Source organism: Caballeronia sp. ATUFL_M2_KS44 (assembly GCF_023630965.1).
In the GTDB taxonomy this organism is placed as follows: domain Bacteria; phylum Pseudomonadota; class Gammaproteobacteria; order Burkholderiales; family Burkholderiaceae; genus Caballeronia; species Caballeronia concitans.
Genome location: NZ_JALQEA010000015.1, coordinates 57,672 through 115,342 on the forward strand (window position 1 = coordinate 57,672; position 57,671 = coordinate 115,342).

46 protein-coding genes and 2 tRNA genes (2 of these 48 cut by a window edge) are annotated in these 57,671 nt (G+C 64.9%); 27 read left to right on the top strand and 21 right to left on the bottom strand.

Annotated elements, in window-relative coordinates; genetic code table 11:
- The 4 genes from NCR39_RS07845 to NCR39_RS07860 all read left to right on the top strand — a co-directional run.
- On the top strand, positions 1 to 5,415 hold the 3' portion of the coding sequence (locus NCR39_RS07845; protein WP_250451692.1) for an Ig-like domain-containing alpha-2-macroglobulin family protein. The gene continues 618 nt to the left of window position 1, outside the view; only the last 5,415 of its 6,033 coding nucleotides appear in the window; its start codon lies off the left edge, out of view; the stop codon is at positions 5,413 to 5,415.
- The gene (gene pbpC / locus NCR39_RS07850) at positions 5,378 to 7,738 is read left to right on the top strand and encodes a penicillin-binding protein 1C (protein WP_502800187.1); all 2,361 of its coding nucleotides are present in this window, start codon (positions 5,378 to 5,380) and stop codon (positions 7,736 to 7,738) included. The genes NCR39_RS07845 and pbpC overlap by 38 nt, the downstream gene beginning before the upstream one ends.
- Positions 7,739 to 7,913: 175 nt before the next feature.
- Entirely contained in the window at positions 7,914 to 8,477 is a 564-nt protein-coding gene (locus NCR39_RS07855; protein ID WP_250451693.1) for a ComEA family DNA-binding protein, read from the top strand.
- Between the two features lie 35 nt (positions 8,478 to 8,512).
- The gene (locus NCR39_RS07860; protein WP_250451694.1) at positions 8,513 to 8,974 is read left to right on the top strand and encodes a YidB family protein; all 462 of its coding nucleotides are present in this window, start codon (positions 8,513 to 8,515) and stop codon (positions 8,972 to 8,974) included.
- An 85-nt stretch (positions 8,975 to 9,059) separates the two neighbouring features.
- Here NCR39_RS07860 and NCR39_RS07865 read toward each other — a convergent pair whose 3' ends face one another.
- From NCR39_RS07865 to NCR39_RS07875, 3 genes are all read right to left on the bottom strand, one after another.
- Entirely contained in the window at positions 9,060 to 10,298 is a 1,239-nt protein-coding gene (locus NCR39_RS07865) for an MFS transporter (RefSeq protein WP_250451695.1), read from the bottom strand.
- 290 nt (positions 10,299 to 10,588) lie between these two features.
- A complete protein-coding gene (gene clpB / locus NCR39_RS07870; RefSeq protein ID WP_040050160.1) occupies positions 10,589 to 13,186 on the bottom strand; it encodes an ATP-dependent chaperone ClpB in 2,598 nt (865 codons plus the stop codon).
- Between the two features lie 167 nt (positions 13,187 to 13,353).
- Complete coding sequence (locus NCR39_RS07875; protein WP_250451696.1) at positions 13,354 to 13,854, bottom strand: Rrf2 family transcriptional regulator; 501 nt, start codon at positions 13,852 to 13,854, stop codon at positions 13,354 to 13,356.
- Positions 13,855 to 14,135: 281 nt separating this feature from the next.
- On the opposite strand from NCR39_RS07875, the gene NCR39_RS07880 reads away from it, so the two are divergent.
- Positions 14,136 to 14,678 (top strand): group III truncated hemoglobin, encoded by a 543-nt coding sequence (locus NCR39_RS07880; protein ID WP_250451697.1) that lies wholly within the window; start codon positions 14,136 to 14,138, stop codon positions 14,676 to 14,678.
- 4 nt (positions 14,679 to 14,682) lie between these two features.
- On the opposite strand, the gene moaE is transcribed toward NCR39_RS07880, so the two are convergent.
- The 3 genes from moaE to NCR39_RS07895 are packed head-to-tail and all read right to left on the bottom strand — an operon-like array spanning position 14,683 to position 16,667.
- Positions 14,683 to 15,156, bottom strand: coding sequence for a molybdopterin synthase catalytic subunit MoaE (moaE, locus tag NCR39_RS07885; RefSeq protein WP_250451698.1), 474 nt, complete (start codon positions 15,154 to 15,156; stop codon positions 14,683 to 14,685).
- A gap of 1 nt (position 15,157) precedes the next feature.
- On the bottom strand, positions 15,158 to 15,415 hold the full coding sequence (gene moaD, locus NCR39_RS07890; RefSeq protein ID WP_250451699.1) for a molybdopterin converting factor subunit 1: 258 nt from the start codon (positions 15,413 to 15,415) through the stop codon (positions 15,158 to 15,160).
- A gap of 13 nt (positions 15,416 to 15,428) precedes the next feature.
- Positions 15,429 to 16,667, bottom strand: coding sequence for a molybdopterin molybdotransferase MoeA (locus NCR39_RS07895; protein WP_350029664.1), 1,239 nt, complete (start codon positions 16,665 to 16,667; stop codon positions 15,429 to 15,431).
- Between the two features lie 260 nt (positions 16,668 to 16,927).
- Between NCR39_RS07895 and NCR39_RS07900 the strand changes: the two genes are divergently transcribed.
- The 6 genes from NCR39_RS07900 (at position 16,928) to NCR39_RS07925 (ending at position 22,039) form a co-directional block, all read left to right on the top strand.
- A complete protein-coding gene (locus NCR39_RS07900) occupies positions 16,928 to 17,473 on the top strand; it encodes an NUDIX hydrolase (RefSeq protein WP_040050165.1) in 546 nt (181 codons plus the stop codon).
- 16 nt (positions 17,474 to 17,489) lie between these two features.
- Positions 17,490 to 18,230: a leucyl/phenylalanyl-tRNA--protein transferase gene (gene aat / locus NCR39_RS07905; RefSeq protein WP_250451701.1), complete on the top strand. Its 741-nt coding sequence runs from the start codon at positions 17,490 to 17,492 to the stop codon at positions 18,228 to 18,230.
- A 124-nt stretch (positions 18,231 to 18,354) separates the two neighbouring features.
- Positions 18,355 to 19,182: an arginyltransferase gene (locus NCR39_RS07910; RefSeq protein ID WP_250451702.1), complete on the top strand. Its 828-nt coding sequence runs from the start codon at positions 18,355 to 18,357 to the stop codon at positions 19,180 to 19,182.
- A gap of 86 nt (positions 19,183 to 19,268) precedes the next feature.
- Positions 19,269 to 20,306 (top strand): quinone-dependent dihydroorotate dehydrogenase, encoded by a 1,038-nt coding sequence (locus NCR39_RS07915; protein ID WP_250451703.1) that lies wholly within the window; start codon positions 19,269 to 19,271, stop codon positions 20,304 to 20,306.
- Positions 20,307 to 20,414: 108 nt separating this feature from the next.
- A complete protein-coding gene (locus NCR39_RS07920; protein WP_250451704.1) occupies positions 20,415 to 21,215 on the top strand; it encodes a cystine ABC transporter substrate-binding protein in 801 nt (266 codons plus the stop codon).
- Positions 21,216 to 21,379: 164 nt separating this feature from the next.
- Complete coding sequence (locus tag NCR39_RS07925; RefSeq protein ID WP_250451705.1) at positions 21,380 to 22,039, top strand: amino acid ABC transporter permease; 660 nt, start codon at positions 21,380 to 21,382, stop codon at positions 22,037 to 22,039.
- Positions 22,040 to 22,054: 15 nt separating this feature from the next.
- Here the strand turns inward: NCR39_RS07925 and NCR39_RS07930 are convergent, their stop codons facing one another.
- The 4 genes from NCR39_RS07930 to NCR39_RS07945 all read right to left on the bottom strand — a co-directional run bounded on the left by NCR39_RS07930 (position 22,055) and on the right by NCR39_RS07945 (position 26,244).
- Complete coding sequence (locus NCR39_RS07930; RefSeq protein ID WP_502800188.1) at positions 22,055 to 23,083, bottom strand: Gfo/Idh/MocA family protein; 1,029 nt, start codon at positions 23,081 to 23,083, stop codon at positions 22,055 to 22,057.
- Between the two features lie 92 nt (positions 23,084 to 23,175).
- Entirely contained in the window at positions 23,176 to 23,928 is a 753-nt protein-coding gene (locus NCR39_RS07935) for a FadR/GntR family transcriptional regulator (protein WP_250451707.1), read from the bottom strand.
- A 518-nt stretch (positions 23,929 to 24,446) separates the two neighbouring features.
- The gene (locus tag NCR39_RS07940; RefSeq protein WP_250451708.1) at positions 24,447 to 25,595 is read right to left on the bottom strand and encodes a glycosyltransferase family 4 protein; all 1,149 of its coding nucleotides are present in this window, start codon (positions 25,593 to 25,595) and stop codon (positions 24,447 to 24,449) included.
- Positions 25,596 to 25,710: 115 nt separating this feature from the next.
- Entirely contained in the window at positions 25,711 to 26,244 is a 534-nt protein-coding gene (locus NCR39_RS07945; RefSeq protein ID WP_250451709.1) for a GNAT family N-acetyltransferase, read from the bottom strand.
- 447 nt (positions 26,245 to 26,691) lie between these two features.
- Between NCR39_RS07945 and NCR39_RS07950 the strand changes: the two genes are divergently transcribed.
- The 3 genes from NCR39_RS07950 to NCR39_RS07960 all read left to right on the top strand — a co-directional run bounded on the left by NCR39_RS07950 (position 26,692) and on the right by NCR39_RS07960 (position 30,799).
- Positions 26,692 to 27,678 carry a DUF1839 family protein gene (locus NCR39_RS07950; protein ID WP_250451710.1) on the top strand — a complete coding sequence of 329 codons (987 nt, stop codon included), beginning with the start codon at positions 26,692 to 26,694 and terminating at the stop codon, positions 27,676 to 27,678.
- 941 nt (positions 27,679 to 28,619) lie between these two features.
- On the top strand, positions 28,620 to 29,366 hold the full coding sequence (locus NCR39_RS07955; protein ID WP_040050175.1) for a Crp/Fnr family transcriptional regulator: 747 nt from the start codon (positions 28,620 to 28,622) through the stop codon (positions 29,364 to 29,366).
- Between the two features lie 32 nt (positions 29,367 to 29,398).
- Positions 29,399 to 30,799, top strand: a complete 1,401-nt coding sequence (locus NCR39_RS07960) for an undecaprenyl-phosphate glucose phosphotransferase (protein ID WP_250451711.1) — start codon at positions 29,399 to 29,401, stop codon at positions 30,797 to 30,799.
- Positions 30,800 to 30,874: 75 nt separating this feature from the next.
- Here NCR39_RS07960 and rpiA read toward each other — a convergent pair whose 3' ends face one another.
- From rpiA to rnr, 5 genes are all read right to left on the bottom strand, one after another.
- Positions 30,875 to 31,561 (bottom strand): ribose-5-phosphate isomerase RpiA, encoded by a 687-nt coding sequence (gene rpiA / locus NCR39_RS07965; protein WP_250451712.1) that lies wholly within the window; start codon positions 31,559 to 31,561, stop codon positions 30,875 to 30,877.
- A gap of 76 nt (positions 31,562 to 31,637) precedes the next feature.
- Positions 31,638 to 32,033, bottom strand: a complete 396-nt coding sequence (locus tag NCR39_RS07970; RefSeq protein WP_250451713.1) for a SirB2 family protein — start codon at positions 32,031 to 32,033, stop codon at positions 31,638 to 31,640.
- A gap of 11 nt (positions 32,034 to 32,044) precedes the next feature.
- On the bottom strand, positions 32,045 to 32,881 hold the full coding sequence (locus NCR39_RS07975) for an N-acetylmuramoyl-L-alanine amidase (RefSeq protein WP_250451714.1): 837 nt from the start codon (positions 32,879 to 32,881) through the stop codon (positions 32,045 to 32,047).
- 1 nt (position 32,882) lies between these two features.
- Complete coding sequence (gene rlmB, locus NCR39_RS07980) at positions 32,883 to 33,626, bottom strand: 23S rRNA (guanosine(2251)-2'-O)-methyltransferase RlmB (RefSeq protein ID WP_040050179.1); 744 nt, start codon at positions 33,624 to 33,626, stop codon at positions 32,883 to 32,885.
- Positions 33,627 to 33,747: 121 nt separating this feature from the next.
- Complete coding sequence (rnr, locus tag NCR39_RS07985) at positions 33,748 to 36,201, bottom strand: ribonuclease R (RefSeq protein WP_250451715.1); 2,454 nt, start codon at positions 36,199 to 36,201, stop codon at positions 33,748 to 33,750.
- A gap of 255 nt (positions 36,202 to 36,456) precedes the next feature.
- Here rnr and NCR39_RS07990 point away from each other — a divergent pair.
- The 10 genes from NCR39_RS07990 to NCR39_RS08035 all read left to right on the top strand — a co-directional run bounded on the left by NCR39_RS07990 (position 36,457) and on the right by NCR39_RS08035 (position 44,935).
- Positions 36,457 to 36,543 (top strand) — tRNA-Leu (locus NCR39_RS07990).
- Positions 36,544 to 36,678: 135 nt separating this feature from the next.
- Positions 36,679 to 36,765 (top strand) — tRNA-Leu (locus NCR39_RS07995).
- Positions 36,766 to 37,102: 337 nt separating this feature from the next.
- Positions 37,103 to 38,323 (top strand): MFS transporter, encoded by a 1,221-nt coding sequence (locus tag NCR39_RS08000; RefSeq protein ID WP_250451716.1) that lies wholly within the window; start codon positions 37,103 to 37,105, stop codon positions 38,321 to 38,323.
- A 157-nt stretch (positions 38,324 to 38,480) separates the two neighbouring features.
- Positions 38,481 to 39,908: a 3-oxoacyl-ACP reductase gene (locus NCR39_RS08005; protein ID WP_250451717.1), complete on the top strand. Its 1,428-nt coding sequence runs from the start codon at positions 38,481 to 38,483 to the stop codon at positions 39,906 to 39,908.
- Positions 39,909 to 39,910: 2 nt separating this feature from the next.
- On the top strand, positions 39,911 to 40,828 hold the full coding sequence (locus NCR39_RS08010; RefSeq protein ID WP_502800189.1) for a MaoC/PaaZ C-terminal domain-containing protein: 918 nt from the start codon (positions 39,911 to 39,913) through the stop codon (positions 40,826 to 40,828).
- Complete coding sequence (locus tag NCR39_RS08015; protein ID WP_250451718.1) at positions 40,825 to 42,120, top strand: acetyl-CoA C-acetyltransferase; 1,296 nt, start codon at positions 40,825 to 40,827, stop codon at positions 42,118 to 42,120. Before NCR39_RS08010 ends, NCR39_RS08015 begins: the two co-directional genes overlap by 4 nt.
- 86 nt (positions 42,121 to 42,206) lie before the next feature.
- Entirely contained in the window at positions 42,207 to 43,082 is an 876-nt protein-coding gene (locus NCR39_RS08020; RefSeq protein ID WP_250451719.1) for a DUF1571 domain-containing protein, read from the top strand.
- 186 nt (positions 43,083 to 43,268) lie between these two features.
- Positions 43,269 to 43,508, top strand: coding sequence for a hypothetical protein (locus NCR39_RS08025; protein WP_250451720.1), 240 nt, complete (start codon positions 43,269 to 43,271; stop codon positions 43,506 to 43,508).
- Positions 43,509 to 43,580: 72 nt separating this feature from the next.
- Positions 43,581 to 44,366, top strand: coding sequence for a 5'/3'-nucleotidase SurE (gene surE, locus NCR39_RS08030; protein ID WP_250451721.1), 786 nt, complete (start codon positions 43,581 to 43,583; stop codon positions 44,364 to 44,366).
- Positions 44,367 to 44,470: 104 nt separating this feature from the next.
- Positions 44,471 to 44,935, top strand: a complete 465-nt coding sequence (locus NCR39_RS08035) for a DUF2147 domain-containing protein (protein ID WP_250451722.1) — start codon at positions 44,471 to 44,473, stop codon at positions 44,933 to 44,935.
- Between the two features lie 103 nt (positions 44,936 to 45,038).
- Here NCR39_RS08035 and NCR39_RS08040 read toward each other — a convergent pair whose 3' ends face one another.
- The 6 genes from NCR39_RS08040 to typA form a co-directional block, all read right to left on the bottom strand.
- Complete coding sequence (locus NCR39_RS08040) at positions 45,039 to 45,455, bottom strand: transposase (protein ID WP_250451723.1); 417 nt, start codon at positions 45,453 to 45,455, stop codon at positions 45,039 to 45,041.
- A gap of 147 nt (positions 45,456 to 45,602) precedes the next feature.
- Positions 45,603 to 46,700 (bottom strand): cell division protein ZapE, encoded by a 1,098-nt coding sequence (gene zapE, locus NCR39_RS08045; RefSeq protein WP_250451724.1) that lies wholly within the window; start codon positions 46,698 to 46,700, stop codon positions 45,603 to 45,605.
- An 85-nt stretch (positions 46,701 to 46,785) separates the two neighbouring features.
- Complete coding sequence (gene lpdA, locus NCR39_RS08050; protein WP_250451725.1) at positions 46,786 to 48,216, bottom strand: dihydrolipoyl dehydrogenase; 1,431 nt, start codon at positions 48,214 to 48,216, stop codon at positions 46,786 to 46,788.
- Between the two features lie 91 nt (positions 48,217 to 48,307).
- Positions 48,308 to 49,603 (bottom strand): 2-oxoglutarate dehydrogenase complex dihydrolipoyllysine-residue succinyltransferase, encoded by a 1,296-nt coding sequence (odhB, locus tag NCR39_RS08055; protein ID WP_250451726.1) that lies wholly within the window; start codon positions 49,601 to 49,603, stop codon positions 48,308 to 48,310.
- Between the two features lie 84 nt (positions 49,604 to 49,687).
- Positions 49,688 to 52,549 carry a 2-oxoglutarate dehydrogenase E1 component gene (locus tag NCR39_RS08060; RefSeq protein WP_250451727.1) on the bottom strand — a complete coding sequence of 954 codons (2,862 nt, stop codon included), beginning with the start codon at positions 52,547 to 52,549 and terminating at the stop codon, positions 49,688 to 49,690.
- Between the two features lie 375 nt (positions 52,550 to 52,924).
- The gene (gene typA, locus NCR39_RS08065) at positions 52,925 to 54,751 is read right to left on the bottom strand and encodes a translational GTPase TypA (RefSeq protein WP_250451728.1); all 1,827 of its coding nucleotides are present in this window, start codon (positions 54,749 to 54,751) and stop codon (positions 52,925 to 52,927) included.
- A gap of 358 nt (positions 54,752 to 55,109) precedes the next feature.
- Between typA and NCR39_RS08070 the strand changes: the two genes are divergently transcribed.
- From NCR39_RS08070 to NCR39_RS08080, 3 genes are all read left to right on the top strand, one after another.
- Positions 55,110 to 55,625: a MarR family winged helix-turn-helix transcriptional regulator gene (locus NCR39_RS08070; protein WP_250451729.1), complete on the top strand. Its 516-nt coding sequence runs from the start codon at positions 55,110 to 55,112 to the stop codon at positions 55,623 to 55,625.
- A 79-nt stretch (positions 55,626 to 55,704) separates the two neighbouring features.
- Positions 55,705 to 57,240: an efflux transporter outer membrane subunit gene (locus NCR39_RS08075; protein WP_250451730.1), complete on the top strand. Its 1,536-nt coding sequence runs from the start codon at positions 55,705 to 55,707 to the stop codon at positions 57,238 to 57,240.
- Positions 57,241 to 57,292: 52 nt separating this feature from the next.
- Positions 57,293 to 57,671, top strand: the 5' portion of a protein-coding gene (locus NCR39_RS08080) for an HlyD family secretion protein (protein ID WP_250451731.1). It continues 887 nt past the right edge of the window; only the first 379 of its 1,266 coding nucleotides appear in the window; the start codon lies at positions 57,293 to 57,295; its stop codon lies beyond the right edge, outside the window.

The following is a 57,671-nucleotide window of genomic DNA, read 5'->3' on the forward strand; positions in this document are numbered from 1 at the left end:
GACCGCGTGCTCACGCTCGCGTGCGGGCAAACGTTGCCGTCCGCGACCAAGATGCAGCTTGTCTTCGGCCAAGGCGTGACGGGGCCGAGCGGCATGCCGAACGACGTCGAAAAGCGCTTCAGCTACACGGTGCGCGAGCCGTTCAAGGCGGCCTTCACGTGCGAGCGCGAGAACGCGAAGGCGCCCTGCACGCCGCTGCGTCCGTTGCGGCTCACGTTCACCGCGCCGATCAATCGCGCCGATGCCCAAAAGTTCGTCCTGCGCGGTCCCAAAGGCACGGTCGCGCCTCACTTCGATCCGGACAACAAGGATGCCGAAGCAAGCGCCATCGAATTCGCCGCGCCGCTGCCGGAGCGCGCGAATCTGACGATCGAAGCGCCGTCGAATCTGAAAGACGTGAGCGGCCGCGTGCTTGCGAACGCCGATCTCTTCCCGCTCGCGACGGCCACCGCGCCCATGCCGCCGCTCGCGAAGTTCTCGTCGGGCACGTTCGGGATCATCGAACGCTTCGCGGAGCCGAACATGCCCGCGATGCTGCCCGTCACGCTGCGTCATGTCGAAGCGGACTTGCACGTACGGGGGCTCAATGCGGGCACGTCGACGATCACGCGCCTCAAGCTCGACGCCGATGCCGACATCCGCCGATGGATGCGCACCGTCGATGCGTTCGACGGCATCGCGATGTCGCGCTCGGGCGTCGAATCGCGCATGCGCGAGGCGCTGCATAACGGCATCGCGCCGGTCATCGTCCGCAACGAAGACGGTTCGGTCGGCAACGATCCCACGATCGACATTCGCTCGCTCTCGCTTCTGACGAAGCGCGCGGGCGTCGAGACGCTGACGCTGCCCGCCGACGATCCGAAATCGCTGCGGCCGTTCGAAGTCGTCGGCATTCCGTTCAGCAAGCCCGGCTTCTATGTGGTCGAGCTGGCGTCGCCGGCGCTGGGCGCGTCGCTGATGGGCAAGCGCCAGGCGATGTACGTACGCACGTCGGTGCTCGTCACGAATCTCGGCGTGCATTTCAAGCAGGGGCGCGAAAACAGCGTCGTCTGGGTGACGACGCTCGACAAGGGCAAGCCGGTGCCGAATGCGCAGGTGCGCGTGACCGATTGCCGGGGCAGGCAGCTCGCCACCGGCATGACCGACGCGCAAGGCATCGCGAAGATCGACAAGGCGCTCGTGGAGTCGCGCGACTGCGGCGAAGACAATCTTAGCGACGGCGGCTTCTTCGTGTCGGCGCGCGTGGACGATCCCGTGACCGGTCCCGACATGGCCTTCGTGCAATCGGACTGGAATCGCGGCATCGAATCGTGGCGCTTCGACGTGCCGACGGACATGAGCCCCACGCGCACGACGCGCGCGCACACGGTGTTCGACCGCACGCTGCTGCGCGCGGGCGAGACCGTATCGATGAAGCATCTGCTGCGCGTCGAGACGCTCGGCGGCTTCGCGTTCGCCAAGCGCTATCCGACGCGCGTGACGATCCGCCATATCGGCAGCGGCCAGACGTGGCATCTGCCGCTCGCGTGGGCCGCCGACCATAGCGCCGACTCGACGTTCACCGTGCCCGCAGCGGCGAAGCTCGGCGAATACAGCGTGTCGCTCGACGACGGCGCGGCCAGCGCCGCCGGCAATGACGACGACAACGAACGCGCGGTGAGCGGATCGTATGAAACGGGCAGCTTCCGCGTCGAGGAATTCCGGCTGCCGGTGTTCAAAGGCTCCATTTCGGCCGGCGACAGCAAATCGCCCGGACTCGTCGCGGCGCGTGAAGCGCCCGTCTCCGTGCGGCTCGAATACGTGCAGGGCGGCGCGGCATCGAACGTTCCGGTGCAGGTGTCGGCGCTCGTGCGCGATACCGCCCCGCCCTTCGCATCGCAATTCGAATCGTTCAGCTTCGCGCCGTATCGCAAGCCCGCGAACGACGGCGCGAGCGCGCCCGCCGAGGATCAGGACGGCGACGGCAGCGACGATCAGCAGCAAGGCGATTCCACGACCAAGCTCGTCGCCGACAAGGTGCGCGTGACGCTCGACCGCGACGGCGCCGGCAAGCTCACGGTCGCGCCGCTGCCCGCCGTCGACTCGCCGAAGCGCCTGGCGCTCGAAGCCAGCTTCGCCGATCCGAACGGCGAAATTCAGACGATCAGCGGCGCAGCGACGCTCTGGCCCGCCGAGGTCGCCGTCGGCGTGAAGGCGGGACACTGGGTATCCGTCGGCGATACGGTTCCGGTTCAGGCGCTCGCGCTCGACCTGCAAGGCAAGCCGCGCGCGGGCGTATCGATCGAAATCAAGGGCATTGCGCGCGTGATGTCGAGTTCGCGCAAGCGCATGGTCGGCGGTTTCTACGCCTACGACAATCACAGCGAAACCAGCAATCTCGGCACGCTCTGCAGCGGCAAGAGCGACGACCACGGCCTCGTCACCTGCGACGCGAAGCTGAAGCAGGCGGGCAACGTCGATCTGATCGCGGTCGCGAAAGACGGCGACGGCCGCGAAGCCAACGCGAGCACGTCGGTCTGGGTGACGCGCGAGGACGAACTCTGGTTCGGCGGCGAAAACACCGACCGCATCGACGTGCTGCCGGAAAAGACCAGCTACGAGCCGGGCGAAACCGCGCGCTTCCAGGTCCGCATGCCGTTTCGCGCGGCGACGGCGCTCGTCGCGGTGGAACGCGAAGGCGTGATCGAAACGCGGGTCGTCGAACTGAACGGCAAGGATCCGACCATCGACCTGAAAGTGCAGGATGCATGGGGGCCGAACGTGTACGTGTCGGTGCTCGCGCTGCGCGGGCGCGTGCGCGAAGTGCCGTGGTACTCGTTCTTCACGTGGGGCTGGAAGGCGCCGGTGGAATGGGCGCGCGCGTTCTGGTACGAAGGACGCCAGTATCAGGCGCCGACGCCGCTCGTCGATCTGTCGAAGCCCGCGTTCCGCTACGGGCTCGCATCGATCAAGGTCGGCACGGCGTCGCACAAGCTCGCGGTCAGCGTGACGCCGGACGCGAAGTCGTATTCCGTGCGGGCGAAGGCGCATGTGAAGATCAAGGTCGCGCTGCCCGACGGCAAGCCCGCGCCGGCCGGCACGCAGATCGCCGTCGCTGCAGTCGATGAAGCCTTGCTCGAACTGATGCCGAACCGAAGCTGGAACGTGCTCGACGCGATGTTGCAGCAGCGCGCGTACGGCGTCGAAACGGCGACCGCGCAGATGGAAATCGTCGGGCGGCGGCACTTCGGGCGCAAGGCGGTGCCTGCGGGCGGCGGCGGCGGACATAGCGCGACGCGCGAACTCTTCGATACCCTGCTCCTCTGGAATCCGCGCGTGACGCTGGATGCGAACGGCGAAGCATCCGTCGACGTGCCGCTCAACGACGCGCTCACTCGCTTTCGCATCGTCGCGATCGCGACTGTCGGCGCGGGACGCTTCGGCACGGGCAGCGCGTCGATTCAGAGCACGCAGGATCTGCAACTGATTTCGGGCCTGCCGCCGCTCGTGCGCGTCGGCGATGCGTTCCGCGCGCAGGTCACGCTGCGCAACGGCACGGACCGCGCGATGCGCGTCGTCGTCACGCCGCACGCGGGCGCGCTCGCGCTCGACGCGCGGACGGTCGAACTCGCGGCGGGATCGTCGAAAGAATTGGTCTGGGACGTGGCCACGCCCGACGTGCTCGGCGCGAACGCTTCCGCCGCGCTCGCGTGGGACGTGAGCGCCGTCGAACAGGGAACCGGCAAGGCGAGCGATGCCGTGAAGCTCACGCAGCGCGTCGTCGCGGCGATTCCGGTCACGGTGCAACAGGCGACCATCGCACAGGTGGATGGCACGCTGGCGTTGCCCGTCGCGCCGCCCGCCGACGCGAGCCGCTCGACGAACGGCATCGTGCGCGGGGGCGTCGCGGTATCGCTGCAGCCGAAGCTCGCGGACGGCCTGCCCGGCGTGCGCCGCTGGTTCGAGCGCTATCCGTACAACTGCCTGGAGCAGCAGACATCGCGCGCGCTCGGTTTGATGGACGCCGCCCAGTGGCAAGCCGTGCTCACGCGCATGCCCGCGTATCTCGACCGCGACGGCCTCGCGAACTACTTCCCGCCGCCCGACGACACGCGCCCGACCGGCAGCCCTGCGCTGAGCGCGTACCTGCTCGCCGTCTCGGATGAAGCCGGCAAGCTGGATCGCCGCTTCGCGCTGCCCGCCGATCTGCGCGACCGCCTCGCGGCGGGCCTCGCGAATTTCGTCGATGGCAAGATCGAACGCAAGTTCTGGGCGCCGCGCAACGATCTCGACTTCGAGAAGCTCGCGGCCATCGAAGCGCTCTCGCGCTACGGTCTCGCGCAGCCGCGCATGCTGGGGTCGATCACGGTCGCGCCGAATCAGTGGCCGACGTCCGCGGTGCTCGATTACTACGCGATCCTCTCGCGCGTCGACGGCATTCCTGATCGCGAAGAGAAGCGCGCGCAGGCCGAGCAGATCGTCCGTGCGCGGCTTACGTATCAAGGCACGCGCCTCAACTTCTCGACCGAACACGACGACGATCTCTGGTGGCTCATGACGAGCGTCGAAACGAACGCCGCGCGCACCGCCCTTCTGTTCGCGGATGCGCCCGGCTGGAAGGACGAGATGCCGCGTCTGGTCGCCGGCCTGCTCGCGATGCAGCAGCACGGCGCATGGCAGACGACCACGGCCAATCTGTGGGGAGCGCTGGCGGTCGGCCGCTTCTCGCGTCTCTTCGAAAGCACGCCGGTCACCGGCAGCACGGCGATCGCGCTCGGTTCGTCGGCGCAGCGCGTGAACTGGGACGCAGCCGCGCCCGTCGCGACGGCGTCGGCCACGTCGCCCATGTCCGCCACGCCGATCACGAAGACCGCGAACACGCGCAGCACGATACTGCCGTGGTCCACCGGCCCGCTCACGCTCACGCAGGACGGCACGGGCAAGCCGTGGGCGACGATCGAAAGCCTCGCGGCGGTTGCGTTGAAGGCGCCGCTCGCGGCCGGCTACCGCATCACGAAGACGGTCACGCCCGTCGAGCCCGCCGTCAAGGGCGAACTGTCGCGCGGCGATATCGTGCGCGTGCATCTCGACATCGACGCGCAAAGCGACATGACGTGGGTCGTCGTGAACGATCCGATTCCCGCCGGCGCGACGATTCTCGGCTCGGGCCTCGGTCGCGATTCGGAAGCGGCGACGCAAGGCGAGAAGCAGGACAGCGGCGCGTGGCCGGCGTTCGTCGAGCGCAGCTTCGACGGGTATCGCGCGTATTACGACTATCTGGCGAAGGGCAAGCTGCAGGTCGAATACACGATGCGCCTCAACAACGCGGGCACGTTCGGCCTGCCGCCGACGCGCGTCGAAGCGCTCTACGCGCCCTCGACGTTCGGCGCGCTGCCGAATGCGCCGATGGTCGTCAAGCCGCTCGCGGCGAAGTGACATCGTGAAGCGCGCCGCCACGTTCGTCGTCGCCATGATGCTCGCCGCGGCCGCTCACGCCGCGCCGGGCTTCGACGAAGTGCGCGCGAACTGGCGCAGCTCCGACTGGCTCCTGCTCGACCGCGACGGCGAGACGCTGCAGCGCACGCGCATCGACACGAGCGCGCGACGCGGCGACTGGATCGCGCTCGCGGATGTATCGCCCGCGCTGCGCGAAGCGATCGTCGTTTCGGAGGACAAACGATTCTACGAACACGCGGGCGTCGACTGGCGCGGAGCCGCCGCCGCCGCGTGGGGCAACCTGTGGAACACGCGCACGCGCGGCGCATCGACGGTGACGATGCAGCTCACCGGTCTCATCGGCGACGAAGGCAGGAAGCCGTCCGGACGCCGTTCCATCGCGGAAAAGGCGCAGCAAACGGTGAGCGCACTGTGGCTCGAACGCACGTGGCGCAAGGATCAGATTCTCGAAGCCTATCTGAATCTCGTGCCGTTTCGCGGCGAGATCATCGGGCTGTCGGCGCTGTCGCAGACGCTTTTCGACAAGGCGCCATCCGGTCTCGACGAACGCGAATCCGCACTCGCCGCCGCGCTCGTGCGCGCGCCGAATGCGCCGTACGCGAAGGTCGCGGCGCGCGCGTGCGCCATCCTGCGCGACATGCGCACCTTGCACGCAAACGCCAAAACGAGCGCCGCTCCCGATCCGTGCGTCAATCTCGACAGCTACGCGCAACTGACGCTCACGCGCACCGCATCGGCGCCGGCTTACGTCCGCAGCGACGACGCGCTCGCGCCGCATCTCGCGCGGCGCATCGCGAACGAAGCGCATCCGGCGGCGGGCGCGCGCGTGCGTTCGACGCTCGATGCGCGGCTTCAGCGCTTCGCCCGCGACACGCTCGCCCGCACGCTCGCCGAACTGAATGCGCGCGCGCATCCGCGCAACGTGCACGACGCGGCGGCGATCGTCATCGACAACGCATCCGGCGACGTGCTCGCGTGGGTGGGATCGGCGGGCGGTTTGTCAAACGCAGCCGAGGTCGACGCCGTGCTCGCGCAGCGTCAGGCCGGCTCGACGCTCAAGCCTTTCCTGTACGCGCAGGCCATCGACGAAAAGCGCCTCACCGCCGCCACGCTGCTCGACGACGCCCCGCTCGATCTCGCCACGGGCGGCGGCCTGTATATCCCGCAAAACTACGATCACGACTTCAAGGGCTGGGTCAGCGTGCGCACGGCGCTCGGTTCGTCGCTGAACGTGCCGGCGGTGCGCGCGCTCGTGCTGGTCACGCCGCATCGCTTCGCGAAGACGCTCGTCGCGCTCGGCCTGCCGCTGTCGCAAGCGGGCGATTACTACGGCTTCAGCCTCGCGCTAGGCAGCGCCGATGTCACGCTCGCATCGCTTGCGAATGCGTATCGGGCGCTGGCGAACGGCGGCGTCGCGCGGCCGCTTTTCGATCTCGCGGATCACGCGCCCGCGCCTTCGGGCAAGCGCGTGTTCAGCCCGGAAGCGAGCTTCATCGTCACCGACGTGCTGGCCGACAATAACGCGCGCACCCGCACGTTCGGCTTCGACAGCGTGCTCGCGACCCGCACCTTCAGCGCGGTGAAGACGGGCACGAGCAAGGACATGCGCGACAACTGGGCGGTCGGGTTCACGTCGCGCTACACGGTAGGCGTGTGGGTCGGCAACGCTGACGGCGCGCCGATGTGGGACGTCTCCGGCGTCACCGGCGCGGCGCCCGCGTGGAATGCGATCGTCAATTACCTGCATCGGCGGACGACGAGCCGCGCGCCTAACGCGCCGCCGGGCGTCGTGAAGACGCGCGTCGCGTATCAGAACGACATCGAGCCGACGCGCGACGAATGGTTCGTGCGCGGCACGCAGATGGAGCGCATCGGCTTGACGGCGAACGCGGCGGCGGGAACGACGGCGAACGCAGTTCGTGCCGATGCTGCCGCCGCGAAAATCGGCGCGCCGACCGACGGCACCATTTTCGCGCTCGACCCCGACATTCCGCCCGCGCGCCAGCGCGTGTGGTTCGAGCGCGCGGGCGGCGGCGCACGTCTGACATGGCGGCTCGACGGCAAGCCGTTCGGACACGACGCCCGCGCCGCCTGGCTGCCGTGGCCGGGTCGTCACGTGCTCGAACTCGTCGATGCGCGCGGCGAAACGGTCGACCAAGTCGGCTTCGAAGTGCGCGGTGCGTTCGCGAAAGCGGCCGCGCCCGATCGAAATAGACTGCGCGGGCGGCGAAAAAATTGGCATAGCGAACGATTGCGCGCGTTCGATTGCTTCGCGGCACGTTCCGCGCTTTTCCAACGTTAAGAATTGTGCGCAAATGCGGCGTGCCCGGCGAGGTCATGCACAATGCCCCACGGTCACCGTCCGGGACGCGGAATTGTCCTATGCTTAACGGCGTCGTCCCGCGTGGCCGGTCCGGCGTTGCGTGCCGGAACGTTGCCCGTCCACTGTTTCATCCACTTTTGCCCGGAGTGTCGTCATGCTGAGAAAGCTGTTGATTCTGTGCGTTGGATTCCTGCTGTCCATCGGCGTCGCGTTTGCCGCCGTCGATGTCAATACCGCCGATCAGGCCGCTCTCGATTCGGTGAAAGGCCTCGGGCCGGTAAAATCGAAGGCGATCGTCGACGAACGCACGAAAAACGGTCCGTTCAAGGACGCGGACGATCTCGCGAACCGCGTCAAGGGCCTCGGTGTGAAGTCGGTGGCGAAGCTGGAGGAAAACGGACTGACCATCGGCGGATCGTCGCTGCCGCCGACCGGCAAGACGTCGAAGTCCGCGCCGGTGACCTCGCAAGGCGCCGCCGCGCCGAATTCGACGGTCAAGTCATCGACGGCGGCGACCGCGGCAACATCGCCTGCGGCCACGAACGAGCGCACGCCGGCTGTCGCACCGGCGTCGGCTCCGTCGGCGTCCGGCAAGAAAAAGTCGAACGCGACGGCTACCGCTGCATCCGCGCCTGCCGCGACGAGCGACGCGAAACCCTCCAAATCCAAACGCAAGAAAGACAAGGCGGCGAGCAGCGCGGCCGCCAGTGGTCTGTAATTGCGCACCGCAACCCAACTTTCGTAGAGACTGACATGAGCCTACTCGATATCCTCGCCTCTTCCCTCGGCAATTCGTCGCCACAAGGCGGTCAAGGTGGCCAGGGCGGCGGCCAGACCGCGCTGATCGCGGCGGCGCTCGAATTCGTGAACAGCCAGCCCGGCGGCATCATGGGGCTGATCCAGCGTTTCCATCAGAACGGCGCGGGCGATATCGTCTCGTCGTGGATCGGCACCGGCGAGAACAAGCCGATCAGCCCGGGCGTGCTGACCAACGTGCTCGGCGCGGACAACGTCGGCGCGCTCGCGCAGAAGGCCGGCGTCTCGGGCGACCAGCTTTCCGGCATGCTGGCGGCAGTGCTGCCGCATATCGTCGATCGCGCGACGCCCAACGGCGAAGTGCCGCCCGAAGGCAAGCTGGATCTGACCGGCGTGCTCGGCTCGCTCGGTGGCCTCGCGGGTCTGTTCGGCAATAGCGAGCAGCCGAAGCAAGGCTGAGCGCGCGCCTTTCGCACGTCGCGATAAAAAAAACCCCGTCCGGCTCGCGCCGGACGGGGTTTTTTGCGGGCCGGGAGACGCGCTGTCAGTCCATCGACGGCTCGCAACGGCTCTCAGCCGCGTGCGCCCTGCCCGGCCGCCCCAACGCCATCACGCGCTGCAACGTCACGAGACCGAGCACGGCGAGTCCCGCGCCCAGCATGAAGTCGGTTTCCACGCCCGCGCGGTCGACAATCGCGCCGCCCACGGCGGAACCCGTCGCGATCGCCACCTGAATGATGCTCACGAACATCGCGGAGCCGGCTTCCGGATAATCCGCCGTGCCGCGCTGAATCCACACGCTGAAGCACAACGGCAGCGCGCCGAACGCGACGCCCCAGATCAGCATCGCGACCGTCTCGCCGATATGCGAATGCCCGAGCAGCAGCATCGACAGGATCGCGGCGAGCAGCAGCACGATCATCGCCGCCACGGATTTGACGAGATGCGTGCCGACCAACGTCGACATGATCGCGTTCGAGAAGAAACCGATGACGCCGAAGCCGAGCAGCAGCAACGTGATCGCGTTCAGCGAAAAATCCTGTTCGAGCAACGGCGCGATGTACGTGTAGGTCGAAAAGTGCGCACCGAAAGCGAACGCGACCATCAACATGCTCAGTCGCGCATGCGGCCTCGCGAGCAGCGCCTTGAAGTCGTGGATGCGCAAGCCGGACGCCGACGGCAAGCGCGGCACGAGCAGCGCCTGCGCGGTCAGCGCGACGGCGACGAGGCCCGCGGTCGCCGCGAACGAAAGCCGCCACGACGAAAACGACGCGATGAAGATGCCGAGCGGCACGCCGATGACCGTCGCGAACGTCACGCCCGTCAGGATGATCGCCGTCGCTCGCGCTGCGTCCTTGCCCTGCACGAGTCGCGGCGCCGCCGCCGTCGCGAGCGTCCAGAAGCCGCCGAGCGCCGCGCCGAGCATTGCGCGGCCGATGAGCATCGTCGCGAAGCCGGGCGCCATCGCGCAGACGACGTTCGACACGAACAGAACCGCCGTGAGCAGCAAGAAGACGTATCGGCGATCCATGCGGCCCGCGCCGATGATCAGCGTCGGCGCGAAGATGGCGGCCATGACGCCGGGCGTCGTCACCATCAGACCGGCGATGCCGGGACTCACGCCCAGATCGTGCGCGATTTGCGGCAGCAAGCCGACCGGCAGGAATTCCGCCGTCACGAAGGCGAACGCGCTGACCGCGACGGCAAGCACGGCAAGCCACTCGCGTATCGTGGTTGAAAGGCCGTCCGATGTTCCGGGAAGCGTGGGGGCGTCGATATGCATGGCGATGGAAACGGAAAAATGAGGGCGAAGCCGTGGCTGCGACAGTCGCAAAACCGGCGCGCGGCGCGTTCAACACGAACCGCCGACGCTACGAATGAAGGACTGTAGGGGAACGGGCGGCGCCGAAAAAGGCCGGCGCCTCGAATTGACAATCCGGGTCAGGCGAACAATCGCGCGGGAATCCATGTGCCAAAGCGGTTTCCCGACAGCGCGCCGCGCAAAGAAAAAAGGCAACGAATCGCTTCGTTGCCTTTCGAAGTCCTCTTCATCGAAGAAGAGGCGCGTTCAACTCAATGCACCACGCGATCGAACACGAACTCGCCTTCGCGGACATCGACCGGAATGACATCCTTCGGTCCGAAGCGCCCCGCGAGAATCAGCTTGGCGACCGGATTTTCGATCTCCTGCTGGATCGCGCGCTTCAGCGGCCGCGCGCCGAACACCGGATCGTAGCCGACCTTGCCGATCTGCTCCAGCGCCGCATCCGACACGTCGAGCTGCATGTCGAGCTTCGCGAGCCGGTCGTGCAGACGCTGCAACTGAATCTTCGCGATCGATTCGATATTCGCGCGATCGAGCGAATGGAACACGACCACGTCGTCGATACGGTTCAGGAATTCGGGCCGGAAATGCAGCTTCACTTCTTCCCAGACCGCGTCCTTCACCTTCTCGTGCGGCTCGTCGACCATGCTCTGAATCACGTGCGAACCGAGATTCGACGTCATCACGATCACCGTGTTCTTGAAGTCCACGGTGCGGCCTTGTCCGTCCGTCATGCGGCCGTCGTCCAGCACTTGCAGCAGCACATTGAACACGTCCGGATGCGCCTTCTCGATTTCATCGAGCAGAATCACGCTATACGGCTTGCGACGCACGGCTTCGGTCAGATAACCTCCTTCCTCGTAGCCGACATATCCCGGCGGAGCGCCGATCAGCCGCGCGACGCTGTGCTTCTCCATGAACTCGCTCATGTCGATGCGGATCAGATGGTCTTCCGAATCGAACAGGAACGCCGCGAGCGCCTTGCACAGTTCCGTCTTGCCGACGCCCGTCGGCCCGAGGAACAGGAACGAGCCATACGGACGGTTCGGATCGGAGAGACCGGCGCGCGAACGGCGGATGGCGTCGGCGACCGCGCCGATCGCTTCGTCCTGACCGACGACGCGCTCATGCAGCTTGCTTTCGATCTGCAGCAGCTTTTCGCGCTCGCCCTGCATCATGCGCGACACCGGAATGCCCGTCGAACGCGACACCACTTCCGCGATTTCCTCCGCGCCCACTTGCGTGCGCAGAAGACGCGGACGCGTCGGATTGTTCTGCTCCTGCGATTCCGCCTGCGTCACTTGCTTGAGCCGCGCTTCGAGTTCCGGCAGCTTGCCGTATTGCAGTTCGGCGACCTTCTCGAGCTTGCCTTCGCGCTGCAGACGCGCAATGTCGGCGCGCACTTTCTCGATCTCTTCCTTCAGTTGCGCGCTGCCCTGCACCGCGGCCTTTTCGGCGGTCCAAATTTCCTCGAGATCGGAATACTCGCGGTTCAAGCGCTCGATTTCCTCTTCGATGAGTTGCAGCCGCTTCTGCGATGCCTCGTCCTTCTCCTTCTTCACGGCCTCGCGCTCGATCTTCAACTGGATGGTCCGTCGCTCCAGCTTGTCCATCTCTTCGGGCTTCGAATCGATTTCCATCTTGATGCGCGACGCCGCTTCGTCGATCAGATCGATGGCCTTGTCCGGCAAGAAGCGGTCCGTGATATAGCGATGCGACAGTTCCGCCGCCGCGACGATGGCCGGATCGGTGATCTCGACGCCGTGGTGCAGCTCGTACTTTTCCTGCAAGCCGCGCAGGATCGCGATGGTCGCTTCCACCGACGGTTCATCGACCAGCACCTTCTGGAAACGACGCTCCAGCGCCGCGTCCTTCTCGATGTACTTGCGGTATTCGTCGAGCGTGGTCGCGCCGATGCAATGCAGCTCGCCGCGCGACAGCGCCGGCTTCAGCATGTTGCCCGCGTCCATCGCGCCTTCGGCCTTGCCCGCGCCGACCATCGTGTGAATCTCGTCGATGAAGACGATGGTCTGCCCTTCGTCCTTCGCGATGTCGTTCAGCACGGCCTTCAGGCGCTCCTCGAACTCGCCGCGATACTTCGCGCCCGCGAGCAGCGCGGCCATGTCGAGCGACAGCACGCGCTTGCCCTTGAGCGTTTCCGGCACTTCGCCGTTGACGATGCGCTGCGCCAGTCCCTCGACGATCGCCGTCTTGCCGACGCCCGGCTCGCCGATCAGCACCGGATTGTTCTTCGTGCGGCGCTGCAGGATCTGGATGGAGCGGCGGATTTCGTCGTCGCGGCCGATGACCGGATCGAGCTTGCCGGCGCGCGCGCGCTCGGTCAGATCGACGGTGTATTTCTTGAGCGCCTCGCGCTGGCTTTCGGCGTCCTGGCTGTTGACCTGCGCGCCGCCGCGCACGGCGTTGATCGCGGCTTCCAGCGCGCGGCGCGTGAGCCCGTGCTGCTTCGCGATGCGGCCGGCTTCGCCTTTATCGTCGGCGACGGCCAAAAGGAACATTTCGCTCGCAATGTACGTGTCGTTGAGCTTCTGCGCTTCCTTGTCGGCGTTGTTGAGCAGGCCGGCGAGTTCGCGGCTGATCTGCACGTTGCCATCGGTGCCCTGCACTTGCGGCAGACGACCGATCGCTTCGTTGACCGCCGCCTGCAGCGCCTGAACCTGCACGCCCGCATGCGACAGCAGCGAGCGCGCGGAGCCGTCGCGCTGCGCGATCAGCGCGGACAGCAGATGCACGGGCTCGATGTATTGATTGTCGTTGCCAACCGCCAGGCTCTGCGCGTCGGACAGTGCTTCCTGAAACTTGGTTGTGAGTTTGTCGATTCTCATTTTTGGAAAGCTCCAATTCTGAATACGACCAAAATGAGGCGGTTTTGGCCGCTTTCAAGCATGGTTTCGCTCGCAATGTGCATTTTTTGAAGCGAGCGGGCGCGCGAGCGGCGCTTTCGACGGACAGCGATGTTCGGCTTTCGTTCAATGGCGCGGCGTACCGCGCTTCAGGACGAGCCATCCGGCGATACCGCCGCCACCGACAGCGAAGGCGACGAAGCCCCCATGCCGGCGACGCCCAGTAGCCGCGCGAGTTCGTTTGCCGGCTCCGACAGTTCGGCGACCGTGTGTTTGTCGAGTTCGGCGAGAAAGGCATCGCGCGCGGCGGCGATCACGCCCCGCAGCCGGCAGACCGGCTGGATCACGCAATGACGATCGTCCGCGCCGCTGGCGAAGCAGCCGACGATCGCAAAGTCGCTCTCCGTCCTGCGCACGATGTCGCCGATGGTCAGCGCGCGCGTGCGGTCCGCGAGGCGCAGGCCGCCGTGCCGCCCGCGCACGGTCTCCACCCAGCCCAGGTCTCCGAGTTGCTGAACGATCTTCATCAGGTGGTTCTTCGAGATGCCGTAGGCGTTCGAGATTTCCTGAATCGTCGAGAGGCCGGCCGGGCGCACAGAAAGATAGAGCAGAACCCGCAACGAATAGTCGGTGTAGTCGGTCAGTCGCATGGTGTCGCGCGGTGAGTTGAGCGCAGGTGCGCATGCATGACGGTGAGGCGCCGCAGAACGAACCGCCGCGCCCGCGACGCCGGGTGCGGCAAAAAAGCCGCATGATGCCGTAGGGCGATGACCCCGCCCCGGCGACGCAAGGTCTACTATCCGCACGCGGCCCGCGAAACGCGGCATCACCTTGACGAATGAAGCATTCTGCGCCAAATAAGTGCCTGTCGTCAGCTAATGACCCTCGCGCCCGCGCTCTTTTTCGACGCCAGCCTGATCGCTTTCCTGCCATGAACCACGACCCATCCAGCGCCGCCGTCACGCGCGAGCGCGAACCGACCGAAACCAACGTGCGCGCGCTCGTCGAAGCGTTCTACCGCCGCGTGGACGACGATCCCCTGCTCGGACCGATCTTCGCCCGCGAGCTGACGGGCCGCTGGGACGAGCATCTCGCGAAGATGACGACCTTCTGGTCGAGCCTCGTGCTCGGCTCGAAGCAGTATCGGGGGAACGTGCAGGAGGCGCATCGGCCGCTGGAAGGCATCGAGCCGCGCCACTTCGCGCGCTGGCTGTCGCTGTTCCTGAACACGGTCGAGGCGCGCTACGAACCGGCCGCCGCGGTGCAGTTCATGGAACCGGCGCTGCGCATCGCGCACAGCCTGCAATTGAGCAAGTTCGGCTGGGATTACCGGATTCCCGCCGAACAGGAAGCCTTGCTCGCGGCGCTCAAGCGGCAGCGCACCGGCGACGAGCCGGAACCGCGCTTTCCGGAACGGCCCGCCGCCGAGCCGTTTCCGGCGAAGTTCGTCGGCAAGCCCGTCGACGAGCGATGAATCGTCAGCCTTCCGGCGTCGTCCAGCGCGCGAGCGCGGCGTCGTCGGATTCGCGGGCATCGACCCAGCGCTCGCCGCGTTCGGTCTTTTCCTTCTTCCAGAACGGCGCCTGCGTCTTGAGGTAATCCATCACGAAGGCGCACGATTCGAACGCCTCCGCGCGATGCATCGCCGTCGTCGCGACGAGCACGATCTGATCGAGCGGCTTGAGTTTCCCCACGCGATGCACGATCAGCACGTCCGATCCCGGCCACCGCTCGCGCGCCTGGTCCGCGATGCCTTCGAGCGACTTCTCCGTCATGCCGGGATAGTGCTCCAGCTCCATCGTTTCGACGGCGCTGCCTTCGTTCAGATCGCGCACCGTGCCGATGAAACACGCCACCGCGCCGACCTTCGGGTTCTCGGCGCGCAGCGCGGCGACTTCGGCGCTCAGGTCGAAATCGGTTTCCTGCACGCGGACTTTCGAAAACGTGGTCATCTCAGCCGCCCGTGACCGGCGGAAAGAACGCGACTTCGCAGCCATCGGTGATGCGCTGCGACGCGTTCGTCATCACGTGATTGCACGCCATGCGCAGCGCGCGGCCATCCGCGAGCGTTTCGGCCCAGACGCCGCCGCGCATGCGCAGCCAAGCGCGCACGTCGCCGACATTGACGACCGTGTCGGGCACGCTCACCGTCTCGTTCGCGACGCCCAGCGCCTCGCGCACGCTCGCAAAAAATCTCAGTTCCACTTTCATTGCAGGCTCGTCCTTACCGCATCAATTCTGAAAAAGGGATGAAACGCACCAGCTCGCCCGCGCTGATCGCGTGATTCGGCGGATTGTCGATGAGTCCGTCGCCCCAGACCGTCGACGTCAACACCGCCGAACTCTGGTTCGGGAAAAGGTCGAGACCGCCTGCGTCGTTCACGCGCGCGCGCAGGAATTCGTTGCGGCGATCGCCTTTTTTCTGCGTGAAGTCGGCGCGCATCGTGTAGACGCGCGGCGCGGCGTGTTCGACGCCCGCGAGCCGCAAAATGAACGGTCGCACGAAAAGCAGGAACGTGCAGAAGCTCGATACCGGATTGCCCGGCAAGCCGATGAAATGCGCTTCCTCCGATCCGCCCGAGCCCGAGCCCGCGCGCCGCACCGCGCCGTACGCGAGCGGCTTGCCCGGTTTCATCGCGATCTGCCACATCGAGATGCGCCCTTCCGCTTCGACGGCCGGCTTCACGTGATCCTCTTCGCCTACCGATACGCCGCCGCACGTCAAAATCAGATCGTGTTCGAGCGCGGCGCGGCGCAAGGTATCGCGCGTGGCGTCGAGCCGGTCAGGGACGATGCCGAAATCCGTCACGTCGCAGCCGAGCTTCGCGAGCAGCGCGCGCAGCGTGAAGCGGTTCGAGTTGTAGATCGCGCCGGGCGCGAGCGGCTCGCCGGGCATGCGCAGTTCGTCGCCGGTGAAGAAGATCGCGACGCGCACCGGGCGCACCACGTCCAGCGACGCGCATCCGACCGATGCCGCGAGCCCCAGCGCCTGCGGCGAGAGACGCGTGCCGGCCGGCAGGATGACCGAGCCGCGCTCGATGTCCGCGCCCTGCCGCGTGATCCATTCGCCGGCAGCGGGCGGCTGCGTGAACGCGACGGCGCCGTCGTCGGAAACGCGCGCCATTTCCTGCATGACGACGGCGTCCGCGCCCGGCGGCACCGTCGCGCCCGTGAAGATGCGCGCCGCCGTGCCCGCCGCGAGAGGCTCCGCCGTGTGGCCTGCCGGCACGCGCTGCGACACGGGCAGCGCGACGGGCGCGGCATCCGTGGCGGCGGCGAGATCGGCGGCGCGGACCGCGTAGCCGTCCATCGAGCTGGTGTGCATCGGCGGGACGTCGAGCGGCGAAACCACGTCGGCGGCGAGCACGCGGCCGAGCGCCTCGAGCGTGTCGATGCGCTCGACGCCCTCCACCCGGCGCGCGGCGTCGAGCAGGAGGCCGAGCGCTTCGGCGGTGGCGAGCATCGGAGGACGGGAGGAACCGGCAGGCTGTGATGACATGGCTTCGCTTGAGGGCGCGGCGCGCGCGTGGGAGGAAACGACGGGTTATAGGCAACCATTGTAACGACTAGGCGGCCGGCTTCGGCTGCCCGGGCGCGCATGCGCTTTGCATCGAGAAAATAGGCGGAAAACGGCGAAAAGCGGCGGAAGCGAACGACCGTCTCGCTCCAAGACGGCCCCGCCCCGGTGATACACTCGCACCACACTTCCCGCCATCCATTTCCATGAAATTCTGTTCCGTCTGCGGCCATCAGGTCGGTCTGAGCATTCCGCCCGGCGACAACCGCGAGCGCTACGTTTGCGGCAATTGCGACACCGTTCACTATCAGAATCCGCGGAACGTCGTGGGCACGGTGCCGGTCTGGGACGACAAGGTGCTGCTGTGCCGACGCGCGATCGAGCCGCGCTATGGCTACTGGACGCTGCCCGCGGGCTTCATGGAAATGGACGAAACCACGAGCGAAGGCGCCGCGCGCGAAACGCTCGAGGAAGCCGGCGCGCGCGTCGAGATTCAGAGTCTTTTCACGCTGCTCAATGTGCCGCACGTGCATCAGGTGCATCTGTTCTATCTGGCGCGCCTGCTCGATCTCGACGTCGACGCCGGCGAGGAAAGCCTCGAAGTGCGCCTCTTCGATGAAAGCGAAATTCCGTGGGACGAGATCGCGTTCCCAACGGTCGGACAGACGCTGCGTTTCTTTTTCGCCGACCGCGCCGCCGGCAATTTCACGCTGCATACGGGCGACATCTTCCGCACGCTGCGCGAAGGCTGAGCCGCGCCCGACGATCATGGTTCCCTGGCTCGCTTCCGACGATCCGTTCCCGCCCGTCGAGCGCGCGCTCGGCGCATCGAGCGGCGCGCCGGGCCTCCTCGCCGCGAGCGCGGACTTGCTGCCCTCGCGTCTCGTCGATGCTTACGGGCGCGGCATCTTCCCGTGGTATTCGGACGGCCAGCCGGTGCTCTGGTGGAGTCCCGATCCGCGCATGGTGCTCGTGCCGGCGGAGTTCAAGGTGTCGCACTCGCTGAAGAAGACGCTGAAGCGCGTGGTGCGCGAAGCGGCGTGGGAAGTGCGCGTGGACGACGATTTCCCCGCCGTCATGCGCGCGTGTGCGCAGACGCCGCGCGAAGGCCAGCGCGGCACGTGGATCACCGCGGATATCGTCGATGCCTATACGTCGCTGCATCGCGCGGGCAAGGCGCACAGCGTGGAGACGTGGCGCGACGGCGTGCGTGTGGGCGGGCTTTACGGCGTGTCGTTCGGGCGCATGTTCTTCGGCGAATCCATGTTCGCGCACGAGACGGATGCCTCGAAAATCGCGCTCGCCGCGCTCGTCGCGCACTTGCGCCGCCACGAAATAGAGATGATAGACTGCCAGCAAAACACGTCGCATCTGGCGTCGCTGGGCGGCCGCGAGATTCCCCGCCGCGCGTTCGTCGCGCATCTGCGCCGCGCTGTCGCCGAACCGCCGTTTCCCTGGCGCTTCGACAAATCCGTCCTCGCCGATCTCATCGGCACGCCCGCGCGCTGAGCGCATCGGCGGGCGTCAGGCGCAACGCTTGCGACGCAGTACTGACCACATGCACGATCAGCCGGCCTCGTCCGCACGACGCAGGAGCCGGCCACGAGAGACGACGCCTGCGAGAGCCGCCAACGTGACACACCCGAACGAGCTGCCGCTGTCACCGCTTTCCGCGCTGCAATTCTATGCAACAGCGCCCTACCCTTGCAGTTATCTGGAAGGGCGCGTCGCGCGCTCGCAAGTCGCGACGCCGAGCCATCTCATCAACTCCGACGTCTACACGGAACTCGTCAAGGCGGGTTTCCGGCGCTCAGGCGTCTTCACGTATCGCCCTTACTGCGACGGCTGCCGCGCGTGCGTGCCGGTGCGCGTGCCGGTTGGGCGCTTCGTGCCGAATCGCGCGCAGCGGCGCGTGTGGAAGCTGCATGGCAATCTCGTCGCGAGCGTCGCGCCGCTTCATTACGACGAAGAGCATTACGCGCTCTACATGCGCTATCAGTCGGCGCGGCACGCGGGCGGCGGCATGGATCGCGACAGCCGCGACCAGTACGAACAGTTCCTGCTGCAAAGCCGGATCAACTCGCGGCTCGTCGAATTCCGCGAACCGGCATCGCCCGGTCAGCCGGATACGCCCGGTGCGCTGCGCATGATCAGCATGATCGATATTCTCGGCGACGGCCTCTCGTCGGTGTACACGTTCTTCGAACCCGACATGCCGAAGACGAGCTACGGCACGTTCAACATCCTCTGGCAGATCGAGCAGGCGAAGAGCCTCGACTTGCCGCACGTCTATCTCGGCTACTGGATCCGCGAAAGCGAAAAGATGGCGTACAAGGCCAATTTCCGGCCGCTCGAAGGCCTGATCGACGGCCACTGGACGCTGCTCGATCCCGCTTCGACGCTTTCCGCCGGCGCGCTGCCGATGCCGGGACGCATCCACGGGCCGGGCCAGCCAAAATAGCCGAACGATCGGACGCGGGCCGGCGGCTGCGGCAAAGCCGCTAAAATGGCGGTCTCAAAATACGCGCCGTCGCCGGCTTTCACTTCGTGTTCAGTTCTCTTTACCCGCTCGCGCGCTCGCATCTCTTTCGCATGGACGCGGAAGACGCGCATCACCTGACGCTTCGCATGCTGGGCGCCGCCGGCCGCACCGGACTCGCCGGCATGCTCGCCAAACGCGGCCCCGACTCGCCGCGCACGGTGATGGGCCTCACGTTCCGCAATCCGGTCGGCCTCGCGGCGGGTCTCGACAAGGACGGCGCGTGCATCGACGGCCTCGCGGCGCTCGGCTTCGGCTTCATCGAAGTGGGCACGGTCACGCCGCGCGCGCAAGCAGGCAATCCGCGCCCGCGCATCTTCCGGCTGCCGGAAGCGGGCGCGCTCATCAACCGGATGGGCTTCAACAACGGCGGCGTCGACCAGTTCGTCTCGAACGTGCAGGCCGCGCGCTATCGCGGCGTGCTCGGGCTCAATATCGGCAAGAACGCGGATACGCCCATCGAGCGCGCCGCCGAAGACTATCTTTATTGCCTCGAACGCGTGTATCCGTTCGCGAGCTACGTGACGATCAACATTTCGTCGCCGAACACGAAGAATCTGCGCCAGTTGCAAGGCGCGGGCGAACTCGACGCCCTGCTCGGCGCGCTCAAGGACAAGCAGCAGCGCCTGTCCGACCTGCACGGCAAGCTCGTGCCGCTCGCGCTCAAGATCGCGCCCGATCTCGACGACGAGCAGATCAAGTCGATTGCCGGCACGCTGCTGGCTCACCGTATCGACGGCGTGATCGCCACCAACACGACGCTCTCGCGCACGGCCGTCGCCGGCATGGCGCACGGCGACGAAGCGGGCGGCCTCTCCGGGCGGCCGGTGTTCGACGCATCGAACGAAGTGATCCGCAAGCTGCGCGCGGAAGTGGGCGCGGATGTGCCGATCATCGGCGTGGGCGGCATTTTCTCGGGCGCGGATGCGCGCGCGAAGCTCGCGGCGGGCGCATCGCTCGTGCAGATTTACACGGGACTGATTTATCGCGGGCCGTCGCTCGTCACGGAATGCGTCGAGGCGCTCGCACAAGGAATATCGACATAAGCAAACGATATGACGCGCGGCTTGCCTTTTCTCTATGATGCCGCACCTATCGGGCGTGCCGCGCACACGAACGGCGCGCCCCTAGCCCACACCAGGAAAAACAACACGATGAAACTGTCCACGCTCAAGAAGCTCGTCGCCGCCGGCGTGATCGGCGCCACCTTCACCGCCGTCACCACCGCCGCGCACGCCGAAGACCTGCTCGATCAGGTCAAGCAGCGCGGCACGCTGCGCGTCGGTCTGGAAGGCACGTTCCCGCCGTTCAACTCGAAAGCGCCGTCGGGCGAGCTCGTCGGCTACGACGTGGATATCGCGAAGGCCGTCGCCGCCAAGCTCGGCGTGAAGCCCGAATTCGTGACGACGGAGTGGAGCGGGATCATCGCGGGCCTGCAGGCGGGCAAGTTCGACGTGATCGTCAACCAGGTCGGCATCACCGACAAGCGCAAGGAAACGCTCGATTTCTCGCCGGCGTACACGTACTCGAACGCGCAACTGATCCAGCGCAAGGACGACTCGCGCGAATTCAAGACGCTCGACGACCTGAAGGGCAAGAAGCTCGGCGTCGGCCTCGGCACGAACTACATGGACATGGCGAAGTCGGTGCCGGGCATCGACGTGAAGACGTATCCGGGCGCGCCGGAATATCTGCGCGATCTGGCTGCGGGCCGCCTCGACGCCGCGCTCAACGACCGTCTGATGCTCGCGTATCTGCTCAAGAACTCGCAACTGCCGCTGCGCACGGGCGCGAGCGTCGGCGCGGGCAATCCGTCGGGCATTCCGTTCAAGAAGGGCAATCCGAAGTTCGCCAAGGCGATCGACGACGCGATGACCCAGCTCGAAAAGGACGGCACGTTCGCGAAGATCTCCGACAAGTGGTTCGGCATCGACGTGACGAAGCCGGCGAAGTAATCGCGGGCTGATCTTTAGTCAGCACAGGGCGGCATCGTTTCGCGGTGCCGCCCTTCTCTTTTTGGCGTTCGCTTATTTGCAGCGTCCGTTTATGATGGGCGCTTTCGCGCGACGCCTGGGTTCTGCGTCGTGTTTCGCGCGCTTTCCGCTTACGTTTTCCCTCCATGTCCACGACTTCCCTGCTCGTTGAATCGGCGCCGGTGCTGGCGCAAGGCGCGCTCTTGACGATCAAGTTCGCGCTCTACTCGATGTTCTTCGGCCTCATCGCGGCCGTGACGCTGGCGTTGATGGGCATCAGCCGCAACCGGGCGCTCGTCGCGATCGGGCGCTGCTACGTGAGCGTCATGCGCGGCACGCCGCTGCTCGTGCAGATTTTCGTGATCTATTACGGCCTGCCGAGCCTCGGGATTTCGCTCGAACCGACGCCCGCCGGTGTGATCGCGCTGTCGGCGAACGTGGCGGCGTATCTGTCGGAAAGCATGCGCGGCGCGATTCTCGGCATCCATAGCGGGCAATGGCTCGCCGCGTACAGTCTCGGGCTTTCGCGCGGGCAGACGCTGCGCTACGTGATCGGGCCGCAGGCGCTGCGCATCGCGGTGCCGAGCCTGTCGAACAGCCTCATCAGCCTGATCAAGGATACGTCGCTCGTGTCGGTCATTACCGTCACCGAGCTTTTGAGAAGCGCGCAGGAAGTGATTGCATCGACGTATCAGCCGCTGCCGCTCTATCTCGCGGCAGCGTTCGTCTACTGGGTGCTGTGCAGCGTGCTGGAAGTCGTTCAGCGCGCGTTCGAGCGGCGCCTCGCGCTGCCGGGACGGCACTGAACGTTCGCTTTCGGTTCACTCGGTCTCGAACGGAAAGCGCACGTTCAGATCGCGCCGCGCGGCGTCCATGATCGCCATCATGCGCATGGACGTCGCGTGCGGCATCACCGGGCTTTCAATCGCGCCGGCGCGCAGCAGCTCGCAGAAATGCGCGGTTTCGTAATTCAGGCCGCCGCCCGTGAAAGGCTCGTCCAGTTCGATCCTGCGCCCATCCGTATAAGCGACGGTCGCGCGCGCCGGATTCCACCAGTTCTCGTGAATCGTCACCGTGCCGAGCGTGCCGCCGATCAGCGCATCGCCGCGGCCTTGCAGGTCCAGTCCGCAGAAAATCTGTGAAATGCCGCGCTCGTGGCGCACGTTCAGGCTCGCGAAGACATCGACGCCCGTTGCGCCGACGCGGCCGATCGTCTGCACGTCGAGCGCTTCGCCGAGCCAGTCGACCGCGAGAAACGCTTCGTAGATGCCGATATCGAGCAGCGCGCCGCCGCCTGCATCGAGCGAAAAGGACGGGTGATCGGCGGGCACGTTCGCCATCGAGCAGCCCGCGCGCACGAGTCCGATATCGCCGATCGGATCGCTTTCCAGATGCTCGCGCAAGCGCCGGTAGAGCGGATAGAACGGCGGCTTCATCGCTTCCATGAAGAGCAGCTTCGACGCGCGCGCCGCGTCGATCATGCGTTGCAGCGTGCGCGCGTTCACCGCCGCCGGCTTTTCGCAGAGCACCGGCTTGCCCGCCTCGAACGCGCGCAACGCGTAATGCGGATGGCTGTCCTGCATCGTCGCGACATAGAGCGCGTCGACGTGGGCGAGCAACGTGTCGAAGTCGGCGAAAGCGCGTGCGCCGAACGGCTCGGCGAGCGCGCGCGCCGGCTCCGCGCGCCGCGACCAGACGCCCGCGAGCGTCGCGCCTTCGACGTGCTTCAGACCCTCTGCGAAACGCCGCGCGATGCGTCCCGCGCCGACGATGCCCCAGCGTATGGTTTCGAGTGAGTGGTGTTTGTCGGTCAAGCGCGCCTCCGCATGTGTGTTCGTCGTGCGGGGCATTGTGCCTGATCGGGCGGCGCGAAAAGCACAAAGCCGGGACATGTCCCGGCTTTGCTCGGACAGCATGCTCAGCCCTTGCGGGCGAAGACGCGTCAGGCGCCTGCGGAAGCGTTCACGTCCGGCGGCGTGGCCCGCTCGCCCATGCGCTCCAGCGAGAACGCGCGGCCCACTTCCTCCGCCGCGAGATCGACGAGCGCCCGCGTCGCGCGTTCGGCGCCCGCCGAATCTTTCGCCTCGATCGCCTCGACGACGCTACGCTGCGCCGTCAGCATCGCCTCGCGCACGGACTCGATGCCGTCGACGATCGGATTCACGGTCACGAGCGCGCCGCGCACGATCGCCGTCATCTGCCGGAAGAACTGGTTGCCGCTCGCGGCCACGATGCGCGTGTGCAGCACTTCGTCCGCCGCCTGATATTCCGGCTCGCCGAAGTGCAGGCGCGCGAGCGTCTCGAACGCGTCGCGGATGCCGGCGATCTCGTCGGGCGTCGCGCGGGCGGCGGCGAGCGCGGCGGCGCGCGGCTCGATCAGCATCCGGAATTCGATTACATCGCGCAGAAAGGTCTGATCCGGCTTCGCGCGAAAGCGCCAGCTCACCACGTCTTCGTCGATGAGACGCCAGTCGCTCATCGGGCGGATACGCGTGCCGGTTTTAGGGCGCACGTCGAGCATGTGCCGCGCGAGCAGCATCGAGAGCGCTTCGCGCATGACGGTGCGGCTCACGTCGAATTCCTTGGACAGGATGTCCTGCGGCGGCAGTATCGCGCCATATTTTTGCTCGACGATTCCGGAGACGAGTCCGTCCATGACTTTCGCCACCAGCGATCGCTCTTTGTTTTCATCCATTACGCTTCTCCCCTTTCCGCCTGTCCGTAGCCATGTGTGTCTGTGCGCATCGCGTTCGCGCGTCCCGTGGCGGCAAGGCACGACGACTGCTTGATTCTGCGTTCGTCGCGCTATACGTTGCGGCTTCGTTGCATCGAAAGCCAGTCAGGGAAGTCCTGACAGGGTATTCCCTCTGACTTTCGGAGCACGCGCCGCAGCCGCGTTCGCCGCCTCTCTTTCGTCCGCTTGCCTGTTCTTCCTGCGCTCGCGCCGCGCGCGTGCCGCCATTCGTCAGGGAACCTGAGGAATGGAAGCACCGCAGCGCGGCGCGATCGTTCGCTTTTATTTTCTTTTCGGCCCGAATTTTCGTCGGCCGGTGATAAAGCCATTTGAGCAAGCAACTCGTATGCTTTCTGTGCGAACGCGAACGCTCGCCCCATTGCATGGCCTTATTGTATGACGCGATGCAGCGAATCATATTGCACTGCTTAGTACATCAATCTACCGATGATTCGCCCGCGAAAGAGGTGGGCCGACGCTTAAATGCTGTCCGGAGCGCGCGTGCGCCGCGTGTCGATTCGCATCGAACGATGCTCCAGCGAATCGCGCTCGGCAAGCGTCTGCTGATAGACCGTCATGTAATCGGCGGCCACGCTTTCGACCGAAAGCCGGTGGAGATTGTCCTGCGCACGCGACGCGTACTGCCCGCGCGCCTGCGAGTCGATCAGCAGCCAGCGCAGCTTCGATGCGGCCTGCGCGGGATCGCCCGGCGGCACGAGCACGCCGGCGGCGCCGTCGTCGAGAAGATCGGGGATGCCGCCCACGCGCGTCGCGACGATCGCGCAGCCGGCCTCGCGCGCTTCCGAGATGGCGAGCGGACACGGATCCTGATGCGACAGCAGCGCGAAGACATCGGCGCTCGCGAGATACGGGCGCGGGTCCGCGACGAAGCCGGTGAAGTCCACGGCATCCGCAATGCCGAGTTCCGCCGCGAGCGATTCCATCGCGCCGCGCTCGGGGCCGTCGCCGATCAGATAAAGATGCGGCTCCGGCAGGAATTCGCGCTGATGCGCCGACTGCGCGTGCACGAGCGCGAACGCCTTCAACAGATCGGCGATGCCTTTGCGTCGATACATGCCCGCGACGCTCACGATGTTCGGATGCCTCAGCCGCACTTGCCGGCCCATCGGGCGGCACGTGAGGCGCGGCGCCGCGACCGCGCCGTTGAGCACGACCGAGAGCCTGTCGTGGCCGATGCCGCGCTCTTCCAGCGTGCGCGCGACGTCATGGCTCACGGCGACCATGCGATCGCCCGCGCGCACGAGCGACGCGCTCTTCTGCAATTCGTGATGCACGGTCGTCACGAGCGCGAAGCGGCGGCGCATGCTGCCGAAGCGCGAAATGAGCGCGCCCGTCATCATGTGCGCGTGAACGATGTCGGGATCGAAACGATCGATGAGTCTGTTGAATGCCGCGATCATCGACGGCACGCGCCACGGCTGGCGCGACTGCTGAAGCGGAATATGCGTGATGCCATGACGGCGCAACAGCGGCTCGAAGCCGCCGCCCGACGAAGCCACCACCACGTCTTGCCCCATACGCGCCTGCATGCACGCGAGGTCCACCATCATGTTGACGGTGCCGTTGCCGATCGTCTGCGCGTGATTGGCGAGATGAACTATTCGCATGAGGGTGCAGGTTGCACGCGTGAACGTCATACGTGAGTACGCCGGCCGCGTGGATCGTTATTCTTCTGGAAACTTCTTGGCGTTTGACGCGCATTCGCATGCGCGCCGGCAGTGCCTACAGCAGTTCGTACGTGTTCGCGAATGCGTGTGCGCCAATCTGACGTTTGCTCGCGCCCGCGGCTTCGCGCGTCTGACGGCCCTTTCTCGTCAGACCGATATACGGCATGCCGTGCTCGAGAAACGGTCCTTCCGTCTTGCGAAAGCCGAACGCTTCGTAAAAGCCGCGCAGACTCACCGGCGCCGTCAGACGAACGGCGCGGCCGGGCCAGCGCTCCGCGCACACCGCGAGCACGCGTTCGATGAGCGCATGCGCGGTGCCGTCGCCGCGACGCAGCGGGCTTGTCAGGATCTTGTCCACCACGACTTCGGGATCTTCGAGATCGCCTTCGTGAATGCGCGCATAAGCAAGGACCGGCATCGAGCGCGTCATGTCGTCGGTGGCGAAGACATGAACGCCGGATTCGTCGCGACCGTCAGCATCGAGATGAACATGCGATTGCTCGACGACGAACACCGCACTGCGCGCACGCAAAATCAGATAAAGCTCGCGCGCAGTGAGCTGTTCGAAATCCAGTGTTTTCCAATTCATATTCTTCTTCTCCTTGCTTGCCGGTTAAGGCGTTGACGATTGAACGTTACGTGTCGCGCACCAATGTTTCAGTGCGCGGGCGCACCGACGTCCCACGTTGCGAGCCCGTCAAATAAGGCCCGGCACACGAAGAACGTCACGGGGAAATGACGTCTTCAGCGAGCAGCGCCATGCCATGTCGACGAGCCTTGCGAAGTTCGCGCAAGGACGGCGCACGTGCATCGATTGCGCTCGCGTCGCCGGGCACCTTCATGGGAAAATCAAAATGCATACCGCGATCGATCGCGACGGAAGGGCAGGTAAAAACAACGAGGACTTCGAAACGCGCGCGGTATCGCTTGCCGGCTTCTCCGGTCCCGAGGTCACTCCATGAGCGCGTTTCATACCAGCGCTATGACGGCTTCAAGCGTCAGTCGTTCACGCGTTGTTTCGCTCGATCCGCTACGCATGCGCGCGCGGCGTCATCGTGCGCACGAGCTGCATCGCGGCGAGCGCATCTGGCGCGATGGCGCGGGCCCTGTCGATTTATGGATCGAACTGCTTCACGGCAACCGGCTCGAACCGCATGCGGCGCTCGCGTTCACGGTCACGCAAGACTTCGAAGACGATCAGTTCACGCTCGCGCGCGTTTCTCCTGAGGACATCGAAAAGCTGTACGGCCTGCAAGTGCAGGAGCTTTCCGTGTTCGATTCGCTCGAAGAACGCGCCATCGTGCAGACGCGGCGCGGCAATATCGTGCTCGTCGAAGTCGATGCCTTCTTTCTGCCCGATGGACGCGCGCCGTCGTATCGCCGCGAGCATGCGAAGACGACAATCGCCATCGACGTGATCGATCCCGATGCGCGGCGGCTCGGCTACTTTCATCACACGGGCTATCACCTGCTCAATGGCGACGACTACGACGGCGTGTTGAGAACCAACGCTGCGCATGAAGCGGAGCATGCCGGTGCAGCAGGCACAGTGCATGGGCAAGCGCTCTTTCCGCATGTCGAGTTCGTGAAGCGCGTGCGCGATCCGTTGTCGGGGACACCGCTCGCGGAAGTATCGGCGGACCTGTTGTGCGCGCATCTCTTGCGTCGTCCGATGCATAACCCGATCGCGCGCTGGCGTGCTGCGTTTCCCGCGCATGTCGACACGATGCTCGCGCGCGGCGAAGCGTACGCGCGGCTCTATGCGTGCAACGTGATGCGCCCGCTCGGCGCGAACTTCGAGTTGCTCGCGCATTACCTTCGCTGGATGCGCGAGCAGGGCTTCGACATTCCGATGTCCATTCATCTCGGCGCGCGCAGGATCGCAAGCGAAGCGATGGTCATGCAATGCCGCCTTGCACGCGCGCTTTCGCGTGCGGAGCGCGATCTGTGCGATGCGTCCTTCGACGTGATGGAAGACGCTTACGATCGCGTCGTTCCGCCGTTGGCGAGCATCGTGTGTTAATCGTATGTTGATTGATCGCGCCGACACTCAGGCACTCGGTGTCGGCGCATTTCCGACACTCATCGCAATGTGACGCCGTCGCGTCATTTGCATTTCATGCGCGCATGGTGAGATGAACGGCGTCGAAGATTGTCCTCGATGAAACGTTTCTGTGCGCTCGCACCACGCAGTTCAGATGTTTGAAAAGGCCCGAAGCGTCGATTGGGGCCGCAAACGTTTGGCGTTTGCATCGCTTTCGTCATGCGGATGAGAGGCCCGCCGCAAGCCTTGTGTGGGGCTTTCCACGCTCCGGCGGCAGGGCCTGATTCGCATTTGTACGAGGCTTTGCCCACCGATTTTCCGAAAGGTGAACCCGGCGCAACGTTTGAGCTTTTGCCGAAAACCGCTGGAACACTTTCGCCGTTGCCCGCGAACCCTTGTGTGGCAAGGCGCGAGCGGCGATCAAGAGAGACCGCGGCAACACCGCGTTCGCTAAGCCACCAAACCGATGGAACATGGATGAATCAATTTTCTTTATCCCTACGATAGTAGGTGTTCCGTCGGGATGGCGGCGGGCGGCGAGGCTTATCGCACGGTGATGAACGAAGGACGGACTGTCGGTTCGCGGGATTGCGCTGACGATACCGTTTCGGGCGCATCCGGATTCCTAAGACCACCCCTGTTCAAGACTGAAACAAAAACGCAGCGCTGCACCGCGTCACATCCGGTGCTTCCGCCAAGAAGCCCCACCAGCATTGACGTTGCCCGCATTGGCACAGTCCTCGCTAAAAGAGTCGCGCAACCCGAACCGACGCGACCAATTAAATCAACTCAAGCGAGGACGGGCTGCTAACGGGGCTGGTGTGAGGCGTTTTCGATAGCGGCAGGACAAAGCCGCGCAGAGAACGGTGACACCAGTATAAAAAGTGAAGCGCAACGCGCGAAGTTACGAGAGAAAAATCATGCTGACCCTCCAGTCCGACCTGCACGGCAACCACCTGCTTGGCGCGCTTCCCGCGCACGAATGGCAAGCTCTGACTCCGCATCTCGAACTCGTTCAACTCCGCACCGAACAACTGCTTTGCGATTCGGGCCAACGCATTCACCACGTCTACTTTCCGACGACGGCCATCATCTCTCTTCTGCACACGATGGAAGACGGCGGTTCCGTCGAAATCGCCGCAGTGGGCCGCGAAGGGATGACCGGCGTGCCGGTCCTCACCGGCGGCGAAACGATGCCGACGCGCGTGCAAGTGCAGTGCCCCGGCTTCGCGTATCGCATGAGCGCGCAGGCGCTGCGCGAGCAGTTCGGACGTTCCGACTTCCTGCGCCGCCTGATGCTGCTCTATATGCAAGCCCTGCTCACGCAAGTCGCGCAGACCGCCGCATGTAATCGTCATCACTCGCTCAACAAGCAACTGTGCCGCTGGCTGCTGATCGAAATCGACCGCACCGCGTCCAACGAACTGCAAGTGACGCAGCAACTGATCGCCGACATGCTGGGCGTGCGCCGCGAAGGCGTGACCGAAGCGGCGGGCAAGCTGCACGATGCAGGCCTCATCCATCACAGCCGCGGCTGCATCAAGGTCGTGGATCGCGAAGGCCTCGAAGCGCGCGCGTGCGAGTGCTACGGCCTCGTGAAGCGCGAGTTCGATCGCCTGCTGCCGCGTCTGCGCGCGCAGGAAGCGGTCTCGGCGTCCAGTGTCTGACGATGCAGATGCATACAAGAAATACTCACGACATGTTTGGCTGGACGGCACGTTGTCTCGACGTGTCGCTGATCATCGCAGGCGGGGTAATCGCGCATTCGGTGCGCTTCTCCTCGCTCGATTTCAGCGACGTCGAGAAATTGCTCATCGCTTTCAATAGCGTGCTTGCGCTCTTGCTGTTTCCCGCGTTCGGCGTCTACGACACCTGGCGCGGCAAGCCGCTGCCGATGATGCTCGCGCGCGTCACGCTCGCGTGGATGGCGGTGGTCACGGGCGCGCTGTTGCTCGCGTTCACGCTGCATCGCATGGATGCGGTGTCGCGGCTTTGGCTCGGCTATTCGACGCTGATCTCGGGCGCGCTCATCGTTCTCGCGAAATGCGCGGTGCACTTCGGCTTGCGCGTGATGCGCGGACGCGGCTTCAATCAGCGCACGGTGGCGATCGTCGGCGCTCAGGGCTTCGCGCGCACGCTGCTCGCGCATCTCAGCAGCACGCCCGAGCAAGGCTTCACGCCCGTTTGCCTGCTCGATACGACGGGCGACGAAGAACTCCACGCGAGCGGCCTCGGCAGCCGCCTTGGCGCGTCCACGCGCCTTCCGGTGCTGAACGACTTCGACGAACTCGTCGAACGGGTGCGCGCCGAGGAAATCAACGAAGTGTGGCTCGCGCTGCCGCTTTCGCAGGAACACACGATTTATCGCTTCGTGCATGCGCTGCGGCATGATTTCGTGAATCTGCGGCTCATTCCGGACACGCGCAGCATCTCGCTCTTCAATCATTCGATGACCGATGTCGCCGGCCTCGCGACCATCAATCTGACGACGTCACCGGTCAGCACGCTGCAGATGTGGCCGAAGCTCCTGTTCGACCGCTGTTTCGCGGCCGCCGCGCTGCTTGCGCTGTCGCCGTTGCTCGTGGCCATCGCGATCGCGATCAAGGCGACGTCGAAGGGTCCGGTGTTCTTCACGCAGCATCGCAAGGGCGCGGATGGACGGCCGTTCCGCATCTACAAGTTCCGCTCGATGGCGGTGCACAAGGAAACCAAGGGCCACGTCACGCAGGCGACGCGCAACGATCCGCGCGTGACGAAGATCGGCGCGTTCCTGCGCCGCACGAGCCTCGACGAACTGCCGCAGTTCATCAACGTGCTGTTCGGGCATATGTCGGTGGTCGGTCCGCGTCCGCATGCGATCGAGCACGACGATCTCTACAAGGATCTCGTGTACGGCTACATGTTCCGCTATCGCATCAAGCCGGGCATCACGGGCTGGGCGCAGGTGAACGGCTATCGCGGCGCGACCGAGAAGGTCGAGAAGATGCAGAGCCGCGTGAAGTTCGACCTCTTCTACATTCACAACTGGTCGTTCTGGTTCGACATCAAGATCGTCGCGATGACGATGTTCAAGGGATTCATCGGACGTAACGCGTATTGATCGAATTCGACGCGCAAAGAAAAAGGCCGGGCGACTCGCGTTGCCCGGCCTTTTTGCCTGAATGATGCGTGGCGCTCAATAGTCGATGCGCTCGACGCCCTTCTCCGTGCCCAGCAGGCAAAGATTCGCGCCGCGCGCCGCGAACAGGCCGACCGTCACGACGCCCGGCCACGCGTTGATCTGCGCTTCGAGCGCGCGCGGATCGGTGATCGAGAGGCCTTTCACGTCGATGATTTCGTTGCCGTTGTCGGTGATGAACGGCTCGCCGTCCTTCGTCACGCGCACGATCGGCACGCCGCCGAGCGCCGTGAGCTTGCGGCCGATCGCGGTGCGCGCCATCGGCACCACTTCGACGGGCAGCGGGAACGCGCCCATCACGGCGACGCGCTTGCTTGCATCGGCGATGCAGACGAACACGTCCGACACCGACGCCACGATCTTCTCGCGCGTGAGCGCCCCGCCGCCGCCTTTGATCATGGCGCCGCTCGCGTCGATTTCGTCGGCGCCGTCCACGTACACGGGCAGTGAGTCGATTTCGTTCAGGTCGAACACCTTGATGCCGTGCGATTCGAGCCGCGCGGTCGTGGCGAGCGAGCTGGACACCGCCCCGCGATAACGCGCCTTGGATGCGGCGAGCGCGTCGATGAAGCAATTGGCCGTCGAGCCGGTGCCGACGCCGATGATCGAGCCTTCGGGCACGTGCGCGTTCACGTAGTCGGCGGCGGCCTGGCCGACCAGTTGCTTGAGTTCGTCCTGAGTCATGGAAGTGGTGCTGCGCGTGAGAGAAAACTGCGATTTTATCGGAGCGCGCGCAGCGGCTTTGCGTTTTCGCGCGGCGTCAATGCATGGCGTGCAGGAAGCCGAGCGGATCGTGCGTGCGCGCAACCGATGCGATGAACGCGAACACGACGATCGCCAGCACGCCGAAGACCGCGCGTGCGCCCTTCGTGCGGCCGCGCTTGAGCGCGAGCGTGCCGAGCACGATATACACGACGAGACCCGCGATCTTCGCGCTGAGCCACGCGGCGTTCGGCCCGAAGCCGATGATCGCAACGAGTGCGATGGCGCTCGCGAGCAGCAGCGTATCGACGATATGCGGAACGATCTTCGTCACGCGCGCGGTGAGCAGGCGTGAATCCATCAGCATCCAGATCCAGCGCAGCACGAAGCCCGCGATGCTCAAGGCCGCGCACGTGATGTGCAGCGCGCGCAGAGGCAGGAAGTAGTCGCTCATGTTGATGTTCGTTATCGAGGGAAGTACTTGTCGAGCAAGGCCTGCGCGATGGCGTCGCTTTCGGCGTCCGCGTCGCCCGCGTAATCCGACGGGCGGAAATGCATCTGGAACGCGCTGAAGACGCGGCGGGTCTTCTCGTCGAGCACGCCGTCCGTGGCGACGTCGTAGCCGTAACGCTTGAGCTTCTCCTGCAGCGCGCGCACGTCGGCGGGCGCTTTCGGATCGCGGCCGGCGAGATGGGCGGCGACGGCCGACTCGTCGGGCCAGGCGCCGATGCCCGCGTCGTACAGCGTGCGCCACGGAAACAGCGGGCCGGGATCGATCTTGCGCTGCGGTGCGATGTCGCTATGACCGATAACGCGCGTCGGCGGAATGCCGTATCGCTCGACGATGTCGCGCGACAGCTTGACGAGCGCATCGATCTGGGCGGGCGGATACGGCTGCCACGTGCGGCCGGAAGGCGTATCGACAGGCCCGAGATTCACGTTCTCGATGCCGATCGACGACGCGTTCAGCTCCGTCGCGCCTTGCCAGTAGCTCTGGCCCGCGTGCCACGCGCGCTTGTCTTCCGGCACGAGCTGATAGACGACCGGCTCGCCGTCGTGGATGCGCGGGGCATCGGGCACGACGTAGTGGACGCTGACCTCGTCGCCGGTGAGAACCGCGAGCGAACGCGCTTCGTCGATCTCGGTGTAGTGCATGACGAGGAAGCGCACGCGGGAGTCGGCGTTTTTCGCGCGATGCTGGGTGTCGGCGATGTAGGTGCCGCGGTTTTGCATGGTGGGGGTGCAGGCGGTGACGAGGGCGCAGGCAAGCGCCAATGACAACAGGCGAAACGAGGCGCGCACGTTACTTCTTCACCCCTCTCTGCCGCACCGCCTCGAACAGACACACCCCCGACGCCACCGACACGTTCAGGCTCTCCACCGCGCCCGCCATCGGGATGTTCATGATCTCGTCGCACGTTTCGCGCGTGAGGCGGCGCATGCCCTCGCCTTCCGCGCCGACGACGATCGCCACCGGGCCGTCCAGCTTCGTCTCGTAGAGGCTCGCCGTCGCTTCGCCGGCCGTGCCGATCACCCACACGCCCGCATCCTTCAACTCGCGCAGCGCGCGCGCCAGATTCGTCACGGTGATGTACGGCACGCTTTCAGCCGCGCCGCTCGCCACCTTCGCGGCCGTCGCGTTGAGGCCAGCGGACCGGTCGCGCGGCGCGATGACCGCGTGCGCGCCGGCGGCGTCCGCCACGCGAAGGCACGCGCCCAGGTTGTGCGGATCGGTGACGCCGTCGAGCACGAGCAGCAAGGGCGTGCCGGAGATGCCGTCGAGCAGTTCGGCGAGATTCTGCGCGAGCGGCAGATCGTTCGCGCGCGCGACCACGCCCTGATGCTGAATGTTGCCCGCGAGACCCCACAGGCGCGATTCATCGGCGGCGATCAGGCGCACGCCCGCCTCCTTCGCGGTTCGCAGAAAGTCCTGCATGCGCCGGTCCTTGCGCGTGGGGTCGTACAGCACCTCCTCGATCGACGATGCATCCGCGCGCAAACGCGCCGTCACCGCGTGAAAACCATAGAGAACCTTGAGACGTGACATGACTGATCCGAACCTTCGCTGAAAACCATGAAAAGCACGACGCGGTCCGACGCAACAACGCATCGGACCGCGCGTAATGTATTGACTTACCGGCGGCGCTTCGGGCGCCTGGTGCGCTCCGTCAGCGCTTCTTGCGCGCCGGCCTCGGCTGCGCCGCCGACTTCGACGCCGCCCCGCGTTTCTTCGCCGCGCCGCTACGCGCCGTCGCCGGCGCGCCCTTCTTCGTGCCGCCGCGCTGACGCGTGCCCGGCGTATCGTCGTCGCTCAAGGAACGGATGCGCGGACCCGCCGCACCGTTGCCGCTCGACGCGCCATGCTCCGACGACGACGGCCGCGGCGCCGGTTTCACCGGCGTATCGCGCACGAGGCGGAAATCGATCTTGCGCGCATCGAGATCGACGCGGCTCACCTGCACGCGCACGCGATCCGTCATGCGATAGCGGATGCCCGTGCGTTCGCCGCGCAGCTCGTTCTTGATCTCGTCGTACTGAAAATAGTCGGAGCCGAGTTCCGTGACGTGCACGAGCCCTTCGATAAACAGCGAATCGAGCTGCACGAAGATGCCAAACGACGTCACGCCGTTCACCATGCCGCCGTATTCCTCGCCGAGCTTGTCGCGCATGAAATAGCACTTGAGCCACGCTTCGACGTCGCGCGAGGCTTCGTCGGCGCGGCGCTCGTTCGACGAACAATGCAGCCCGAGTTCTTCCCACACCGCGACGTTGTTGCGCGAGCGGCCGCGCGCGGTGTCGTCGGCGAGTTGCATTTCGCGCGCCGCTTTCGTGAGACCCGTGCTGAGCGAGACATCGTGACCGATATCCGGCAGATACTTCTTGCCCTGCAAAATCGCGTAGATCGCGCGATGCGTCAGCAGGTCGGGATAGCGGCGAATCGGACTCGTGAAGTGCGCATACGCTTCATACGCGAGCCCGAAATGGCCGATGTTGTCCGGACTGTAGACGGCTTGCTGCATCGAGCGCAGGACCATCGACTGAAGCATCTGCGCGTCGGGCCGGTCGCGAATCTGCGCGATGAGCGCGGCGTAATCGCTCGCGTGCGGTTTGTCGCCGCCGGTGAGCGTGAGGCCGACGCCGCGCAGAAACTGCCGCAGATTCTCGAGCTTTTCCTCGGTCGGCCCCGCATGCACGCGATACAGACCGGGATGCTTGTTGCGCTTCAAAAAATCGGCCGCGCAGACGTTCGCGGCCAGCATGCATTCTTCGATGAGCCGATGCGCGTCGTTGCGATGCCGCGGCACGATCTGCTCGATCTTGCCCTGCGAGTTGACGACGATATACGTCTCGGTCGTATCGAAATCGATCGCGCCGCGCTTTTGCCGCGCCGCATGCAGCGCCTTGAAGACGCCGTGCAGGTTCTGCAGGTCCGGCACGCGCTCGGCGCGGCGCGCGGCTTCGGGGCCCTTCGTGTTGGAGAGGATCGCTGCGACTTCGGTGTAAGTCATCCGCGCCGCCGAATGCATCACGCCCGGATAGAACTGATACGCCTTGATTTCGCCGCGCGCGGTGATGACCATGTCGCACACGAGCACGCAGCGGTCGACATCCGGATTCAGCGAACAGAGACCGTTGGAGAGCTTCTCCGGCAGCATCGGGATCACGCGGCGCGGGAAGTACACCGACGTGCTGCGATCGAGCGCGTCCACGTCGAGCGCCTCGCCCGGCTGCACGTAATGCGATACGTCCGCGATCGCGACCAGCAGGCGGAAGCCCGATCCGCGACCGACGGTAATCGGCTCGCAATAGACGGCGTCGTCGAAATCGCGCGCGTCTTCGCCGTCGATCGTCACGAGCGGCACATCGCGCAAATCGACGCGATGGCGGATATCCGCCGGCCGCACTTCGTCGGGCAGCTTCGCGGCAGCGCTAAGCGCGGCATCGCTGAACTGATGCGGCACGCCGTATTTGCGCACGGCGATTTCGATTTCCATGCCGGGATCGTCGATATCGCCGATCACTTCGGCCACGCGCCCGAGCGGCTGCGAATGCCGGCTCGGGAAATCCGTCAGATCGACGGACACCACTTGCCCGACCTTCGCCTTCTTCGGGTTCTGCGTGATGAGAATGTCGTGACCGATGCGCTTGTCTTCCGGCACGAGAATCAGTGCGCCGTTCTCGTTGATGAGCCGCCCGATGATGCGCTTGTTCGCGCGCTCCGTGACCTCGACGATATGGCCTTCGGGCCGCCCGCGCCGGTCATAGCCGACGATGCGTGCGAGCACGCGATCGTTGTGCATGACCTTCTGCATTTCGCCGTTGGGCAGGAAGAGATCGTCCTGGCCGTCGTCGCGAATCAGGAAGCCGAAGCCATCGCGATGGCCCTGCACGCGGCCCGCAACGAAATTCGACGGATGCGTGAGTTGATAGTGGCCGCGCTTGTCGAGGCGGATTTGCCCGTCGCGTTCCATGGCCGCCAGTCGCTTGAAGAAGCCTTCGCGCTCCTGGCGCTTGATCGACAGCGCCTCGGCAATGTCGTTCGCGGCATGCGGAGTCTCGCTCGTGCGCAGCACACCGAGGATTTCTTCGCGGCTGGGAATCGGATACGGATATTTGCTCAAGGGCTTGATAATGTTCTTCTCGTTGAACGGAACTTTCGCCGTGTTTTGCCGCGAGTCGAGCGGCAATCGTCGAAACGATTCTAACACCGTGCAATACGCGATCCCGCCAGGCTTCGATGGACCTATTCACCGATTGGCCCCGCGCGACGCGTACAACACCGGCCCGGACAAACGTGCGCAAGAAGCGCTTGACAGGGCTTCGAAACACGCTACAATGGCGTTCTTTGCTGCTGAACACGAGCAAAAACGCACCTTGCCCAGGTGGCGGAATTGGTAGACGCACTAGGTTCAGGTCCTAGCGGTGGCAACACCGTGGAGGTTCGAGTCCTCTCTTGGGCACCAGATGTTTGAAAGCGCCACCTTCGGGTGGCGTTTTCTATTTATGCGGAGACCCTGTTTTTGTCTCCGGCCAGTCGTGAAACGGAAGTTGACACGGTCTGGCTTCCCGCTAAAATGGCGGGCTCGTTGTACCCCTTGGCCCAGGTGGCGGAATTGGTAGACGCACTAGGTTCAGGTCCTAGCGGTGGCAACACCGTGGAGGTTCGAGTCCTCTCCTGGGCACCAAGGTCCCTCTCGCGAAACACGCGAACGCGCGACAGCGCCGCAATCAGCCCCACGCAGTCGTGGGGCTTTTTGTTTTTGGCTTCCAATTTTCTTCGTCGTCCTTTCGTTTTAATTTTAATATTCGACGAGAAGAAAGCAGAATGAATCATTTCTGCATCGCGTTATTCATTTAAGTCTCGAGTTATTTTCGCGCTTCAGCGCGCGATTAATCGGCGGCGTACACTCGTCCCTGCCCGCGCGGTCGTGCGCTTCGATCGCGCGCCGATACGGCTTGCCGGATCAACGCTGGCCGCATCTCAACGCTGATTAATCAAAAACCGAACTGGAGACCCAGGCGATGAGTTGGACCCGAGAACAAAGAAACGTGACGATTGCGGCCTATCTGGGCTGGACGCTGGATGCATTCGATTTTTTCCTGATGGTTTTCGTATTGAAGGACATTGCCGCCGAGTTCAATACCAAGATTCCGGAAGTCGCATTCGCGATTACGCTGACGCTTGCAATGCGTCCCGTCGGCGCGCTGATATTCGGCCGGCTCGCGGATAAATTCGGCCGCCGTCCGACGCTGATGATCAATATCGCGATTTATTCGCTGCTGGAATTGTTCTCGGGCTTATCGCCGAATCTGATGACGCTCCTCGTGCTTCGCGCGCTATTCGGTATCGCGATGGGCGGCGAATGGGGCGTCGGCTCCGCGCTCACGATGGAAACGGTGCCGCCGAAAGCGCGCGGCTTCGTTTCGGGACTGCTGCAGGCCGGCTACCCGAGCGGCTATCTGCTCGCGTCGATTGTCTTCGGCGTGCTTTATCAGTATGTGGGCTGGCGCGGCATGTTCTTCGTCGGCGTCGCGCCCGCGCTGCTCGTGCTCTACGTGCGCGCGCACGTGCCCGAATCGCCCGCCTGGCGCGCGATGGAAAAGCGCGAGCGCCCCGGCCTGCTCGCCACGCTCAAGCAAAACTGGACGCTTTCGCTTTACGCGATCATCCTGATGACCGCGTTCAATTTCTTTTCGCATGGCACGCAGGATCTTTATCCGACTTTCTTGCGCGAACAACATCACTTCGATCCGCACACGGTGTCGATTATTACCATCGTGCTGAATATCGGCGCGATTGTCGGCGGGCTGTTTTTCGGGGCGATGTCGGAGCGAATCGGCCGGCGTCTCGCTATTTTCATCGCGGCGTTGATTGCGTTGCCGGTGCTTTATCTGTGGGCATTTTCGGCGGGGCCGGTCGCGCTCGCAATTGGCGCGTTCCTGATGCAGATTTCCGTGCAAGGCGCCTGGGGCGTTATTCCCGTGCATTTGAATGAAATATCGCCGGATGAAATTCGCGCGACATTTCCGGGACTGGTTTATCAACTCGGCAATCTGCTCGCGGCAATCAACGCGACGATGCAGGCCAGCATTGCGGCATCGCATGGAAATAACTACGGTCTTGCCATGGCGATCGTCGCGGGAACGGTCGCCGTCGTCATTGCAGCGCTGATTTTCTTCAGCCGCGAGCGACGGGGAATCGATATGACGCGCTCGGCGCAGGAAGTCGGCGCCACCGGGTAGCGCCGGGCGAATCGCTCGTCGGCGCGGCAGGCTCAGCCGACGAGCGCACGCCAAACACTGACGCGCTCCGTCAGACTTCGGTATCCTCGATTCATTGCAGCACCGCATCGGGCGCTCACGCAGCGTCCCTTCCCGATCGCCGCTCGAAAATGAATCGATGAAAGACCGCTATCTCGACTTCGTCAATTCGCCCTTCGGCACGAGCATCGCCCGCGCGCTCGGGCTGCCGAAGCCCGAGGTGCTGCGCCGCCATCGCGCGGACGAAGCCGAGTTCGCCGGCATGGCTGCCATCGGCGCGGGGCCGTCGCCGGCGCTCTTCGATCAACTCATGCGCGTGCTCACCGGTATCGGCATGACCGGCGTCGCGCATGACAGCGCGTCCGACTGGCTCGCGCTTGCGCATCGGCAAGGTGCGATGAGCGGGCGCTTCACGCCGCGCGCCGCCGATACCGGCCCCGCGAATCGCGTTCACGCGCTGATCTTCGATGCAACCGGCATCGCCGAAAGCAGCGAGCTGCACGCGCTGTACGCGTTCTTCCACGACGCATTGCGCTCGCTCGCGAAAAGCGGACGCATCGTCGTGCTCGGACGGCCGCCGTCGACTTGCGCCAGTCCGCGCGCCGCCACCGCGCAACGCGCGCTCGAAGGCATGACGCGCTCGCTCGGCAAGGAAGCGCGCAACGGCATCACGTCGAATTTGCTCTACGTGGCCGGCGGCGGCGATATCGAAGGCGCGCTGCGCTTCTTCCTGTCGCCGCGTTCGGCGTATGTGTCGGGCCAGGTCGTGCATATCGACGGCCCCGCCGCCGCGCCCGCAAGCTGGACGAAGCCGCTCGCCGGCCAGCGCGCGATGGTGACGGGCGCGGCGCGCGGCATCGGCGCTGCGATTGCGAAGGTGCTCGCGGAGCACGGCGCGATCGTCACCGGACTCGATGTCGAAGCGGCCCGCGATGCGCTCGACCAGACCATGCTCTCCATCGAGGACACGTCGCCATCGGGCGGCGCGCATGCCGCGCTCATCGCGGATATCGCCGCCGCCGACGCGCCCGCCGAGATCGCGGCGGCGCTCGCTGCGGCGGGCGGCGTCGATATCGTCGTGCATAACGCGGGCATCACGCGCGACAAGACCATCGCGCGCATGACCGAGGACATGTGGACCAGCGTGCTCGACATCAACCTGCTCGCCGAGGAACGTATCGACGATGCGCTTCTCGCGCAGAATCTGCTGCGCGCGGGCGGACGCATCGTGGCGGTGTCGTCGATCAGCGGCATCGCGGGCAATCGCGGACAGACGAACTACGCGACGTCGAAAGCCGGCGTGATCGGCCGCGTGCAGAGCATGGCGCCCGTGTTGCGCGAGCGCGGCGTCACGATCAACGCGGTCGCGCCGGGCTTCATCGAAACGCAGATGACCGCGCGCATGCCCTTCGCCGCGCGCGAAGCCGGACGACGCCTCAACGCGATGGGACAAGGCGGCCTGCCCGTGGATGTCGCCGAGACCGTCGCGTGGCTCGCGAGCCCGGCGTGCGCGAACATCACCGGCAACGTCGTGCGCGTGTGCGGCCAGAGCCTCATCGGAGCCTGACGATGCAGACGCCCATGCACGCATCGCCGATGCAGCGCGCGCGCACCGTCGTCGTCGATACGCTGCCGCCGCCCGCGAAGCTCTACGGCCGCGCGCTGCCCGGCCTGTTCCGGCGCGGCCGCACGCTCGAACTGCCCGCGCTGCGGCTCGTGCGCCCGGATGTGCTGCTCGACGCGGGGCACATCGGGCGCTACGCGCGCGCGTGCGGCTTCATCCCCGAGCATGGCGTGCCGCTCACGTTTGCGCATGTGCTCGCGTTTCCGCTGCATCTGATGATGCTCACCGATCCGTCGTTTCCCTGGCCGGCGCTCGGCATCGTGCATCTCGCCAATAGCGTGCGTCTGCGCAGGCCGCTCGCCGCCGGACAGCGGCTGCGGATCGAAGTGGAATGCGGGCCGATCGTGCCGCATCAGAAAGGCCACGCGTTCACGTTGCACACGCGTATTTATCGGCGCGGCGAAGCGGTCTGGGACGGCGACAGCGTCTATCTGAAACGCGGCGCCAGAAGCGAAAGCGCCGCGCATTTGCCGCGCATTGCTGACGTATCCGAAGCACCCGTTGCGCTGCTCGCGCGCGAAGCGCGATGGCAGTTGCCCGCGCAACTCGGCCGCGATTACGCGAAGGCATCGGGCGACTTCAATCCGATCCATCTGCACACGCTCTCCGCGAAGGCGTTCGGTTTTCCGCGCGCCATCGCGCACGGCATGTGGACGCTCGCGCGCGCGCTCGCGGCGCTGCATCCGTCGAAGGCGCTCGCGTCGGGTCACGCACACGGCGACTTCAAGCTGCCGCTCTATCTTCCCGGCGATGCCACGCTCTGGAGCGCCGCGCCCTCGCCCGCCGCGCGCGATTTCGAAGTGCGCGATCTCGCCGGCGAGCGGCCGCATCTGCGCGGACGCTTCGAATGGGAGCTGCCATGAACGAAGTCCGGCGCGTCGGCATTATCGGCAGCAATCGCATTCCGTTCGCGCGGTCGAACACGGCTTACGCGAACGCATCGAACCAGGACATGCTGAGCTTCACGCTACAAGGACTCGTCGATCGCTTCGACCTGCACGGCATGCGGCTCGGCGAAGTCGCGGCGGGCGCGGTCGTCAAGCATTCGCGCGACTTCAATCTCACGCGCGAGGCCGCGCTGGCAACGACGCTCGCGAAGGAAACGCCTGCCTACGACGTGCAGCAGGCCTGCGGCACGGGCCTCGAAGCGGTGATTCTCGTTGCGAACAAGATCGCGCTCGGACAGATCGATGCGGGCATCGCGGGCGGCGTCGATTCGGCATCGGATGCGCCCATCGGCGTGAACGAGCGCATGCGCAAGATTCTGCTCGAGGCGAATCGCAGCCGGTCGGCGCGTCAGCGTGCCGGCGCGCTCGCGAAGCTGCGGCCCGGCATGTTCTTCAGGCCCGCGCTGCCGCGCAACGCGGAGCCGCGCACCGGCCTCTCCATGGGCGAGCACTGCGAACTCATGGCGAAGCGCTGGAAGATCGCGCGCGAGGCACAGGACGCGCTCGCGCAGCAAAGCCACGTCAACCTCGCGGCGGCGTACGCGCGCGGCTTCTTCAACGACCTGATGACGCCGTATCAAGGGCTTGCGCGCGACAACAACCTGCGCCCCGATGTATCGCTCGATCAGCTCGCGCAACTGAAGCCCGTCTTCGATCGCGACGCCGGCACGCTCACCGCCGGCAACTCGACGCCGCTGACCGATGGCGCATCGGCGGTTCTGCTGGCGTCCGAGGAGTGGGCCGCTCGGCGCGGGTTGCCCGTGCTCGCGTGGCTCACGTTCTCGGCGACGGCGGCCGTCGATTACATCGACAAACGCGAAGGGCTGCTGATGGCGCCCGCCCACGCGGTCCCGTCGATGCTCGCGCGCGCCGGTCTCGCGCTGCAGGATTTCGATTTCTACGAGATTCACGAGGCCTTCGCCGCGCAGGTGCTCTGCACGCTCGCCGCGTGGCAGGACGACGAATATTGCCGCGACACGCTCGGACTCTCGACGCCGCCCGGCGCGATCGACCGGGCGCGGATGAACGTGAACGGCGGATCGCTGGCGACGGGGCATCCGTTTGCGGCGACGGGCGGGCGTATCGTCGGGACGCTGGCGAAAATGCTCGCGAACGCGCCCGCACGCGGCGACGGGCGGCCGTTGCGCGGACTCATATCGATCTGCGCGGCGGGCGGGCAAGGCGTCGTCGCGATGCTGGAGCGCTGACGCGCGCGGTGGAAGAAGTATCGCGGCTCGGCCGTTTACCGGTCACTTGCCGAATTCGCTTCGCCCGAACCCTCGAAGGAGATTCCATGCCGCCAGCGCGCCGCCGCCGCATTGCGCATTGGATATACGGTTTCGTCGTGCTCGCCTGGCTGCTGATCGCGGCAAGCGCCGGCGCTCAATCCACCGCAGCAAGCGCGATCGGCGCTCGGAGCATCGATGCGCAAGCGCGATGGCTTTCTCAAGCCGCCGCGAACGGCACGCTTGCCGCGCTCGACGACGAAGCGCTCGTCGCCCTCTTCCGCTCGCTCGATCCGCGCACGCTGCCGCGCTATCTGCAAGAAGGCCTCGACCGCTACGCCTCGTGCGAATTCACGATGCTGCGGCGCGAGCGCATCGGCGGCCGATGGCCGAAGCGCGCCGATCACATGCTCGTGCGCGTCACGCGCGACCCGCTGCGCATCTACGCGAAATGGCTGCCCGATGGCGCGCATGCGGGCCAGGAAGTCATCTACGACGACTCGAAACGCCCGAACGAACTCTACGGTCATCTCGGCGGCGTGCTCGGCGTGATTCCGATGTGGGCGTCGGTGAACGGCCCGCTCGCCCGCGCGCAATCGAATCATTCGATCCGCGAACTGGGCATCGATGCCATCACGCAGCGGTTCATCGATCAGGGACGCAAGTTCGCCGTCGCGGGCATCACGCGGCCATCGGATATCGAAGTGAAAACGGTTCAAGGCGTGCGCGTCGTCGCCTTGACGTACATCGCGCCCGAAGGCCAGCCGGCGTTTTATGCGAAGCGCGAAGTGCTCGGCCTCGATCTCGAACAGCCGCTTTTTCGCACGGTCGAGTCGTTCGACAACGACGGCGAGATCTTCGAAAGCATCGTGTTCGAGCACATCGTTCAGAAGCCGTTCGACGACCTCACCTTCGATCCCGAGAATCCCGATTACCGCTTTTGAACGGAGCCATTCTGAAGCGTCCGCTGACTTGCCGACACGCGCTGTAACGCATGCTTCACGTTGCCGGCGCAGGATTTAAGTCTCGCCTAAGAATGCGTCGATACGCTTTGCGGACTTCATCATCGACATCACCGCGGCCGCCATGAACGAGCGGCGCGCATCGTCATGCAACAAAGGAGTTCACTCATGAACCTCCGTTCCAAGTCGTCTCCGGCACGCGTCATCAAGCGGCTTCTGAGCCATCACGAAATCGCGACGCTGCTCCTGCTGCTGCACGCGCCGATCGACGCGATCGCCGCCACGCCCGACGTCGCTTCGCTGCAGGAATACGGCTACGTCGAGATCGTGTCGCCGGACGCGAGCGGCCCGAAAGTGCGCCTCACCGAAGACGGCAACGCCGTGCTGCGCGGACTCGGCGTCCGTTAAGCGGCGTCTCCTTGTCGCGAACTCTGTAATAATCGGTCGATACTTTTCTCACGACCGAAGGAGCGATTCGCGATGTCCGCCATTGAACCCATCGTTCAGCGTGTGCTGCTCACCAACGACGACGGCATCGACGCGCCCGGCCTGGCCGTGCTCGAAGCCGTCGCCGCCGAAATAGCGCACGAAGTCTGGGTCGTCGCACCCGAGCACGATCAGAGCGGCACGTCGCATTCCATCAGCCTGCATTCGCCGCTGCGCATTTCGCGCCAGGGCGAGCGGCGCTTCGGGGTGCAAGGCACGCCGGGCGATTGCGTCGTGATGGCCGTGCGCCACCTGATGAAGGACGCGCCGCCGACGCTCGTGCTTTCCGGCATCAACCGTGGCGCGAATCTCGGCGTCGAAACCATGTTCTCCGGCACGGTCGGCGCGGCGATGACGGGCCTGCTGCTCGGCCTGCCGTCGATTGCGCTCAGCCAGACGTTCAGCGATCGCGAGAACGTGCGCTGGGACACCGCCCGCGCGCTCGCGCCCGGCGTGATCCGTCAGTTGTTGGCCATTTCGCACGACGCGCCCACGTGTCTCAACGTCAATTTCCCCGATTGCGATGCCTCGGCCGCCGGTCCGCTGACCGTGACGCGGCAAGGCGTCGGGCTCGTGGAGGGCATCGACGTCGTGCCGGAAACCGATCCGCGCGGCATCGATTATTTCTGGCTGCGCTTTCAGCGCGGCCCGCGCGAGAACGCCCCCGACAGCGAAACGGCCGTGGTCGCATCGCGGCGCATTGCGGTGACGCCGCTGCATTTCGACCGCACCGCCGTGAACACCTTCGAGACGCTCGAAGCAGGCCTGCGGCGCGGCTAGAACGTTTACTCCCAAACGCGGCGTGCGGTTTCTCGTATGCTGCGTCGGCGCGCGGCATTCTTGCGTCGCGCGTCGAAAAGTCATCACAAGAACGAGGGGACGACATGACGCAATCCATCGGCCGCATGAGCGCGCGCGTGGCGATCGGCGCGCTTTTCGCGTTGACGACATCGGGCGCGTTCGCGCAAGCGGCGACGCCGGTCGGCACGTGGCAGACCATCGACGACACGACCGGCAAACCGAAAGCCATCATCCAGATCGTCGACGAAGGCAACGGACAGCTCGCGGGCAAGGTCGTGCGCGGCGTCGGCGAATTCGATCATCCGGACCGGCGCTGCACCGCCTGCACCGACGAGCGCAAGGATCAGCTCGTCAAAGGCATGACGATCATCACCGGCATGAAGCGCGACGGCGACGCGTGGACCGGCGGCCAGATTCTCGATCCGGAAAACGGCAAGCTGTACAAATGCAAGATGACGCTCGAGAGCGGCGGACAGAAGCTCGTCGTGCGCGGGTATATCGGCGTATCCCTGCTGGGGCGTTCACAGACGTGGCTGCGGCAGGAATAAAGCGTTCATCGCGTCGATAAAACGACGAAGCCGGCGGAAGACAGTGCGCCTTCCGCCGGCTTTTTTTTGATCGACGCGAGAGCGCGTCAATACATCGCAATCTTCACGCAGCGTGCCGCACGGGCGCGTCGGCCGGTTGCGCGCGCGGCGCCGCGACGTCCTGCAGGCTTGCGATGGCCTGCGCCTCGCCGATGGGCATTTCCGCCGGCACGCGCATGCGCGACGTCATGAGCGCATAAAGTGATTCGCCCGCCGGCCCGAACAGTTGCGTCATCACGCGCAACAGCACGCCCGACTCGTGCCACGCCTTGAAGCGGCGATGACACGTCTGATACGACGGATACTTGCGCGGCAGCGTGGACCACGACGCGCCGCTGTACATCACCCACAGCACGCCGTTCAGCACGGCGCGCGTGTTCGCCAGCGGACGGCCGCGCAACTCCGAGCGCGGACGCAATTCGGGGAGCAGCGGAGCGACCATCTGCCATTCTTCGTCGGACATATCGCGGTAAGGCTTCACGGCATTCTCTCCAATTAGCTGACCAATACTGGCCAGAACGATACCGAGAGCCTTCCACCCGGCAAATCGGAGAGGTCTTAATCTTGAAAAACCCGCGAAACCCTTATGCCATTTGGCTAATAGCCTGTTTTTGGTTCTCGTATTAGCCTATGTAAGCGATACCTTCGCCTGCCGCCGCGGCGTTTCGAGATATTCCTGCGACTGCATTTCGACGATGCGCGACACGGTGCGCGCGAATTCGTTGGCCATCGGCCCTTCGACGTAAAGATCCTCGGCCGCCACCGCCGCCGACATCAGCAGCTTCACCTTGTGGTCGTAGAACACGTCGATCAGCCACGTGAAGCGGCGCGCCTCGGAAGCCATGCGCGGCGACATCTGCGGCACGTCCGAGAGAATGACCGCGTGGAAGCGGCTCGCCAGTTCGAGATAGTCGTTCTGCGAGCGCGGGCCGCCGCAGAGCGTCGCGAAATCGAACCACACGACGCCGTCGGCACGGCGCAACGCCTTGATCTCGCGCTTTTCGATATGCAGGATCGGGCTTTCGTCCGGCACGGCGGCGAGCTTCGTGTACGCCGCGCGCAGCGCCTTGTCGGCGGCGGCGCCGAGCGGCGAGTGATACGCCTGCACCTGCGACAACGTGCGCTTGCGATAGTCCGTCCCGGCATCGACGTTCAGCACGTCGAGATGCTGCTTGATGAGCTCGATGGCCGGCAGCAGGCGATCGCGATGCAGCCCTTCCGGATACAGCGCGTCCGGCTCGTAGTTGGACGTCATCACGAACTGCACGCCGTTCGAAAACAGGCGGTCGAGCAGGCGATAGAGAATCATCGCGTCGGCGATATCCGAGACGTGGAATTCGTCGAAGCAGATCAGCCGATACCGCTTCGCGATGCGCCGCGCGAGTTCGTCGAGCGGATCGGACTGGCCTTTCAGCTCTTCCAGCTCGCGATGCACCTCGCGCATGAACTCGTGAAAATGCAGGCGCGTCTTGCGCTGCACGGGCACGACCGCGTAGAAGCTGTCCATCAGAAAGCTCTTGCCGCGTCCGACGCCGCCCCACATGTACACGCCGCGCGGCAGGTCCGGATGCACGAGAAACTTCTTGATCGCGTTCGAGCGGCGCGACTTGTACGCGACCCACTCCTCGTAGCAGCGCTGCAAACGCGCGACCGCCGCGAGTTGCGCTTCGTCCGACTGATAGCCCCGCGTGCGCAGTTCGTTTTCGTAGTATTCGGTGACGTTCATCTTCTGCCGTTCGATGTGACGAAGGCGAGCGGTTTGATCCGCTCGCCTTCGTTTTGCGATGCTTATTGCCCGAAGTCGAGCCGTCTTACATGTTCAGCGCGCGCTTGTCGACCGCGAGCGCCGCTTCACGCATCACTTCCGACAGCGACGGATGCGGATGGCAAATGCGGCCGATGTCTTCCGACGCCGCCTTGAACTCCATCGCCACCACCGCTTCCGCGATCAGATCCGATGCGTCCGCCGCGATCACATGCACGCCGAGGATTTCGTCGGTCTTCGCGTCGGCGATCATCTTGACGAAGCCTTCAGCCTTGCCGATGCCGAGCGCACGGCCGTTGGCCATCATCGGGAACTGGCCGGTCTTGATCTCGCGGCCTTCGGCCTTGAGCTGCTGTTCCGTCTTGCCGACCCACGCAATTTCCGGTTCCGTGTAGATGACCCACGGCACGCAGTTGTAGTCGATATGCGGCTTCTGACCATCGATGATTTCCGCCACCGCCACGCCTTCGTCTTCCGCCTTGTGCGCGAGCATCGGGCCGCGCACCACGTCGCCGATTGCGTACACGTTCGGCACGCTCGTCGCGCAGTGGTCGTCGACGTCGATGAAACCGCGCTCGTTCGCCTTCAGGCCGATGCTTTCCAGACCGAGATTGTCCGTGTTCGGCACGCGGCCGATCGACACGATCAGGCGATCCGCTTCCAGCGTTTGCGCGTTGCCTGCGTTGTCCGTGTACGCGATGGAAACGCCCTTCTCAGACGTCTTCACTTCGCCGATCTTCACGCCGAGGTGAATATCGAGGCCTTGCTTCTTGAACTGCTTCGCGGCTTCCTTCGCGAGCGATTCGTCCGCTGCGCCGAGGAATTGCGGCAGCGCTTCGAGCACGGTCACATCCGCGCCCAGACGACGCCACACCGAGCCGAGTTCCAGACCGATCACGCCCGCGCCGATCACGGCGAGCTTCTTCGGCACGGAGTCGAACGACAGCGCGCCTTCGTTGTCGGCGATCAGCTTGTTGTCGACCGGAATGTTCGGCAGATGACGCGCCTTCGAACCCGTCGCGATGATCACGTTCTTCGCCGTGACGGTTTCGGTCTCGCCTTCGCCCGACACTTCGATCTGCACGCCGGCGTCCGTCTTGCCGGTGAACTTGCCATGACCCTTGAGCCACGTGATCTTGTTCTTGCGGAACAGGAACTCGATGCCCTTCGTCATCTTCTCGACGATGCCGTCCTTGCGCGCGAGCATCTTCGACACGTCGAGCTTCACGTCCGACACGCTGATGCCGTGATCGGCCAGATGCTTCGACGCATTTTCGAATTCTTCCGACGACGCGAGCAGCGCCTTCGACGGAATGCAGCCCACGTTCAGGCACGTGCCGCCGAGCTTCAGCGCGCCAGCCGGGTTCTTCCACTTCTCGATACACGCAACCGTCTTGCCGAGTTGCGCTGCGCGAATCGCCGCGATATAGCCGCCAGGGCCCGCGCCGATCACGACGACATCAAATTCTTTGGACATGACTTTCCTTGGTCTTTCTCCGCTCTTGCGGAGAGCCTTTTCGAAAGGCGCGCGCGAGCCTATCGCGCGCGCCCGAAGGCACTTCTACGCTTTACAGGTCCAGCAGCAGACGCGCCGGATCTTCCAGCGCATCCTTCATCGCGACGAGCGACAGCACGGCTTCGCGGCCGTCGATGATGCGGTGATCGTAGGACAGCGCGAGGTAGTTCATCGGACGGATGACGATCTGGCCGTTCTCGACGACCGGACGCTCCTTCGTGGCGTGCACGCCGAGAATCGCGGACTGCGGCGGGTTGATGATCGGCGTCGACAACATGGAGCCGAACACGCCGCCGTTCGAGATCGAGAACGTGCCGCCCGTCATTTCTTCGATGGACAGCTTGCCGTCCTTCGCCTTCTGGCCGAATTCGGCGATCTTCTTCTCGATGTCGGCGAGGCTCATCTGATCTGCATTGCGCAGGATCGGCACGACGAGACCGCGCGGCGAACCGACCGCGATACCGATGTCGAAGTAGCCGTGATAAACGATGTCGTTACCGTCGATCGACGCGTTCACGAGCGGGAATTTCTTCAGCGCGTGAACGGCGGCCTTCACGAAGAACGACATGAAGCCGAGCTTCACGCCGTGTTCCTTCTCGAAGCGGTCCTTGTACTTGTTGCGCAGATCCATGACCGGCGCCATGTTGACTTCGTTGAACGTCGTCAGGATGGCGTTGGTCTGCTGCGATTCGAGCAGACGCTCGGCGATACGCGCGCGCAAACGCGACATCGGCACGCGCTGTTCCGGGCGGTCCTTGAGCCATTGATCGGCCGATGCCGGTGCGCCGACTTGCGGCAGCGACGGCTTCGCAGCCTTCGCAGGTGCAGCGGCCGGAGCCGGCGCGGCGGCCTTCGCAGCCGGAGCCGATGCGGAAGCGGCGAGCGCATCGCCCTTCGTGATACGGCCGTCGCGGCCCGAGCCGGACACCTGATCCGCCGACACGCCCTTCTCGGCGAGGATCTTCGTCGCAGCCGGCGACGTCGCGCCGCCCGTGGCGCCCGCTTGCGCGGCGGCCGGAGCAGCGGCAACCGGTTCGGCTTGCGGAGCCGGCTTCACTTCGGCGTCGCCGGCAGCGGCGACGGCGGCGGGCGCGGCGCCCGCGGTTGCTTCGGTGTCGATCTTCGCGATGATTTCGTCGGCGGCGACGATATCGCCGTCATGCTTGATGACCTGCGCGAGCACGCCGGCCGACGGCGCGGGCACTTCGAGCACGACCTTGTCGGTTTCGATTTCGATCAGGATTTCGTCCTGGGCGACAGCCTCGCCCGGCTTCTTCTTCCACTGCAGCATGGTCGCTTCCGAGACCGACTCGGAAAGCTGGGGAACCTTGACTTCTACGATAGCCATTTCTGTTTTGTCCTAATGCGTGTCTGTGTGTACGAGCGTCGGAACCGGCGCGCTTGCCGCACGCCGGTTCCGATCAGGCAACGATTACTTCGCGATGATCTGCGCACCCTTCAGGCGGCCGAACGCGCCTTCGACCAGCGCCTTCTGCTGCTCGTAGTGCTTCGCGTAGTAGCCGACCGCCGGCGAAGCCGAAGCCGGGCGGCCGCTGTATGCGAGCTTCATCCCTTCCTTCATGCCTTCGCGCAGGTGGTGCTCGATGTAGAACCACGCGCCCTGATTCTGCGGCTCGTCCTGCACCCAGACCACTTCGGTCGCGTTTTCGTACTTCTTGAGTTCCGCGTCGAACTGCTTGTGCGCGAACGGATACAACTGCTCGATACGCACGATGGCGGCGTCGTTCGCCTTCGCTTCGCGGCGATGCGCGACGATGTCGTAGTACACGCGGCCCGAGCACACGATCACGCGCTTGACCTTCTTCGCGTCGATGGCTTCGTCCACTTCGCCGATGACCGGCTGGAACGAACCCTTCGCCAATTCCGACAGATCCGACACGGCTTCCTTGTGACGCAGCAGCGACTTCGGCGTCGCGATGATCAGCGGCTTGCGGAACAGGCGGATCATCTGACGGCGCAGCAGATGGAAAATCTGCGCGGGCGTCGTCGGCTGGACCACTTGCATGTTGTGATCCGCGCACAGTTGCAGGAAGCGCTCGATACGCGCCGACGAGTGCTCCGGACCCTGGCCTTCGTAGCCGTGCGGCAGCATCATCGTGAGACCCGAGACGCGGCCCCACTTCACTTCGCCCGACGAGATGAACTGGTCGATCACGACCTGCGCGCCGTTCACGAAGTCGCCGAACTGCGCTTCCCACGCGACGAACGTGTTCGGTTCAGCCGTCGAATAGCCGTACTCGAAGCCGAGCACCGCTTCTTCGGACAGCACCGAGTCGATCACGGTGAACTTGGCTTGCCCTTCCGCGATGTTCTGCAGCGGGATGTACGTGCCGTCGTTCCAGCGCTCGCGGTTCTGGTCGTGCAGAACGGCGTGACGGTGCGTGAACGTGCCGCGGCCCGAATCCTGGCCCGTCAGACGAACCGCATAGCCCGATGCCACCAGCGACGCGAACGCGAGATGCTCGCCCATGCCCCAGTCGAGCTTCGCTTCGCCACGGCCCATCGCGCGGCGATCGTTGATCACGCGCTCGACGAGCGGATGCACCTTGAAGTTTTCCGGAATCGTCGTGATGCGCTCGGCGAGGCGCTTGAGTTCGGCGAGCGGCACGGCCGTATCGGCGGCGTCGGTCCACTTGCGGTTCAGGAACGGCACCCAATCGACCGCGTACTTGCTCTTGTAGTTCGAGAGCACGGGATCGATCGTGTGATGGCCTTCGTCCATCGCCTGACGATATTCCTTGACGAAGTTGTCCGCGTCTTCAGCCGTGATCACGCCTTGCTGCACGAGCTTTTCCGCGTAGACGGCGCGCGTGCCCGGATGCTTCGCGATGGTCTTGTACATCAGCGGCTGCGTGACCGCCGGCGTGTCCTGCTCGTTGTGGCCGAGCTTGCGGAAGCAGATGATGTCGACGACCACGTCCTTGTGGAACTTCATGCGGAAGTCGATGGCGAGTTGCGTGGCGAGCACGACGGCTTCGGGATCGTCGCCGTTCACGTGCAGCACCGGCGCCTCGATCATCTTGACGACGTCCGAGCAGTACAGCGTCGAGCGCGCATCGCGCGGGTCCGACGTCGTGAAGCCGATCTGGTTGTTGATGACGATATGCAGCGTGCCGTGCGTGCCGTAGCCGCGCGTCTGCGCGAGATTCAGCGTTTCCATCACGACGCCCTGGCCCGCGAAGGCCGCGTCGCCGTGAATCTGCACCGGCAGAACCTGCAGGCCTTCTTCGTCGCCACGGCGATCCATACGCGCCTTCGCCGAACCTTCGACCACCGGGTTCACGATTTCCAGGTGCGACGGGTTGAACGCGAGCGACAGGTGAACCGGACCGCCTTCGGTCGACACGTCCGACGAGAAGCCCTTGTGGTACTTCACGTCGCCGGCCGGCAGGTCATCGACGTGCTTGCCTTCGAATTCGGCGAACAGGTCCGCCGGCATCTTGCCGAGCGTATTGACCAACACGTTCAGACGGCCACGGTGCGCCATGCCGATGACGATTTCCTGCACGCCGTTCTTGCCCGCGTGACGAACGACTTCGTCCATCGACGCGATGAAGCTCTCGCCGCCTTCCAGCGAGAAACGCTTCTGGCCGACGTACTTGGTGTGCAGGAAACGCTCGAGGCCTTCGGCGGCCGTCAGGCGGTTGAGGATGTGCTTCTTCTTTTCGTTCGTGAAGTTCGGCGTCGAGCGGATGGACTCGAGGCGTTCCTTCCACCAGCGCTTCTGTTCCGGATCGCTGATGTACATGTACTCGGCGCCGATCGTGCCGCAGTACGTGTCGCGCAGCGCCTTGACGATCTCGCGCAGCGACGCGCGCTCGAAACCGAAATACAGGTTCGTGGCGCTGAACGTCTGGTCCATGTCGGCTTCGGTGAAGTCGTAGAACGCAGGCTCGAGTTCGGGGATATGCGGGCGCTCGCGGCGCTTGAGCGGATCGAGATTGGCCCATTGCGAGCCGAGAAAGCGATACGCGCCGATCAGGGACTGAACGTAGACTTGTTTCCGCGCGGTGGCGAGGTCTTCCGTTGCGCCTTCGCGCGGCAGGAAGCTGTTGGACTTCGCGCGCTGGGCAAAAGATTCGACGATGGGGCCGTGGGCCACGTCGTTGTGGTTCGTGCCGTCGGATGCGGGCACGTTCTGCAACGCGTCGAAATAGGCTCGCCAGGTCTCGGGCACTGACGCGGGATTATCGAGATATGCCTCGTACAACTCTTCGACGTACGGAGCATTACCGCCGAACAAATAGGAGTTCGACTGGAATTGCTTCATCATTTTTACGCTCACCTTTCTTCGAGTTTCTCGAGGAAGTGCGGGTTACGAAACCTTCCGCGCCACGGCCTGACCGTTTAGCGGATTGCGCGAATCAAGTCTGCTTGGAAGGACCTAAAAAGCGACAGCTAATCCGAGTAGCATAGCACAGAACCATTCGTCATATGACCGGTGGTCGCACCTTTGCCCTCGTTCTCACCCTTCTGCAACGGGCATGTGCGGGCGTTTCGCGTTTATGCAAGCGGCCGGATCGCCTGTGTTTGTCGGCCTGGCTTCGCCGATCTTGAGGCGCTTTCGCAGTCACTAAACAAAAAAAGCCGCCCGAAGGCGGCTTTCGTTTTTTGCTGCTCAAGCGCAACAGTGCAGCTTGGTCGCTGCTTAGTCGGCAGAGGCTTCGCGGCTCGCGCGACGGCGCTCGTGTTCCTTCAAATGACGCTTGCGCAGACGGATCGATTGCGGCGTCACTTCGACGAGTTCGTCGTCGTCGATGAACTCGACCGCGTATTCCAGCGAAAGCTGGATCGGCGGGACGAGACGCACGGCTTCGTCGGTGCCCGACGCGCGCACGTTGGTCAACTGCTTGCCCTTGATCGGGTTCACGACGAGGTCGTTGTCGCGGCTGTGAATGCCGATGATCATGCCTTCATAGAGCGCATCGCCCGGCGACACGAACATGCGGCCGCGATCCTGCAGCTTCCACAGCGCGTAGGCAACCGCAGCGCCGTCGTCCTGCGAGATCAGCACGCCGTTGCGACGCTCGCCGACCGAGCCTTCCTTCACGGGCGCGTACGAATCGAACGTGTGGCTCATCAGGCCCGTGCCGCGCGTGAGCGTCAGGAACTCGCTCTGGAAGCCGATCAGACCGCGCGCCGAAATCTTGTACTCGAGACGCGTGCGGCCACGGCCGTCGGAGGTCATGTCGAGCATTTCGCCCTTGCGTCGGCCGAGTTCTTCCATCACGCCGCCCTGATGCTGGTCTTCGATATCGACCGTCAGGTTTTCATACGGCTCGCACTTCACGCCGTCGATTTCCTGCAGCACCACGCGCGGACGCGACACCGCCAGCTCATAACCTTCGCGACGCATGTTCTCGACGAGAATCGTCAGGTGCAGTTCGCCGCGGCCCGACACTTCGAACGTGGTTTCGTCGCCCGTGTCCTTCACGCGCAGCGCGACGTTGTGATTCAGTTCCTTCATCAGACGGTCGCGAATCTGGCGGCTCGTCACGAACTTGCCTTCCTTGCCCGCGAGCGGCGACGAGTTCACGAGGAAGTTCATCGTGAGCGTCGGTTCGTCGACGGTGATCATCGGCAGCGCCTCGGGATTCTCCGGCGAGCAGATGGTCACGCCGATGCCGATTTCCTCGATACCGTTGATCAGCACGATATCGCCCGCTTGCGCTTCTTCCACCTGAACGCGCTCGAGGCCGTGGAACGACAGCACCTGGTTGATCTTGCGATTCAGGATCGCGCCGTCCGGACCCGAACGCACGGCCACTTGCATGCCGGGGCGAATGCGGCCGCGCGCCACGCGACCCACGCCGATACGGCCGACATACGTGTTGTAGTCGAGCGACGTGATCTGCAACTGCAGCGGACCGTCCGGATCGGCCGGGCGGACCGGCACGTGTTCCAGAATGGCTTCGAAGAGCGGACGCATGGTGCCTTCGCGCACGTCGGGATCGAGACCGGCGTAGCCGTTCAGGCCCGATGCGTACACCACCGGGAAGTCGAGCTGCTCTTCGGTTGCGCCGAGCTTGTCGAAGAGGTCGAACGTCTGGTTGATCACCCAGTCGATGCGCGCGCCCGGACGGTCCACCTTGTTGATCACGACGATCGGCTTCAGGCCGAGCGCGAGCGCCTTCTTCGTGACGAAGCGCGTCTGCGGCATCGGGCCTTCGACGGCGTCGACGAGCAGCAGCACGGAATCGACCATCGACAACACGCGCTCCACTTCGCCGCCGAAGTCGGCGTGCCCGGGGGTATCGACGATATTGATGTGCGTGCCTTCATATTCCACCGCGCAGTTCTTCGCGAGGATCGTGATGCCGCGTTCCTTTTCGATGTCGTTCGAGTCCATGACGCGCTCGGCGACCTGTTGGTTTTCCCGGAACGTGCCCGACTGGCGGAGCAACTGGTCGACGAGCGTGGTCTTGCCGTGGTCGACGTGGGCAATGATGGCGATATTGCGGAGGGCGCGAGTCATAAGGGGTATCTTGGTTGTGCGCCGTCGAAGCGAACCCCGGGAGCTGAAGGCTCCTGGCTGGCTCGGCAGACCGTCGATTGAGCGTCACGTCGTTCGTGACGCTTTGCGTGAATCGCTGGGAAAGACTTCAAAGACTGGAAGACTCTTCCGGCCCGGCGCGGTGAGAACCGTAAAGTATAGCACGCACAAACGTCGCCTTCCCGACAATAGGACGCTACCCGAAGAAACCGCGCGACGACAGGCGCGCCGCGATTGTGCCGCCGCGCATTGTAAGCAATTCCATAAAAGTTCCTTGCAAGCGACGCAACGACGCGCCATAATCCTGCCTAGTCCACTATTGCAGTTGCATATTCCTTTCATGAGCGACGCTCCGAAACCCACGGCGATCGACACCTACGTATTGAGCGAAAGCGTCGGCTATCTGCTCAGCCGCGTGCGTTCGACGCTCTGGAACATGGTGACGCAGCACACGACTTCCGAGCTCGGCATCACGAGCACGCAGGCGAGCATCGTGTTCATGCTGGCGGTCGGCAAGTGCCTGACGGCGGCGGATATCGCACGCGAATACGGCATCGATGCGAGCGCGGTCACGCGGCTCATCGACCGTCTGGAAAAGCGCGGGCTGCTCTCGCGCGTGCGCAGCAGCGAGGACCGGCGCGTCGTGCGCCTGGCGCTTACCCCCGACGGCCGCGCGATGGCGGAACAGGTCCCGGCCATCTTCACGCGCGTGCTCGACACGCTGCTCGCGGGCTTCACGCCCGAGGAAGTCGGCTTTCTGAAGAGCATGCTTCGCCGGATTCTCGCGAACACATGCGATCCCGCCGCAACCTGCCTCGCCGGCGGCACCGAAAAGCCCGGCCCGTCTTCGCGGTGAGAAAGCGCGGGACGATCCCGTTTTCCGCCGCAGAAATAGTTGCAACGTCCATATTCAATACTCTCTCAAGAGACGAGCGATGAAACACCTTTCCTTGTCCGCACTTCGGCCCGCGAGCAGGCTGCGCGGCGCGAAGAGCGCCGTGGCTGCCGCCGTGGCCGCGCTCGCGGTCGCGGGCTGCGCGAACTACGCAGGCATTTCGAGCGACAAGCAGATCGACCCGCCCGAGAGCCTCGAAGCCACGCAGAGCGTGCCGGGGCAAGGCGGCCAGTGGCCGACCCTCGACTGGGCGAAGCAGTTCGGCGATCCGCAACTGCCGCAGCTCATCGACGAAGCGATCGCGGGCAATCCGAGCATCGCGCAGGCGCAGGCGCGCATCGCGAAGGCGTCGTCGTATATCGAAAGCTCGCGCTCGACGCTGTATCCGCACGTTCAGGGCTCGTATTCCTGGACGCGCGAACTCTATTCGGCCAACGCGCTTTTCCCGCCGCCGTACGGCGGGACGTGGTACAGCGAAAACAACGTGCTCGCGAGCGCGTCGTGGGATCTCGACCTGTGGGGCAAGAACCGCGCGCGCCTGAACATGGCGGTTTCGCAGCAGAAGGCGGCCGAGGCGGACATGCAGCAGGCGCGCGTGACGCTCGCGGCGTCCGTGGCGCGGACCTACAATCAGCTCGCCCTGCTCTACGCGCTGCGCGACGTGACACAGCGTGAAATCGCGAATCGCGAGAACGTGGGCCGCATCACCAGCGGACGCGTGAGCGCCGGTCTCGACACCAACGTCGAGCAGCGCACCGCCGAAGGCAACGTCGCGACCAGCCAGACGAATCTCAGCGAACTCGACGGGCAGATCCAGTCGGTGCGCTATCAGCTGGCGGCGCTGCTCGGCAAGGGTCCGGATCGCGGCTTGCAGATCGCCAATCCGGTGCTCAATCCGAACGTCGACGTCACGCTGCCGGACAACGTGCCCGCCGATCTGATTTCGCGCAGGCCGGATATCGTCGCGGCGCGCTGGCAGATCGAAGCGGCCACGCACAACATCAAGGAAGCGAAGGCCGAATTCTTCCCCGACATCAACCTCGCGGCGGGTTTCGGATTCGACGCATTCGGCTGGGGCCGCTTCCTGCAGGCGAGCAGCCGGCAGATTCAGGCCGGCCCGGCGATCCATCTGCCGATCTTCGACGCCGGCGCACTGCGCGCGCAGTTGAAAGGCCGCTACGCCGATTTCGAAGGCGATGTCGCGAACTACAACCAGACGCTCGTCAACGCGCTGAACGACGTGGCGACCAACATCGCCGCGATCCGCTCGCTCGACCAGCAAATGGCCGACGCGCAGCGCGCGCTGACCGCGGCCACGAGCGCGTACCAGCTCGCGGTGATCCGCTACAAGGCGGGCCTGTCGCCGCAACTGCAGGTGCTGACGGCGGACCAGAACCGCCTCGCCAACGAGCAGACCGTGACGAACCTGCGCATGAAGCGCAGCGATTTGCAGATCGCGCTGATTCGCGCGCTCGGCGGCGGCTTCGACGCGACGAGCACGGACCTCGCGATCGACGGCAGCGGACAGCGTCAGGCCGCCAATCCGGCGACGAACCAGAACGCGGCGTCGAACTGAGCCGCGCACAAGAACACGCATCAAGACCAATACGGAATTTTCGGAGCCCTTCATGAGCGACCCTAAACAAACCGCCGCCAGCGCACCCGCCGCACCCGCGCCCGCGCCGAAGCAAAGCAACGCGAAGCGCCGCCGGCTGATGACGCTGATCGTGCTCGTCATCATCATCGCGGCTATCGCGTACGGCCTGTATTACTTCCTCGTCGCGCGCTTCCACGAAGCCACCGACGACGCGTACGTCAACGGCAACGTCGTGCAGATCACGCCGCAGGTGGTCGGCACGGTCGTTTCCGTGAACGCCGACGACACGCAGACCGTGAAAGCCGGCGATCCGCTCGTCGCGCTCGATCCCGCCGATTCGAAAGTCGCGCTCGATCAGGCCGAGGCGAATCTCGCGCAGACCGTGCGCCAGGTCCGCACGTTCTTCGTCA

What these genes read in the sequence shown, in the direction of transcription:
- pbpC (WP_502800187.1), top strand. Translation starts at nt 5,378, where the DNA reads ATGCGCCGATGGTCGTCAAGCCGCTCGCGGCGAAGTGACATCGTGAAG.
- NCR39_RS07855 (WP_250451693.1), top strand. Translation starts at nt 7,914, where the DNA reads ATGCTGAGAAAGCTGTTGATTCTGTGCGTTGGATTCCTGCTGTCCATC.
- NCR39_RS07860 (WP_250451694.1), top strand. Translation starts at nt 8,513, where the DNA reads ATGAGCCTACTCGATATCCTCGCCTCTTCCCTCGGCAATTCGTCGCCA.
- NCR39_RS07865 (WP_250451695.1), bottom strand. Translation starts at nt 10,298, where the DNA reads ATGCATATCGACGCCCCCACGCTTCCCGGAACATCGGACGGCCTTTCA.
- clpB (WP_040050160.1), bottom strand. Translation starts at nt 13,186, where the DNA reads ATGAGAATCGACAAACTCACAACCAAGTTTCAGGAAGCACTGTCCGAC.
- NCR39_RS07875 (WP_250451696.1), bottom strand. Translation starts at nt 13,854, where the DNA reads ATGCGACTGACCGACTACACCGACTATTCGTTGCGGGTTCTGCTCTAT.
- NCR39_RS07880 (WP_250451697.1), top strand. Translation starts at nt 14,136, where the DNA reads ATGAACCACGACCCATCCAGCGCCGCCGTCACGCGCGAGCGCGAACCG.
- moaE (WP_250451698.1), bottom strand. Translation starts at nt 15,156, where the DNA reads ATGACCACGTTTTCGAAAGTCCGCGTGCAGGAAACCGATTTCGACCTG.
- moaD (WP_250451699.1), bottom strand. Translation starts at nt 15,415, where the DNA reads ATGAAAGTGGAACTGAGATTTTTTGCGAGCGTGCGCGAGGCGCTGGGC.
- NCR39_RS07895 (WP_350029664.1), bottom strand. Translation starts at nt 16,667, where the DNA reads ATGCTCGCCACCGCCGAAGCGCTCGGCCTCCTGCTCGACGCCGCGCGC.
- NCR39_RS07900 (WP_040050165.1), top strand. Translation starts at nt 16,928, where the DNA reads ATGAAATTCTGTTCCGTCTGCGGCCATCAGGTCGGTCTGAGCATTCCG.
- aat (WP_250451701.1), top strand. Translation starts at nt 17,490, where the DNA reads ATGGTTCCCTGGCTCGCTTCCGACGATCCGTTCCCGCCCGTCGAGCGC.
- NCR39_RS07920 (WP_250451704.1), top strand. Translation starts at nt 20,415, where the DNA reads ATGAAACTGTCCACGCTCAAGAAGCTCGTCGCCGCCGGCGTGATCGGC.
- NCR39_RS07925 (WP_250451705.1), top strand. Translation starts at nt 21,380, where the DNA reads ATGTCCACGACTTCCCTGCTCGTTGAATCGGCGCCGGTGCTGGCGCAA.
- NCR39_RS07930 (WP_502800188.1), bottom strand. Translation starts at nt 23,083, where the DNA reads ATGCCCCGCACGACGAACACACATGCGGAGGCGCGCTTGACCGACAAA.
- NCR39_RS07935 (WP_250451707.1), bottom strand. Translation starts at nt 23,928, where the DNA reads ATGGATGAAAACAAAGAGCGATCGCTGGTGGCGAAAGTCATGGACGGA.
- NCR39_RS07940 (WP_250451708.1), bottom strand. Translation starts at nt 25,595, where the DNA reads ATGCGAATAGTTCATCTCGCCAATCACGCGCAGACGATCGGCAACGGC.
- NCR39_RS07945 (WP_250451709.1), bottom strand. Translation starts at nt 26,244, where the DNA reads ATGAATTGGAAAACACTGGATTTCGAACAGCTCACTGCGCGCGAGCTT.
- NCR39_RS07950 (WP_250451710.1), top strand. Translation starts at nt 26,692, where the DNA reads ATGCGCGCGCGGCGTCATCGTGCGCACGAGCTGCATCGCGGCGAGCGC.
- NCR39_RS07955 (WP_040050175.1), top strand. Translation starts at nt 28,620, where the DNA reads ATGCTGACCCTCCAGTCCGACCTGCACGGCAACCACCTGCTTGGCGCG.
- NCR39_RS07960 (WP_250451711.1), top strand. Translation starts at nt 29,399, where the DNA reads ATGTTTGGCTGGACGGCACGTTGTCTCGACGTGTCGCTGATCATCGCA.
- rpiA (WP_250451712.1), bottom strand. Translation starts at nt 31,561, where the DNA reads ATGACTCAGGACGAACTCAAGCAACTGGTCGGCCAGGCCGCCGCCGAC.
- NCR39_RS07970 (WP_250451713.1), bottom strand. Translation starts at nt 32,033, where the DNA reads ATGAGCGACTACTTCCTGCCTCTGCGCGCGCTGCACATCACGTGCGCG.
- rlmB (WP_040050179.1), bottom strand. Translation starts at nt 33,626, where the DNA reads ATGTCACGTCTCAAGGTTCTCTATGGTTTTCACGCGGTGACGGCGCGT.
- NCR39_RS08000 (WP_250451716.1), top strand. Translation starts at nt 37,103, where the DNA reads ATGAGTTGGACCCGAGAACAAAGAAACGTGACGATTGCGGCCTATCTG.
- NCR39_RS08005 (WP_250451717.1), top strand. Translation starts at nt 38,481, where the DNA reads ATGAAAGACCGCTATCTCGACTTCGTCAATTCGCCCTTCGGCACGAGC.
- NCR39_RS08010 (WP_502800189.1), top strand. Translation starts at nt 39,911, where the DNA reads ATGCAGACGCCCATGCACGCATCGCCGATGCAGCGCGCGCGCACCGTC.
- NCR39_RS08015 (WP_250451718.1), top strand. Translation starts at nt 40,825, where the DNA reads ATGAACGAAGTCCGGCGCGTCGGCATTATCGGCAGCAATCGCATTCCG.
- NCR39_RS08020 (WP_250451719.1), top strand. Translation starts at nt 42,207, where the DNA reads ATGCCGCCAGCGCGCCGCCGCCGCATTGCGCATTGGATATACGGTTTC.
- NCR39_RS08025 (WP_250451720.1), top strand. Translation starts at nt 43,269, where the DNA reads ATGAACCTCCGTTCCAAGTCGTCTCCGGCACGCGTCATCAAGCGGCTT.
- surE (WP_250451721.1), top strand. Translation starts at nt 43,581, where the DNA reads ATGTCCGCCATTGAACCCATCGTTCAGCGTGTGCTGCTCACCAACGAC.
- NCR39_RS08035 (WP_250451722.1), top strand. Translation starts at nt 44,471, where the DNA reads ATGACGCAATCCATCGGCCGCATGAGCGCGCGCGTGGCGATCGGCGCG.
- zapE (WP_250451724.1), bottom strand. Translation starts at nt 46,700, where the DNA reads ATGAACGTCACCGAATACTACGAAAACGAACTGCGCACGCGGGGCTAT.
- lpdA (WP_250451725.1), bottom strand. Translation starts at nt 48,216, where the DNA reads ATGTCCAAAGAATTTGATGTCGTCGTGATCGGCGCGGGCCCTGGCGGC.
- odhB (WP_250451726.1), bottom strand. Translation starts at nt 49,603, where the DNA reads ATGGCTATCGTAGAAGTCAAGGTTCCCCAGCTTTCCGAGTCGGTCTCG.
- NCR39_RS08060 (WP_250451727.1), bottom strand. Translation starts at nt 52,549, where the DNA reads ATGATGAAGCAATTCCAGTCGAACTCCTATTTGTTCGGCGGTAATGCT.
- typA (WP_250451728.1), bottom strand. Translation starts at nt 54,751, where the DNA reads ATGACTCGCGCCCTCCGCAATATCGCCATCATTGCCCACGTCGACCAC.
- NCR39_RS08070 (WP_250451729.1), top strand. Translation starts at nt 55,110, where the DNA reads ATGAGCGACGCTCCGAAACCCACGGCGATCGACACCTACGTATTGAGC.
- NCR39_RS08075 (WP_250451730.1), top strand. Translation starts at nt 55,705, where the DNA reads ATGAAACACCTTTCCTTGTCCGCACTTCGGCCCGCGAGCAGGCTGCGC.